Origin of the sequence: Vibrio mytili, assembly GCF_000830505.1 — a bacterium.
In the GTDB taxonomy this organism is placed as follows: domain Bacteria; phylum Pseudomonadota; class Gammaproteobacteria; order Enterobacterales; family Vibrionaceae; genus Vibrio; species Vibrio mytili.
In genome coordinates this window covers 1-57,671 of sequence record NZ_JXOK01000009.1, presented here as the reverse complement: position 1 = coordinate 57,671, position 57,671 = coordinate 1, and the positions used below count along the sequence as shown (strand labels likewise).

Genomic DNA, 57,671 nt, shown 5'->3' with positions numbered 1-57,671 from the left:
ATAGCCAAACGTTGTCTCAGCCTCAGAAACGGCCGCCTGTGCCCGGTTAAAGTTTGCTTGGGCCGTTTTGAGTGAGCTTTCTGCTTGGTCAAATTGAGACTGAGGAATCAGTTTTCGATTTAACAACGTTCGAACGCGGGTGAACTCTTTTCTCGCTGCATTGAGTTGAGCTTGAGCAGACGACAGCGCTTCTTCACTCTGACGAACACGTGCATCAAGGTCATCACTTTCTAATCGCGCCAATACATCGCCTTTCTTTACCTTGTCACCAACGTTGACCAACACTTCCATGACCGATGCCGTGAGCCGAGCCGCAATGTTTGCATGCTGTTCAGCAACCACCACTCCAGGAAATTCGCGTACAACCGGCTCACTTGTCAGTATCAATTCATGAGTTTTTACGACGCTATCATCCAGTGAATTGATGTTAGCCGAGCGCTCAGTCGGCAGTTTTTCCGTAAAAAAGCCAGCCATGTAAAGGAAAAGAAGTACAAGTACGACAAATAAAATGACGCCTAACCATTTACTATCTAATTTCATTGTTCTTCCTCCACTTGAGGCAATCCATGTCCTTGAGTATTTTGATAAGCCAAGTTGTAAACCACTGGAACGACAAGCAGAGTAAACACCGTTGATGCGGTAATGCCAAAGATGATAGCCCACGCTAAACCGTTAAAAATCGGGTCGAGCGTGATAATGACGTTACCCAGTAACGTTGTTCCTGCTGTTAGTAAAATTGGCCTCATACGCACCACACCCGATTCAATCAGCGCGTCATGTAAACTGCTACCCGCTTGCAAAGATTGTTGAACAAACTCAATAAGAACCAGAGAGTTACGCACGACGATTCCGGCCAGCGCTATCATGCCAATCATCGCTGTTGCCGTGAACAAAGCAGGATTCGGATAGCTCCCAATATCAATGCTCAATACGTTCAATAGCCAGAACCCTGGCATAATCCCGATCACGGTAAGTGGAATGGCTAACATAATAATGCCGGATACCGCAGGTAAACCCGTTTGAAGCAACATAACAACAAATACCCCAAGCAAAGCAGCACCATAAGCAATACCAAGGTCACGAAATACATCGACCGTGATCTTCCACTCGCCCTCACCGCTCCAGACGACGTTGACATTCTCCGGCACACTCCAGGAGACACCCGCACCATTGTTCAAGTATGAACGCTCTTGCCAGTGAAGTTGTGTATCTTCATCCTCGCTCGTTGTCGTCCTATTTTGATCTGCGAGGATGTCGGCCACAATCTCCCCAGGTACTCGACCAACGACTTCAGCATAAACATAAACGACCGGTTGAAGGTTTTTGTGGAATATTGGTTTATCTGCTGGTCGGTTTACAAAATGTCCAACCTCAGAAAGTTGAACCATCGGCTGCGGAGCATCCACAACGGCGCCACCAACCTCGACTTTTGCAATGCCTACTCGTCCACGTACATAGAGCTGTTTGAGTTGGTTGAGATCATCCCGGTTTTCTCGTCGAAGTTGAACTTCAATTGGTAGCGGCTCCACTTCTCTTGGATCCGCAAGATGGCCTAGTACTTTCGCACTCCCAGCAGTGATTAGCGTATTGTTGATGTCTGCAACGGAGACACCAGACAGAGCCGCTTTTTCTTGATCAACGACAAACTGCCATGTTTCCAGTGGACCTTGAATACTGGTGTCGACTTCCGAAACCAACTGCTCTTGTCGTAATCGATTTGCAACAGTTTCAGCGTGATACATTAACTCATCATAGGAGGTGGTTTCATCACCGTAGACTTCCGCGGTTATAGTAGCAATAACAGGAGGGCCCGGCGGCACCTCTACAAGCTGAATATCCGCATGATAGTGCTGCGCTATTTTTTCCAAATCACCCCGTAATCGAGTCACGATTTCGTGGGATTGCATCGAACGTTGATGTTTCTCAGCAAGGACTATGCGTAGTTCCCCTTGATAAGGTTCATTTCTCATAAAATAGTGGCGCACCATGCCATTAAAATCCATTGGTGATGCCGTACCAGCAAAACCGGAAACACTCGTAACTTCAGGGACAGTCATTAGATAATCAGCAAAGTTGGATAGTGCATTAGACGTCTCCACAAAACTTGATGATTCTGGCATATTCAATACGAGTTGGAACTCGTTCTTGTTGTCGTACGGTAGGAGTTTAAGTGGCACCAATCGCATAACAGGTAACAACGCAGCTAGCACAAACAACAACGCGACCAAGCCTAAGAATAGCTTCGATTTTCGACGGTTTTCCAATAGAGGGGTCAGGATTCTGCGGTATAGTCGATACATGGTCGAAGATTGAAGATCATAATGATCATTGTCTGCAGCACTTTTCAGAATTTTTTTTGCTAGCCACGGTGTGATCATAAAAGCAACGACTGTACTAAAAACCACACTGATCGGAACGTTAAATGCTAATGGTGCCATATATGGACCCATCATACCGGTAATGAAAAACATCGGTGTAAAGACAATCACGATCGCGACAGTCGACATCAGTAACGCACTGCGTATCTCCGCCATTGCCAATACAATAGCCTTAGTTCTGCCTAATTCTTTTCGCTTTAAATATCGTTCAATGTTATCGATACTCGCAATAGGATCATCAACGATCAGACCCAATGCTAAAATAAGGGCAAATAGCGTCACGCGATTAATCGAATAACCGAACAGTAAGTCCATCCCCAGCGCGGCACCATAGCTGATTGGAATAGCAATTCCGACGACTAATGCACTTCTCCAGTTCAAGAACAACCCAACAAATACGACAACGGTTAAAATAGAGACCCCAAGGCTAGAAACTAAACTCGTCACTTTGGCATTCGCGGTTTCGCCATAGTCACGAATAATGGCTACCTGAACTTGAGGTGGAAACTGCGCTGACTGAAGTTGTGCGAGTTTCGCTCTTACGGCTTGTGCGACGTTGACAGCGTTTGATCCTTTCTGTTTGGCAACAGAGATAAAAACCGCTGGAAACGCTTGTCCACTCGTTTTGTCTCGATACCAAGTGTCCGACGTTGCTTCCGATGCGCCGTCATAGATATGAGCGACATCTTTTAAGTAAACAGGTTTACCATTCAACACCGCAATGACAAGATCCCCGACCTCTTGTGCTGTTTTTAGTAACTGACCAGACTCTAACGTATAGTTTTGCCCCGAAACTCGTACATTTCCCCCTTGAGTTTTGTTATGACTGAGCTGGATTGCCTGCTCCAAGTCATCGATGGTCACTTTAAAATTGGCCATCGCGACCGCGTCGAGTTCAATTTGAATTTTTCTTGGCTCACCACCAATAACGCCAACTTTGTTTGTCGCGTCAAGCGACTTGATGCCTAACGTAGCTTGATCCGCAATGCGGCGAAGCTGGTGGCGATCAAGCAAATCGGGGTTGTTTGTATAGATGGCAGCGACAACGATAGGAACGTCGTCAATCTCAACCGGCTTAACAAGCCAACTGGTGACGGAAGGTGGGACTTTGTCTTGGTTGGAATACAGTTTATTGTAGAGTTTGACTAACGCATCTTCACGGTTTTCACCCACAAAAAATCGGACGATAACCTGCGCTGCGCCCTCCAGCGAAGAAGAGTACACGTACTCAACACCATCAATTTGGCTAACGAGTTTTTCGAGCGGCTCTGTAATTTGATTTTCGACTTGTGACGCACTAAGCCCAGGCGCAGTGATTAAAACGTCCGCCATCGGTACAACGATTTGCGGGTCTTCCTCTTTGGGTGTTAGCCACAATGCGGCTGCCCCGACTAGAATAGCGAGAATGATCATGATAGGAGGGAAAAAACTGTTCATTACAGACTGAACAATGCTGCGTTTTTGTATGTCGGGCATCCTTCCCCTCCTAATCTTACTCACATGAGTCTAAACTTTAGCCGTTCTCATCTTACTTGCATCTTGATTGCTCAAAACAATTTTCATGAGCAAAGAACCCGCTAACATAGAAAGAAAAAACAGTACGATAGAAACATTACCCAACGCCAAACTTGCTAACGCCGGTCCCGGGCAAATACCTGCGAGTCCCCATCCTAATCCAAAAATCGCAGCGCCAGACAACAACCGAACGTCAATATTCGACTTAGACGGAATACAATACTCCTCACCGCTAACCGATTGTTTTCTTGGCTTGATAACAAAAAAATAGCTTGGCATAAACACCGCAAGTGCGCCGCCCATCACAAAAGCCAAGCTTGGATCCCATTGACCAGTAATATCTAAAAAGCCAATGACTTTGGCGGGATCAATCATGCCTGAAACCGCCATACCCATACCGAATAGCACACCGCTCAGTAACGCGGACATACGAAAAACTGTTTTGTTCATGTTCTCTCTCTTATGATAGTTCTTATACCAAGTGAAGTCGGACAAACACGGTGAAACCTGCAACCATCATAAATACACAGGTTGCAACGATTGAACGTTTCGACAAGCGTCCAATACCACAAATACCGTGTCCGCTGGTACATCCGTTACCTAACCGTGTCCCCATCCCCACCAGTAAACCGGCAGCTAACACTAACCCCATCGAAAGGTTCGCAGTGCTAGGTACTACAACACCGAGCATTAAAACGCTGATTAAACCACCAAAGAGCATTCCAACAACAAACAAAAGTCGCCATGAGTAGTCTCCTTTTCTAGGAGACATCATGCCATTCAAAATTCCACTAATTCCGGCAATTTTTCCGTTAACAAATAACAACACCGTGGCGGAGATTCCTAATAAGACTCCCCCGAACAACGATCCCCAAGGAACAACGTCTACCATTCTTTACCTCGTTCTTATTAACTTAATTCTTACTAACTTAAACACGTTTTTTTATTGACAAAACACGCCATGAAGCGCTTTTATCAATGACTCAACTCTTGGTTCTGATAAAGAGTAGAAAACCTGTTGCGATGCCTTCCGAGCACGGATCAAGTGATGCTTTCTCAACACAGTTAAATGTTGAGAGAACGCAGATTGACTTAAAAAAGAGTGCTTCTGTAATTCTCCAACGCCTACCTCACCTTGCGTGAGTTGGCACAAGACCATTAACCGTTCAGGATGCGCCATAATTTTAAGCAGGTCCGCAGCTTCATTCGCATTCCCTTTCATTTCTGCTACATCTTTTGCTGAATAGCTCATCGGTCACCTCTGTGAAAAAAACAACTACATTAGATATTACTAAAACACATTTATTAGTCAACACTAATTTAGTTTCATTAACTTTAGACAATTTAATATTAGACAAACCTAAATTAGTTAATTATAGTAATCTCATCGATAGAGTTGTTCTGAATTCAAAAGGAGAAGAACGATGACATTAGAAAACGCAGTTAGAGTGTTTGCTGGCACTATGATATTGATTTCTGTTTTACTCACTGTCTTCGTCCACAGCAATTTCATTTGGTTTACTGTCTTCATAGGCGCTAATCTTATTCAGAGTGCCTATACAGGAATCTGTCCCGCCGCTTATATATTAAAAAAACTTGGTTTTAGCTAGTCGATGACAAAACGTCGACTTGCACAATCTTTAAAAATGACATGCAGGCGGTACTCTACTATTGCCTGCAAAACAAATCTTGGAGTGAATAATGACTAAAATCCTAATCGTCGGTGGTGTAGCAGGTGGTGCATCTGCAGCTGCACGTGCTCGTCGTCTTAGTGAAGATGCGGAAATCATCATGTTTGAGCGCGGCCCTTTCGTCTCATTTGCCAACTGCGGCTTGCCATATCATATTGGTGGCGACATCACCGAGCGCAGTAAGTTGTTATTACAAACACCAGAAAGTTTTTTAGCGCGTTTCAACGTAGACGTACGCGTGATGAACGAAGTGGTATCGATAAACCGTCAAGACAAAACAGTGACAGTAAAGAATCTTATTGATGGCTCTGAATACGAAGAAACATACGACTTCCTGTTACTTAGCCCAGGTGCAGGCCCGATCGTTCCACCGATCCCTGGACTAGATAATCCGTTGACTCACTCACTGCGTAATATCCCTGACATGGATCGAATTATTGAAACGATCCAGATGAACAAGCCAGAGCACGCCACCGTTGTCGGCGGTGGTTTTATTGGCTTAGAAATGATGGAAGCTTTCCATCAGCTAGGCATCAAGACTTCGCTCATTGAAATGGCTGACCAAGTCATGACGCCTGTTGACCGCGAAATGGCCGGTTTTGCTCACGCCGAAATCCGTGATAAAGGCATTGACCTGAAATTGGGCGTTGCTCTTGAGTCTGTCCAATTTGTTCCAAATGAACATGTGGCCAGCGTAGACGCAGGTGAGAGTGAAAAACATCAACACTTAGAAGGTGAATTGGCGCTTACGCTTAACAATGGTGAAAAACTAACCACCGATATCCTGATTATGGCTATTGGTGTTCGCCCAGAAACCAAATTAGCAAAAGAAGCGGGATTAGAAATTGGTTCTCTTGGTGGTATTTATACCAATGAATACATGCAAACCAGCGATCCTTCCATTTACGCTGTGGGTGATGCCGTTGAAGAAAAAGATTTTGTGACTGGCGAGCCAACATTAGTTCCTCTAGCGGGTCCTGCCAATCGTCAAGGTCGTATGGCTGCCGATAACATGCTTGGTCGCAGAGAAACTTACCAAGGTACACAAGGTACGGCGATTTGTAAGATATTCGACCTTGCGGTGGCTTCAACAGGTAAAAATGAGAAACAGCTAAAACGTGCGGGCATGGATTACGAAAAAGTCTACGTCCACACCGCAAGCCATGCAAGCTACTATCCTGGCGCTGAAGTCGTGTCATTCAAGATGTTGTTCGATCCAAAGACTGGCAAAATCTTAGGTGCACAAGCGGTTGGTAAAGACGGCATTGATAAGCGAATCGACGTAATGGCTGTCGCACAACGTGCTGGCATGACGGTCGAACAACTACAACATCTGGAATTGACTTACGCGCCTCCTTACGGCAGTGCAAAAGACGTCATCAACCAAGCGGCATTTGTGGCCAACAACATCATCAAAGGTGATGCTACAGCAATTCACTATGATGAAATGGATTCCTTAACCGAAGACCAAGTGCTACTCGATGTACGTAACCCAGGTGAGCTTGAAAATGTTGGCTTTATAAAGGATGCGATCAATATCTCTGTCGATCAATTGCGTCATCGTATGGACGAGCTGCCAAAAGACAAAGAGATCATTATCTATTGCCAAGTTGGGTTACGCGGTAACGTTGCCTATCGTCAGCTTGTAAACAATGGCTTTAAAGCACGTAACCTCATTGGTGGTTATCGTACTTACAAGTTTGCCAAAGCGTGAATTTACTAGCGGACTAGCTCTTAGAAACCAAAAACGTAGAAACCAAAAACGGCTGATAACAGCCGTTTTTTAATGATTATGCGTTCGATTCAACTAACGCTATCTTGTCCGATGTCGACTTTTCCAACTTAATCGCGATGAACTTAGAAGTTGGCGTAAAGGTCCGGTCTCCATAACTGTCCAAAGGTACCAGTGGATTGGTTTCTGGATAATAAGCGGCAGCTTGCCCTGAAGGAACGTCATACGCCACCAGAGTAAAACCGCTCACTCTGCGCTCTACACCGTCTTCCCACAAAGAAACCATATCCACTTTATCGCCCGGCTCGAAGCCGAGTTTTCGGATGTCTGCCTCATTAATAAACAGCACTTCACGCATACCAAATACGCCTCGATAACGGTCATTTAGACCATATAACGTGGTATTGTACTGGTCATGTGAACGCATGGTTTGCAGGATTAAATCTGGTTTGTCACCTTTTGCTAATAGAGCCTCACTGATGAGCTGCTTAGGCAGTTCGCTTGAACTAAACTGTGCCTTACCGCTTGAGGTATTCCATCTTCTTTCCGCAGCAGGGTTAATGAGATGGAAACCACCCGGATTTTTTAACTTTTGGTTAAAGTCAGTGAAACCAGGAATGGTATCGGCTATCAAGTCACGTATGCGATCGTAATCCTCAATGGCCCAATTCCAGTCGATAGGATGAGCGCCAAGTGTCGCGTTTGCCATACCCGCGATAATGGCTGGCTCTGAACGTAAATGTTCAGAGCGAGGTTCTAGTTGACCATAAGAAATATGCACCATACTGAAGGTATCTTCTACTGTGACACCCTGAGGACCATTTGTTTGAACGTCTACCTCAGTGCGCCCCAAGCATGGCAAAATCAGCGCATCTTTGCCGGTGACTAAATGCGATCGGTTTAGCTTCGTTGAAATGTGCACGGTGAGTTGGCAATTGCGCATCGCCTCGTGTGTGCGTTCTGTGTCCGGCGTCGCTTGGGCAAAGTTACCGCCTAAACCGATAAACACTTTCGATTGCCCTTCTTCCATCGCTTTAATCGCTTGGACAGTGTTGTGCCCAACACCACGAGGCACTTCAAATTGGAACCGACGCTCAATGCTGTCTAATAACATATCAGTTGGCTTTTCATCGATCCCCATCGTTCGGTCTCCTTGGACATTGCTATGCCCACGTACTGGCGAAAGCCCAGCACCTGGCTTACCTACGTTACCTCGTAACATCTGCACATTGGCCACTTCTTTGATTGTTGGCACCGAATGACGATGCTGGGTCAAGCCCATCGCCCAACACATGATCACTCGTTCAGCACGCAGGTACATGCGAGCAACCGTTTCTATTTCGCTCAATGGTAACCCTGACTGCTCTTCAATGTGTTCCCATGATGTGTTATCTAACTCTGAGAGGTAATCATCAACTCCGATTGTGTGCTGCTGAATAAACTCGCGATCGAACACCGCTTTACCGCCTGTCTTTAATGCTTCACGCTCCCACTCTAATAAGTACTTGGCGATACCACGAAATACCGCCATGTCCCCGCCAAGCGCAGGGCGTAAATACGCGGTATTGGTTGGCTCAGAACCATTACTGAGCATTTCAATTGGCATCTGCGGATTTTGAAAACGCTCCAATCCGCGCTCTTTTAAAGGATTAAAGCATATGACCTGCGCCCCACGTTTGACCGCTTCGCGCAAAGGTTCAAGCATACGCGGGTGATTCGTCCCCGGGTTTTGACCGATGACAAAAATCGCATCGGCTTCTTCAAAGTCATCAAAAATTACCGTTCCTTTCCCGACACCAATCGTATCTTTCATGCCAATTGCACTGGCCTCATGACACATGTTTGAACAGTCTGGAAAATTATTCGTACCAAATGCACGAACGAACAATTGATAGAGAAAAGCCGCTTCATTACTCGCTCTGCCCGATGTGTAAAATTCGGCTTGATGAGGAGAATCAAGTTGGTTGAGGTGTTTTGCAACCAGTTCAAAAGCCTCGTCCCACGAGACAGGAAGATAATGATCCGACGTGGAGTCATATTTCATTGGGTGGGTGATTCGGCCTTGGTATTCTAGCCAGTAGTCTGTTTGATTGGATAATGAAGAAACGCTATGGCGAGAGAAAAATTCAGGGTCGACTAATCGATTTGTTGCTTCCCAGTTGACCGCTTTCGCGCCGTTCTCACAAAAGTTCACTTTCCCCGGCTTCGGAGACTCACCCCACGCACACCCCGGGCAATCGAAACCACCGTTTTGGTTGGTCTTCATCATGGTGCGAATATTCTTAACCGCGTTCTCACTTCCCCACCAGCTTCTGGTGACAGATTTGAGCGCTCCCCAGCCTCCCGCAGGTCCGTTGTATTTTTTTATTTGTTCTTTTTGGCTCACGTCTTTACTCCTCGATACTCAGTCTAGTCAACAGATCGAGTTAATCTAAATAAGTAAAGACTCTACGACGTGCCGAGTATTTACTTGTCGAGATTAAAATCTTCCCTGCTCACTATTTACAGATTCAGCGCCCGTCACAATAGTCACCGCTGCATCTTGATCTAAATCAAGGTTAAGTCGTTATTTTGCCCTCGTCTAATTGATATGCCTTACCGAGCAATAAACAAAATCTATCACCAACTTTAAGTCTGACATTGATCACAATTTTGATAGCAGATTCCTATCATTGATATTCGTTTTATCTACTCGAAAGCGTCAAAATCGATGACGACCTGTTACCAGGCCAAAGCATTACGATGATAGACAATATCTATCACACTATAGATAGTTTGAATTTGACCCTAATGAAAATCAGGAATAGCCTTGATTTGGATCAATTTAATGCGAGTTTTAATATTTGACTCTCGCGGGCAATTAACCGCGGACAGTTAACGAGGCAACGATGAGTTGTTCATTAACAGCCCAGTGACTTTTGTAATCAAGGTGGAAGACACACCAGCATGGATATCAAGCAGCTTAAATACCTCATCGCTCTCGAACAAACCAAACACTTTGGTCAAGCTGCGGCACTGTGCAACATTACCCAGCCGACACTTTCCATGCGTATTCGAGGTTTAGAAGAAGAGTTAGACCTAGAGTTAATTCACAGAAGTCAGCGCTTTGAAGGATTTACTGAAGCGGGTGAACGAATTTTAGCGTGGGCAAAAACGGTATTGGCCGCACATGATGGTTTACAAGCTGAAGCCGCAAATTGCAGAGGTCAACTTGTGGGTTCTCTGCGACTCGGTATCGTGCCGCTCGCCAGTCAAAACCCGATGGAACTGCTTAAACCACTCGCTCAAGCTTTCCCCGAACTTAGATTTCAAGTTTTGTCGATGACGACAGAACAGATCATCGACCAGCTCAATCGAAATCAGCTCGATTTAGGAATGTGTTACGTCGACCAAGTGAGTACCGCATATTTTGATGTCATAGAGCTGAATCCAACCAAACTTGGGGTGCTTTTTGATGAACGCCACTTTGACTTTGCGGAATCAAAAGTCACATGGTCATCACTCGATGACATACCGCTTGGTTTACTTTCTAAAGGCATGCATTACCGACATTCCATCGATGTCAGTTTTATTAGCAAAGGACTGGTACCTCAAACCATCATCGAAAGCAATTCCACCTTTCACTTGGTTCAAGCAGTAACCAGCGGGCTATGTTGCGCCGTTATGCCTCTAAACTCTGGGCTTGAAGAAATGAATACAACGTTGCGCATTGTCCCTATCGAAGATGCATCAGTTAATGCCCCACTAGGTTTGCTCAAGCGTAAGCAAGCACCCTTCTCAGCGTTGACGGATCAATGTTTCGCTGAAGCCAAAAGCATACTCAGTCCAAATGCCACGCTGGCCTAGTCTGGTACAAACAAGGGATAACAGGTGATTTCATGAGATGTACAACTCAATCTTATTTTCAATCAACAGATTTTAACCAAGCCCCACCCCAGCCTAAAACATTTACGTTCCGAGAACTTGATGGGGAGCGAATGCAAAAGCAAACGTCTCTAGCGAGTGAGTCAGCGATTGCCATTAGCTACAACGGTATTAGCCAAGCCGTTATGATGGTGACACCAGGGCATCTTGATGATTTTGTTCGGGGATTTAGCTTAAGTACTGGCATTGTGAATCATTTTAAAGAAATCAAAAACATTGAGATCGGGGGTGATCTCGATGCCTATTACGCTGAGGTTGAAATCACCAACCGAGCATTTTGGGCATTAAAAACACAAAGAAGAAACCTAGCAGGAACCACCGGTTGCGGAATATGCGGCGTTGAAGCTCTGGAGCAAGCATTGCCAGAACTCACAGCTCTAACGCCAACGATACCTCCACGAGCAGAAGCGTTTGTTGGGTTAAGAGAAAAAGTCTCGCAACAGCAAGAGGCCGCTCGTGAGTCCGGAGCTCTACATGCGGCACTGTTTTCCGACTTAGAAGGAAACATCGTCGCATGCAGAGAAGATATTGGACGGCACAATGCACTAGACAAACTCATTGGCGCATTAGCCAACAGTCAGATTAACCCGCAGCATGGTTTTGCTATCGTTACCAGCCGTTGTAGCCTTGAACTTATTCACAAAACCGTTCGAGCCTCTATCCCTACTCTTGTTTGCTTATCTGCCCCAACCGCGCTCACTGTTGAATGGGCAATCAAACATCACCTTAATCTGATTCATCTACCCAAAAACGGGGTACCTAGGCTGTATAGCCCCGCTTAGTTATGAATCGTTCCATTTAGCTAACACTTATAAAAGAAATGCCCAACTCGGAAAAAGAGCAAAAGTGGTTAAGAAAATAGGCGCTAGCCAGACAATCCAGCTACATAAGCGAGACTATTTGTTGCAAAACGTATAATGGTCATTGTAATCAAAGCCACAATCACTACAATCTCTGATTCGATTTTTCAGTGACTGTTTTTATGCCGAAATTAAACCTAGATAATACCGCTCAAAACTCTACCTTATCCGATAGTGAGGCCAGCAATAAGTTACAATCGGCATTAGAACCCAAATTTCACCAACCAGATTCGCGCCTTTGCTTGAGCCCTGGGCTGAGTGATAAGCACCTAGCCAAACGATGGGAAGTGTTGGAGAAAGTCACAGATAAAGATCTGTTGCTTGATCCTTTTACTCAGTCTCATTGCCAATCCTATACCAACAATATTGAGCACTTTATTGGTACCGTAAATGTCCCGGTCGGCATTGCTGGGCCTCTTCGTGTCAACGGATTGCACGCCAACAACGATTACTTCGTTCCACTCGCAACCACAGAAGCCGCTTTGGTCGCGTCATACAATCGAGGCGCAAACCTGATTACTGCCGCAGGTGGTGCCAGTGCTTTGTTGTTGAGTGAAGGTGTCAGCCGTACTCCTGTGTTTGCTTTTAATAATTTGGCGGAAGCAGGACAGTTTGTCAGTTGGGTTGTCACTCAGTTTGAGTCTTTTCGCCATATTGCTGAATCCACAACATCGCATGGCAAGCTCAAAGACATCAATGTCAATATTGAAGGCAACCATGTTTACCTCGTATTTGAGTATGTCACAGGCGATGCATCTGGCCAAAACATGGTGACTATCGCGACACATAAAGTGTTTCACCATATCTTAGCGATAAGTCCAATAAAACCAACAGAAGCATTTTTGGATGGCAACCTGTCTGGAGATAAGAAAGCCAACGCTCATGCACTGCGCTCAGTACGTGGCAAGAAGGTGTCTGCAGAGGTCACGATCCCCAAGCAGTTAGTTGAAAAATACCTCCATACGACACCTGAATCCATGATGCAGTTTACCAACATGTCAACGGTTGGCGGCCTACTCAGTGGCACCATCGGTGTGAATGCACATTATGCTAACGCACTTGCAGCGCTGTACATTGCCTGTGGTCAGGATGCAGCATGTGTGGCGGAATCAGCCGTCGGTGTGACTCGTATTGAGGTCAATAACGATGGCGATCTTTACGCATCGGTCACCTTACCAAATATCATGGTTGGTACTGTGGGTGGCGGTACTGGATTACCCACTCAAAAAGCCTGTTTAGATATCCTTGGTCTGCATGGGAACGGTAATGCAAAAGCACTTTCAGAAGTCGCTGCTTCGCTATGTTTAGCTGGCGAGCTTTCTATTATTGGGGCATTTTGTGCTGATCACTTCTCTCGTGCTCACCATAAATTGGCGAGAAAGTAGCGTCATTTAAACAGATACCATACCAGTCTATTTATTCTGAGGAGAGTTGTTCCAAGGTCAGTACAAGGACAACTCACCTCTCTCATCCTCATGCAAATTACCCAAAATAGTACCAATTTTGTGAACGACGTTTTCTGTGGCACGTACCTAACCTTTATACTCGCCATACAATTAACATTTTTGAAGCTCATACTTCTATACTCACAGTGACCTCAAGAAGCAGGATTCAAAGCTGCATCAACGAGTTCAGTTCAAGATAAATAACGGTAGGAATGGGATTCCCTTTCGACGTTATTTAGAACAGAAATGGGCTCGTTGATGAGCTCCATAGGGGCAAGTTTTATTCGCTCTTGAGCTGCGTTACTGCTTTTTACGTAGAATAACTATGTATTCAAATCAGCGACGTGGTTAAGAGCAAATACATTCTCGCTGAACAAGCATCTTGAAGTTACTTGAGTATATTAAATGGATTTAAGTCCCTTCTTTGGATAAGCGAGTCAACAATGAGACATGAGATACAGAGCCGAGTTTTTTATCGGATTTTAGGAGTATTCGTCATATTACTGTGGCATATAAAGCCATCTTTTGCGGATGACGACGTCGCTCGCCTTCTTTATCAAACGACATTTGGCCCCACCCCTACGCTGATTAATCAAGTTGAAAAAGTCGGCAAAACGAAATGGATAAACCAACAAATTCTTCTCACTCCAACTTACCATCAGCCTCTTTACAACACGCCCTTTTCTAAAGGTGACCAAGCCAATCGAGAGAACGCTTGGTACCAAATCGCCATGACAGCGGATGACCAACTTAGACAGCGCATGGCGTATGCCCTAAGTCAAATCGTTGTGGTTTCTCAATACGGAGGTTCACTGTCAGGGAAAGCAGCAGGATTAGCAAATTATTACGATATGTTGGTTAAAAATGCGTTTGGTAATTACAAAGATTTGCTTTATGACGTGACAACGCATCCTGTTATGGGTAACTACTTATCAATGATGGGAAGTGCAAAAGCAGATTCTGACACAGGCGCATTGCCCGATGAGAACTTTGCGCGCGAAGTGATGCAACTGTTTACTTTAGGTCTTTATCAACTCAATATCGATGGCAGTAAAATACTTGATGATGCAACTGGTAAACCGATGCCGACGTACACACAAAATGATGTTCAAGAGTTGGCACGAGCATTAACTGGATGGGTCAAGTCAGATAATGACTTCGTAACGCCAATGACTGCGGTAGCTGAACTTCACGATTCTGGGGAGAAAACGATCCTAGGTTCGACAATTCCTGCAGGGCTTACTGCACAAGAAGAGCTTTCACGCGTAATCGATATTTTTATGTCGCACCCGAATATGGCTCCTTTCATATCAAAGCGTTTAATACAGCGATTCGTCACATCAAATCCAAGTCCGGGTTATATCTCCAGAGTTGCGAAAGTGTTCAATAACAACGGTAAAGGCAAAAAAGGCGATTTAAGTGCTGTAATCAAAGCCGTATTACTTGATGCAGAAGCTCGCGGACGCACTGATACTAAACCGATAAAAGTCAAAGAACCGATTCTGGTGTTGACTAACTTCCACCGTGCCGCTGGCTTTTCTTTAAATGGGACTCGCTTTGATGCTGCAGTGACAGCATTTAATACGGCCAATCAGGGACCACTACGCTCTCCTTCGGTGTTCAATTTCTATTCTCCGAATTATCAACCTTCCAATGCCTTTATGGATGAAAATATGGTGTCGCCAGAATACCAAATTTTAAATTGGGCAGTTTATACGGAGTTGGTCAATTATATGCTCAATAGTACTCGCCGAGGCGGCGACGATACGTACAGTCTCGATTTTAACGAGTTCTATGCGCAACTTGATAACCACCAAGCTCTAGTAAACCTAGTCGATCAACATTTTTTTGCTGGTACGGCGTCAGAGACACTTAAGCAAACCATGTTGGATGTATTAGATGACTACAAAACCAATTATGTACCTACCACAAAACTGTCATTAGTTATTTTTGCAGCCATCTCAGATGATGAGTTTTACATCCAAGATTAGGAGTGAAGAATGGATATCTCACGACGCGACTTTCTAAAAAGTTCACTTTCATTGGGAGCCGTTACGTCCCTCGGCCTTCCTAGTTATACTCTCGCAGCACCCTCGAACGATTTTCGAGCGTTAATCTGTGTCTATCTCGAAGGTGGCAACGACGCGCTTAACACGGTGCTTCCAATGTCAAACGCACACTATAATCAGTATGCCAATGTTAGAAGAGAGTTGGCGGTTGCGAAAGACGAGATCGTGCCTACTGGACTAAAAGCCGTCGATGGCCAAAATAAGACAGTCCCCCTCGGTTTACACCCTCAACTTGAACCACTACTGCCCTTATTTCAACAAGGCAACGCAAACATCGTGCTAAACAGTGGCATATTGGATCAACCGTTAACCAAAAAAGATATTGAGCAGGAAAAACTTCCCCTCCCAGAGCAACTGTTTTCACACAATTCTCAAACGGAGTCTTGGCTACGCGGAGGAATGGAAGAAAGTAAAAACCTAGGCTGGGCAGGAAGGATGCTTGATGTACTGTCATCAAACGCAGAGATCACACCGCTTTATAGCGTGCACGGTGAGTCGCTCTGGTTAAGAGCAATGGAGTACCGACAAACCATACTGAAAAAAGACCGAGCCGTGCAATTGAGCGCACTAAACAACAACATGTATAACGATGTTTATGCAAAACTGCTGGAGAATAAAAAAGACAGCTTGTTTAGCGGGCATTTCCATTTGATGGTCAATGAGTCGATGACCATGAGTCATATTCTGTCGGAGCAATTGGAACAAATTAAGGATGCAGAGTCATTTACTTCTTCAACACTTGGGCAGCAACTACAAACTGTGTACAAGCTCATCGCCAGCCAAAGTAATTTGAACCAGCAGCGTCAAGTATTCTTTGTCAAGCACACGGGTTATGACTTACATGATGCTCAACTAGCCAGACACCCGGGGTTGCTCGAAGATTTGGCAACCAACTTATCAGCTTTGTATCGTGAGCTGGATACCATCAACATGATGAACCAAGTTACAACGTTTACGATGTCTGATTTTGGTCGAAGAATGATCAATAATGGCAATGGCACCGATCATGGGTGGGGGGGACATCAACTGTTGTTAGGAGGAGCGTTATCTGGCGATACGCCGATTGGTCGCTGGCCGCAATTGGTGTTAGATGGGGATGACGATTATTCTAAAGGTCGATTGATTCCACAAATTGGCGCTGATCAAGTGGGGGCAACGTTAGCCCAGTGGATGGGGGTAAGTAATAACGCTGCACTTGAATACGTTTTCCCCAATATTCGTAACTTTCCTGTGTCTAACCTAGGTTTTATTTCTTAACGTAGACTGCATGGGCAATTAAAACAGGGAGCAACAAATGCTCCCTGTTTTGATTACTTTTCTGATTCACTTAACTCTGTTGGCGACGTTGATTACATAGTATTACGTTGATTACATAGGGTAATTGCACGTTCCAAGAGCACCAAAGCAGAGTGCTCACATTCAGGCAGTGTGGCGTCACTTTCTCCGATTGGCGTAACGCGCTCTCCCCACTTAAGTACAGCAGCCCCCCAAGTTAACCCAGCACCAAATGCCGCAAGTAGCATATTATCGCCAGGGTTAACACGGCCTTGCTCTAACGCTTCACACAGAGCGATAGGAACCGTGGCCGCAGAGGTATTGCCGTAATTTTGTATGTTCACAAACGCTTTTTCTTGAGGTATACCAGAAAGATCACACAAGGTCTGGATGATTCGGATATTCGCTTGATGTGGAATCACAACATCAATTTGCTCTGTACTTAATTGGGAGTCTTTCAGCACAGTTTTAGCTGCGAGCCCCATTCCTTTAACCGCACGTTTGAATATTTCTTGTCCGACGAAATTGAAGTCCCAAAAGCCATTGTCTTCTGCAAAGCGATCCATGCTACTACCAAACGCAGGCACAGCCAGAATATCTCGACCTTTTGCATCACAACCGATTTGCGACTGAATTAACCCGGTTTCTTTCTCAGTTTTTGATAGCACGACGGCACCTGCTCCATCTCCAAACAGAACCGCGGTATCCCGCATCGCCCAGTCAATATAAAAAGAAAGGCGTTCAGCGCCGATAATAATGGCATGACGGTAGTTGCCCGACTGAATCAAACGCGTTCCCGTTTCTAATCCATAAACAAATCCCGTGCAGGCAGCGTTTAAATCAAAGGCCGCCGCAGAGCGAATCCCTAAGTTTTGTTGTACCTTCGACGCAATGTTTGGAATCAGCGAATCAGGAGAACAGGTCGCAACAATAATAAGGTCAATCTCACTCGCTTCGATTCCTGCCCTTGCAAGTGCATGCTTTGCTGCAACGGTTGCCAAATCAGAAGTATCGACATGGCTAATACGACGATTTTCTATTCCAGTACGGGTACGAATCCATTCATCAGAAGTATCAAGGAACGTGCTAAGATCATGGTTAGAAAGCTCAGCTGGGGGTAAACATTTCCCCCAACCAGTAATTTCAGCGTAGTAATTTGTCATCTTAGACCTATTTATTGTTGTATTTTAATAAGATATCTTAAGGCTAGGTTTGCCGCTAAGAAAAACTTGTGTTGAGAGCACTAGCACAAAACAACGCAAGTAAAAACAAATTATACGCATTATGAGGCTGACTGGTAAGTCCAGTTTTCATCAGTTCGTCACAAAGGAAGAAATCATGTCGTCGTTTAAAACTCCGCAGCTCATCCTGTGTGAATTTCCATCAGTATCGTAGCCACTTTAACGTTACCCCAATTAGGTCAATTTATGACAAAATATATGTGTCCTGACTCTTAGGTTAGAACGATTTGGTCGAGTAGACGACACCTGTTACCAAGTGCCGCCCCTCTAAGAACCCAAACGTGCAACTTTCACTGCACTAAGCTCAAGCATCCACGAAGGCATCGTTTGATACCCAGCAACTTATAAAGCAGTGAGAGCAGGTTCGTTCCAAGAATTACGAGCTCGCCGTTTGGACTTTCTCTTAGCCAAGTATTCTTGGTATTGAGGGTCAAATGGTATAGCTGCACTTCGGATCTTCGCATGCCTCTCTATCGGCACTTTGGCTATTTGGAACAGGTTGAGTTGACAATTCATATCCATGATCTTCTGCCAACCGTGAAATTGCCATTGGCCTTTTCGGTTGATGAAGTATTTAAGGGCTACCCATGTCTTAGATTTTGTCGGGTGGCGCCTTACTGCCCAATGCCATAATGCCTTAATGCATAGAATAGCTTGTACCAAACATATCCGGATACCTGTTTAGCAACGCAATGGCGATAATAGTTAGCCCATCCCCGTAGTTTTGGATTTATCAGTTTGATAAGATCGTTCACGGGGACTGTAGCGTGCTTTTTGATGAGTTCGCGCAGGTTACTCATGAACAACAATGTATTGGATTTGCTCGGTTTAATGAGCAATTTCCCCTTGTACTTTCTATGATTGAATCCTAGGAAGTCAAAGCCATTTTCGATATGTGTAACGTGCGTTTTCTCTCCGGATAATGTTAAGCCTCTTTCCGCTAAGAAGTCTGCGATCAACGGTTTGATATCGTTATCTAACACTTCCTTTGAAGCGCAAGTGACGACGAAATCGTCGGCGTATCCAATAAAGTTGGCTCTTGCACCCTTTTTGAGTGCAGTAGACTTTATTTGCTGCTCAAGCCCAGCAAGAGTCATTAGCATCAAGGTCGGGGATATAACCCCTCCTTGCCCTTGCGGCGTGCCCTCGTCAGTGCGATAAAACAGCCCTTTATCCATAAAGCCAGACTTTAACCATTGTTCCAACATACGTTTATCAACAGCGATATTGCTTATGAGCCATTGATGCCCGATTTGTTACACTGTATCAACTACTCAACCGTAACCGCTTTGGCCAAATTACGAGGCTGGTCAACATCCGTTCCTTTGATAAGGGCTACGTGGTAAGCCAACAGCTGCATCGGAATGGTATAAAACACTGGCGCGGTTAAGTCACTCACATGCGGCATGGAGATAATTTTCATATGTTCATCCTCTTCAAAGCCGGACTCCTCATCAGCGAACACGTACAACAATCCACCTCTCGCACGTACCTCTTCAACATTGGATTTCAGTTTTTCCAGCAGCTCATTGCTAGGCGCAATAACCACCACCGGCATATCAGCATCGATCAAAGCCAACGGACCGTGTTTTAATTCTCCAGCGGCATAGGCTTCCGCATGAATGTAAGAAATCTCTTTCAGTTTCAATGCGGCCTCCATCGCAATCGGATAGTATTCTCCTCGACCGAGAAACAACGTGTGTTGCTTGTCTGCAAAATCTTCTGCCAATAGTTGTATCTGTTTCTCAAATGCTAATGCGTTCTCAACATCGATCGGCAGCGCGTGTATTGCTTCAACTATTCGGGCTTCTTTAGCACTATTGATGCTTCCTTGCTCTTTACCAATAGCAGTAACCAGCATTAATAACGATACCAGTTGAGTAGTAAACGCTTTGGTGGAAGCAACACCAATCTCGGTTCCCGCCCGAGTCATAAAAGCAATATCAGCTTCACGGACCATTGATGAACCAGACACATTACAGATAGTCATGATGGCCATGTAACCACGCTCTTTGGCGAGGCGCATTGCAGCCAGTGTATCGGCAGTTTCCCCGGATTGAGACAAAGTAATCAAAAGGCTATTAGAGCGAGTCACAAAGTTTCGGTAGCGAAATTCGGAGGCGATTTCTACATCACAACTGACTCCACCAATACCTTCAAACCAATAGCGTGCCACTAGGCCTGCATTGTAAGAGGTCCCACAGGCGATGATCTGAACATGTTCGACTCTGCTCAAGATTTCAACCGCGTTAACACCAATACTTTCTGTTACAACAGAATCTATATTGATGCGGCCTTCCATGGTGCTAGTCAGTGCTTTAGGCTGCTCAAAAATCTCTTTCTGCATAAAGTGTCGGTAACCGTTTTTTTCACCGGCATCTTGTTCAACCTTAGATTCAATAACTTCGCGTTCGACAGGGTTGCCCTTGGCATCATAGATTTGCACGTCTCGACGGGTAACCTCAGCGACATCCCCCTCTTCCAGGTAAATAAAACGACGAGTCACATTTAGCAAAGCTAACTGGTCAGAGGCTAAGAAATTTTCTCCCACACCCAGACCAATGACAATTGGACTGCCTGAACGTGCTACTAATAAACGTGATGGATCATTACGGTCAATCACTACCGTGCCGTACGCCCCTTCCAATTGACCCGCTGTCTTTTGTACTGCTTCAAGCAAAGAGCTTGCTCCGCGCAACTCCCATTCTATTAGGTGAGCAATGACTTCCGTATCAGTCTGGGATTCAAATCGGTAACCACGATCAAGTAAACGCTCGCGCAGGATTTCGTGGTTTTCAATTATACCGTTGTGTACAACAGCAATATCACTTGACATATGAGGGTGTGCATTAGCTTCAGATGGCTCGCCATGGGTAGCCCAACGGGTGTGAGCAATACCAGTACCACCAAACACTTGCTCCGCTTCTACAGCATGTGCCAACTCCTGTACTTTACCTAAACGACGAACCCGAGTCAGTTTATGCTCGTTGTTTACCACTACTATACCGGCGGAATCATAACCCCGGTATTCCAGACGACGTAAACCTTCTACAAGAATTTCTGCGACATCTCTTTGTGCTACAGCTCCTACTATTCCACACATAATATTTACTCCGTTAATTTTATAGCGTTGAAAAGCAATGCGTATACGGCACAAACAATGCTTTGCTGTGTTTATAAATAAACAGTTTGTTGAAAAAAAACCCCGAAAGACGAATGCTTTCGGGGTTTTATTAAATTGATAAAACTAACCTTACGACACTCTAATCAAGTGAGCGGTTAACGGTAAATACCTGACCGTTTTCATCCACTGTAGCTTTCACTTGATATTGGCCGCCATAATTGTCGCTGCTCTCTAGGCCTGTCATTCGTACTGTTACAGGACTATCGGCAGTAACGGTAACGGTATTAGCATTTCGATCCCATACCCCTCTTACATTGGCTTCGCTTGCGAGCAGTTTTTCTTTACTCATTTCACCGTTACTTAAGTAATCAATATTTATTATTGGCAATTGCATATAGGAATTGTATTTATTCACGACAGCATTTAGCCAATCATAGACCAGTGTATCTCCACCGCCATAATTACGAAGATTAGCGCTATGGAAGTAATGAGGCCATGGTTTGAACGACAGCATATGACGTAATGTTGTTTCTGCTTCAGCTGCTAATATTTCGCCATAGTTACGAGGCTCGCAAATAGATCCTGGGTACTCATCACAAGGTCTCCCTTCTACATAAAGTGGAGAAGTAGGATCTTCTTTATACCGTTCATAAAATATATAGTTATACTCATCTGTTAACTCTGCTGGCGTCGTTACATTGTAAAACACCGATGTAGGATAACGTGGTAATAACATCACATTACTTTTTGGCGCGGACGCTAGATCCTCGCAAGTATCAACCGGTACTGATGGTAAAAACTGCACACTGTTTTGACATTCGCGAGACGAGTCAGATGCAAGATATTCTACGCCCAGATATTCCAATACATCAACAAACGCCATATTCAACCCCAGAGGATACGGAGTTACCAAGTCAGGCGAATATTCCCCATCTGAGTTTTCGGCATCTTCGAGTCCAGAGTGGTTTCCGGTTACCAGTACTTTTGAATCATTTATATAATTGGGGAAATTTAACTCCTCCGAAACATTATAATTTTCGTGTATTTCATCAAACGCGATACCGAAAGTCGCACCAGCACTAGCATACATATCTCGGTGAGTCAGCGTATGGTTAATAAAGCGGAAATGATCTTTATTATCTACTATCGTATCAGTCAAAGGCTGAGAATCAGGCAAATATTCTATATATAGTTTTGGACGATAATTTTCATTATTTGCTTCTCGAGTATAAAGCTCAACCCAAGTATTTTTCTTCGCTCTGACAAGAAATCCATAATTATTAGTTCCATCAGACTCTTTCCACTGATTTACAATCGAAGTGACATCAGCTTCGATAATACCTTTAGTATCTGCGCCAGCGCTCGGCTTATAGGTGTAAGGAACACACGATCCTGTCCGTAATCTGTCTCGCCAGTTGGCTGACTCATCCCAGGCTCTATCTACCATGCATACATGTCCACTAGGTGAACGTGAGCTAACATTATTTGCGGTAGTAATAGTGAGTATCGCTCTTGCCGCCTCGGGATTACTATCAATTCCCGAGGGCAATTGGACACTACCAAAATCGAACAGCGCGTGTTCCCTATATATTTTGAAAATGTTTGATGAATAAGCGGTTTCTTGAGATCCGTTGTCAGCACGTCGATAAAAAGAACTGATATAAGTATCCTGCTGAGATTGTAAAGGCGCTCTTGCCGCTCCTATTCCGTTGTAAACAAAATCTAGCTTGAACTCAGATACGATGCCGAGGTGAGAACTCACAAACTGACCATTGGCATCAACGATATTGTTTATATCTGTTGGTGTTGTACGATAACTCAAACTGCCCGGAGTCGTATTCGAAACAGGATCCCATATTTCATCTGCGATAAAGATGTCATCAATATGAGCTGCCAGATAGACTTTACGCGAACCAATAAATACTCCTTGAGTTGCAAAGTTTAGGAACTCGTAATTCAATACTTGGGAGTTGATTAGGTACCAAGAGTTTGTCACGGTTGAAAGCAGTACTTCTCGCCCATCAGGATACTCAACCCTAGATATTAGAGCTTTGCCTGAAGCTTGATCAATTAACAGCGGTGTAGCGGTCGCATCAAGTATCACGTCTGCGTTACAGTAGAGAGCACTGTCTCTTGGAGTAGCCAGAAACTTTTCTCCTATCAACGCTACAGGCTGGTTTCTATTAACATATTCAAATACTTCTTTATCATTGGTAGAACCAGAGGGAATATTCCAACTAGCTGTTAAATCATCATAAGTAAGCTCTACTCCCTGATAGTGCATACCGTAATCCAGATCTAAATCTTGTTTAGCCCAGCACCATGGTATCGGATCTCCAGACATCACTGATTCGCGCACTTTATATTGCCGCTCATAATCATGAAGTAACTGCCACTCTTCCAACGTAAAGGCAGAGCTCCATGGGTTGCCTTCGTCTGGGTAATAAAGAAATGAATTAGTTAGAATGATGCCATTATAGTTACCCTGACCGTTAGTGACCAGTTTATCCCAGTCTAGAACTTCAGTACTGGCATCAAGAACATCGTATGGCACTCCCATCTCATCCAGAATATCGTCGATTGCATCCAGTCCGCGCGCATAATTTGGATTCAGTTCGCCATATGAAGTGGTTTCATTAGTGTCTGCCGTCGGCGAAATAATCAGTACCTTTAGGGCAACATTAGGAATTGAGGCTTCCGAAAACGAAAATGCGGAAAACGACAACATCGAGCATAAAAGAAGTATCTGCTTAATGGATATCTTTTCACCAATGCATCTAGATAACATAATTGCTTATCCTTAAGAAAGTGTTTGGCTTCGACTTAAGCCGCTTTAACCTCAGACCATCCGCTGTACAACTGCATCAGAGTTTTTTTAATTTCTTACGACATCGGCCTCATTATGCCAACGCTCAGATAACTCGGGTATGTCAATGTCTGAAATGAGCCCTGTTTGATCAGTTCAAGTGTAGTAAGCGTCACACTTTTAGCAAATACTAAAAATAATATTATCAATATCGAATTTTTTTCGCATTACAACCGTGACAACGTGACAAATCACATCAGAACGTTGTGGTGGACAGTGTACGACTCCTTTTCCGACGTGGGTTTCAAAAGGGGCGGCAACTCACTCATTGGCATTAAAATCTAATGCTATGCCTATACTTTTTGCTTAATAGCCCTGCAATGTAGAGCTTTGGCAGTAACACGTCGAGCGATTTTTCTAGGTGGGTTGAATTAGAAGGTAGAGTTCAATGTCACATAAAAAGTCGACCATCTTTGGAAATATAAAAGAGACAGTAGATGACCAAATATTAAGTTTTAAAATTAACTCATTATATAAATCAATTAGATAATTGACCCAATATTTCGCAGTCTATTAAGTACGAATTTTTCTCAGTCTAAAGTGAGAGCATTTTGTTACTTACTTGCCGACAAATGAATTCAGAGCTTTCTCATAGTTGAGACATTTAATTAAAAATTTCGAGCCAAGTGTGTTTTTTGCAATATGTCTAGAACAGATACACACTTTATCTACATCACATATAAAACTATGGTGTTGCATGCGATCTTCGATAATGATTTGTCTTTTAATAGGAAGTTTCAATGCTCCCGCTTTTGGGAGTATCCCCCCCTCTATTGCGTTCTATTACAATCAAGTCGATTCAGTACGTGAGTTAATGAATTATGATCGAGTGGTGGTCAATCCAACGCTGATAAGCCCAGAGCAAATAGCAACGCTTCAAACTTCTGGGACATTGGTGTTCGCCTATCTTAGTGTCGGAGAATATGGCGGAGCAACACTGCCTGATTCACTGCGTACAGCCTCTCCATTCAAAAATGGCAATTGGAATAGTCATGTGATGGACCTAACTTCATCTAATTGGCAATCATACTTACTTAACCAAGCCAGTTCTCTGACCAATCAGCACTTCGATGGCTTGTTCCTAGATACCTTAGATAGTTACACGCTACTGAGTCAAAGTGACTACGATTTGTCTGCACAACAAAGTGCTCTGACTGATATCTTGACGGCATTAAGCGACGCATCCAATAAACCTAAATTGATGTTTAATCGTGGGTTTGAACTACTGAATTCCTTGTCTTTCAAACCTTATGCCGTGGTCGCAGAATCGCTATATCATAAATATGACCCTGTGAGTCAGGAATACAGTGAAACTTCGGCCAATGATTACAAGTGGCTCAACAACCAGCTCGATCTTGTCAAAGCCAAAGGGATAGAAACCATTGTCATTGACTATATTCCTGCTTCACGAAGAGCCGATCAAAAACGGGCTGCTCAGCGCCTCATTGATGAGAAAAGCACGCCTTATATCAGTGACGGGTTACTGTATGAATTTGGCATAAGTAGCGTCGAGCCAATTGCCCGACGGATATTAGGACTCTATGAAAGTCCGGAAATGAATCCTGCGGCCTCTTCATGTCATCGTAACCTAGCGATGCCAATTGAATATCTAGGGTATGTCCCTGAATGTGTTGATATCAAGTCTGTTTCTTTAAATAACTTGGACATTAGTCGCTATGCCGGTGTCATTATCTGGTTAGATGAGGGAGGGTTTCAGAAGTTTCCAGCAGTACAAAGCTGGCTATATCAACTGATCGGTTCCGTTCCGGTTTTATTTATTAACGCCCTGCCCACCGATCCAAAATTTCTGGCCAAGCTCGGAATTCAAGCTAGAGAGAAACTTGCGGGAAATATAGAGCAGCGAAAGGGCAAAGATTGGACGGCGAGATACTACCCGGTATCATTCAGCGAGTTTGACTCCTCTCCTGCGTGGCAGTCTAACAATTCCGATATCAAAACCTTGGTGTCTTTCGTTGATGAGTCTGGCAGAGAATCGACGCTCTTGTTTAGCGCCCTTTGGGGCGGGGCGGCGTTAAGTCCAATGCCAATGAATTACCTTGCCAATGGACAACAATCCTGGGCCGTTGATCCATTCCGCCTGATCACAGAAACACTGAGTCTTCCAGTGATTCCAGCGGCCGATATCACCACTGAATCAGGCCAACGTATTTTGACCAGCCATATTGATGGTGATGGTTTCGGATCCAAAACCTGGCTGCCAGGAACCCCCATTGCCGGGGACGTCATTTATCAGCAAATACTGCGCAAATACACGCTTCCTGTTACAGTTTCTGTGGTTGTCGGAGACATAACCAACCGCGAGATAACAGAGTCAAAAAGGTATGCACTTACCCAGAGCGCCCAAAAAATTTTTAGCGAAAGCAATGTAGAAATTGCCTCGCATACCTATAGTCACCCAGAATATTGGTACCCTGATTCTGGCGTTCAAAATGCCAAACAGATGGCTTCTTCAACAAACGTCCGAGATGAGATAGTAAAGAGTACGGCGTACATTAATGCTCACCTCGCCCCTGCGAGTAAAAAAGTCAAATTGATACTTTGGTCTGGTCAGTCTGACCCGGATCAACAAGCGCTAATGGTGGCCACTAATGCGCATTTGTTAAATGTAAATGGCGGCAACAGCTATGCCGTAAACGGTGCGGATGACTTGTCACGAGTGTCTGCTGCCATTCAATGGTATCCCAATGCTGTACAAGTCTACGCCCCCATAGCTAATGAACTAAGCTATACGCGTCAGTGGACTGCGAACTATGATGGTTACCGTCGTGTGCTAGAGACTTTTGACATTCTGGGCGAACCTCGTCGCTTAAAACCCATCAGTATCTATTTCAACATGTATTCTGCACAGTACCCTGCCTCACTCCAAGCTCTGAAAACCGTCTATGACTGGGTACTCTCTCAAGCGACAACACCACTTTTTCTCAGTGAGTATGCCTTGCGAGCCAAAAGTCTATACGAAACGGGAATCGCAAAAACTTTAGATGGCCGCTGGCAGATCACCTCTTCCGGCGTCAAAAGCATTCGACTGGCCGATAGGCTTGGTTATCCAACAGGGGTGGATTTGGCAGGTTGGAATCAAGCTAAAGATGGTAAGTTCCTAATTCTTAAACAACCTCGAACAGTGTTTTCAACTCACCAAAACGATCCAAAAACAGTACGATTACAGAGTGCCAATGGTGTTCTGCTTAAATGGCAGAAGAGCGGAAGTATGATCAATTGGTCAATACAGTCTCACCAGCCATTAGAACTGACAATCTATGGCACTCAAGATTGCCAGTCACTTACAGGAGAACCTCTTCGCAAGCGCGTTATCTCAAATGATTCCATCCATTTCCATTCATCGAAAAGCGGAGTTCTGTCCGGAACGCTTCGCTGTGTACCTCTACGGTAATTAGAATATGAGTAATTCACGCGTCAACCCACCAGAGCAATCTTACATAGCGAAGAGTAGACCAAAAACTCATCTAATCAATAAGTCTACTCTTGTTCTTATCGCCGTTTTTTCGCTCGGCACCATGTGGTTTGTCGCTCCAACCAAGCTTATGTTAATTCAGCTTATTGAGCAGTCCGCCTCACCTCAGATATCCCTAGCTTTTCTGAATCAGTTGTATAAATTCGACCCAGAAAATCGTGATATCGTGAAGAAAATAGCCGATAAATACATCGAACTTGGTCAACTTGACGATGCCAGTCGTCTGCTGGAAACAATGTTGATTGACAATAATGGAGAGCGAGATTGGCAGGCAACTGAATCTTATTTGTCGGTGCTGCTTGCCAGTTACTACAAAGCAACACCAGAACAACAGCTACAAGCTGAAGAGAAGTTAACCGCATTTTTTGACCTAATTGATGCTATCCCTGATGACGCTCTTGCCCGTCGTTTTGCCGATGCCGCCATTGGGTTTAACCTGCCTTTAAAGGGGCTGGATTATTTGTATTCGCACGTTGCAAGTGATGTCACCGACTACGACGAGCTAATCTCTCTAGCATTACAGGGTGAAAACTACGATTCTGCCTTAACGCTGAGCAAAGAAGCATTCCAACATTCTGAAGATATGCCACATGCGAACGACCTGTTTGATGTGTTTGCTGCCGTGAATCAACCACAACTAAGTAAAGAATTCATCGAACAGTATCAAGCACCCTCGCCAATACCCCTGATTACCTAAAAGCATCAAGTGACCACTCAGAAAAAGTTGGCAATTTGGATGTTGCTCTCGAGCAACTCAACAAGCTGGTTAAAGTCGAGCCGAAAGCGAGCCACTATCGACATAGTGCTGAAATTGCCGTCGCTTTAGAAGAATTAGCAGTAGCAACAGACGCATTACACCAAGCAATTGAACTTGAGGGAGATATACAAGATTATCAGGCATTGCACCAAATTTATCGATGGCAGGATGATATCAAAAATGCTCAGGCGGTCAGCATTGCCCTCTTGCCACTCTCACCAACGGAAGAGCAGCTTCGTAATGGTCTAGAAGACTCTCAGGCATTAAGTGATATCTACTATATTGGGGTTTTTCTGTCTGCCTTGGCCAAACAGAATCGGCTTCGTCAGGACGAATATTCACAATGGGTAGATGCAATTGAAAAGTCTCAGGGGACCGATGCAGCATTAAAAAGCGTTATCGAGCTAGCACAAACTCACCCTAACGATTCGCAACTAATCAGCCATAAAATGCGTCTTTATAGCTATCAGAATAATAGCCAGGCAGCTATCTCACAGTGGCGTGATCTGCGTCGACTTCGCTCTCCGACTCAAAAAGAAGCGTTAACAGCCTTAGATATGTTTTTAATGCAGCACCAACCCCAACAAGCCTTAAATGCTCTTATCGCCCCCGAAAACTGGCTGGAAGCAGAGAACCTCTATCTAAAAAGGGTCGCAGCGCTCGCATGGGAAACCAGTAACCGAGCTGTGGCGATAAAAAGTTTTAACCAACTCGCTACTCGCCAGAGTGACCAACTCGACATTTATCGCTACGTAAAAGTACTTTCGCCCCTTGATAGAGACAGTAGTGCAATGCTAGTTGCGCTTTATAGACAGACGGATAACGATCAAATTCTACTGTTGTTAATCTCTGAAAGCCAACAACGTGGCGATAGTGACAGACTGAAACAGTTAGTTGATCTGGCAGCAAGTGACCCGTCTCTCGTCCGTAATTTGGACGTGTTAAATATCCGGGTTGAGCTTTCTTTACAAGAGGGGAAAACTGATCAGGCCGCAGAACTGCTTAAGACTATTTTAGAAATTTCTCCGGCTGACCCGACCGCTATAAACAGCTTAATGTGGATAGCAATTGAAACCAAAGATCATCATCACCTGTCAGAACTCTATGACCGCTATAAACTGGTATTAGCGGATGATCAGAATTTATGGCTGGCTTTTGCTACCGCCAATCAACAACTGGGCAACTGGGCTGAAGCCGCAATTTGGTACAAACAGTTATTACTCAACAATGACGCTCCCGACGTGTCCATCCTGCTCAATTACGCGACATTGCTAGAAAAAACCGGCCAGTTAGATAAAGCGTACGAGCTGCGCAAATTTGTTCTCTACCAAAGGAAACAAGAACTACTGGCCAGTCAAGGGGGGGATTCTAGCTACCGGTCTCTCATCGCCCTGTTTACCAGCCCTACTTTTGCACAATCGATGATTGAATTTGAAGCGACGACGGCACCGAGCCCGGAACGTACCGCCGAGCTTTACAGACATTACCTAGCCAACAATCAAACCGATCGCTTGTTGTATTGGCAACAGAATACCGCGCTAGGCCAGTACCCTTTGCCTGACTGGCAGAAACTTTCCCTAGCGATGAAGCAGAACGATAAAGATGCTGTAGAACGTCTGCTGGCAAATTCAGTTAATTTACCGGTTACCGACAAGTATGCCGCGCTGAAAAAAGTTGGTCAGCAGCAAGCGGCTTGGGATGAAGGTGAAAATCTGCTCGGCACCATGCAAGATAAAGACTCGGAAGCGCAATTACTTAAAATGCATGCGCAGCAGAATCCGGATAAAAATCGCAGTCTACGCGGCCAAGTTTTATCGATTAGTTCATGGGATATCACCCGTTACAGCCTGGATTTCTATGCTCCGCACTCTTCTGGCTTCTGGCGACTTGGTAACGACTACCAGCAAACAAGCACAATAGACAATCTTCAGAGTAGTGATCTTAGGAACGAACATCGCTTGAGAGGTTCGTACCACCAGCAATTTTCTGATAGCAGTGCCGAAATTGGCTTTGATATCGCAGACGGTATTGGCGACCAACGGCTCGGGCTAATAGGACACTATCAGTTTGCCATTAATGACGATTGGCAGGCTAAATTCAGCTTAAGCCTGAATTCACACATAGAAGCGAGCAAACTATTAACCGTTGCTGGTCAAGACAATACCCTAGGCTTTAGCACCCATTATAGACTGACCAACCGGGAATCCCTCTCTTTGCGGCTCAACTATCATGATTTAAAAACGCGATTTGACGACAATATTGGCCAAGGCTGGGACATGAATCTGCGCGTAACAGAACAACTGTTTATTAACGATCCTGCCTGGCAGGCATACGCCGATATTTCAACACACAATATCAAACACGACAGCTCGCCCTTAACCGGGTTCAATCAGTGGTACCAGGGTAATACGCCTATCACAAGCAGCGATTTCATAGCAAACAGATACCAGAGGCTGTCTATTGGTCAACGTCTGTATCACGGAACACCAGGTCTACCGGGCCCTACAGTACCCTCCCCCCGATATTGGCTTGATACTTCACTCGGCTACAACACGGTTACTTCAAAGCCGGATCTTACTCTCAGTGCCGGGCTGGGCTGGGAAATTCTCGGCAGTGATGAGCTTTACCTGACGACTAGTTGGCAAAGCCAGGATCGAAACGGTACTGACTCATTACAACTGTCACTGGGCTACTACTACAGCTTCTAAAAGGACAATAAGATGAAGAATATCTTACTGATAACATTGAGCATGATCCTGTTCTCATGCAGCAATTACCAAATACCGGATAGCCCAACTTTTAGTGCGGCAAGCTCATGGGCCATCATGCCAATGATCAACAATGCCAATACTCCTATGGCGGCAGAAAAAGCGGAACAATTGGTCGCAACGCAGCTTTATGCAAAAGGCATCAGAACGATTCGGTACCCTGCGACAAACAACACTGATCTCCGCAGTGTGCTTGATTCAAGCGTGAAACAACAAAACGCCCAGGCATGGTTGGCAAACCAATCGGTAGATTATGTTATTACCGGCTCTATCGAAGAGTGGCATTACAAAAGCGGATTAGATGGCGAGCCTGCGGTGGGTTTAACGTTAGAAATTCAATCCGCCAAAACGGGTGAGGTGCGCTGGCGGGCGTCGGGCAGTCGAGTCGGCTGGGGACGCGAGAGCATTACTGGCACTGGTCAGGTAGTAATTGAAAAATTGCTCGATGGCATTGTGGTAACGCAACCATAGTGGACAGTTTTCGCTCGACAAAAAACATTAAGACTCAATGGTGTTATATGAGTAAACGGAACTTTAGACAGATAGTAAAAGGAAATCAAAGCAACGGCATCGCGTGGCTCGAGACGTCTGTTGTCACGCTAATCGTTATTTATATCTGGACTAAATCGGAATTACTGACACCGCCATTTGTTGAGCAGAGCTTTTTCTGGCCATTGATTGGTCCAATACTGATCGCATTGCGTTATGGACTCGCCAAGGGATTAACCTGCGCGGTCGTAACCAACATTGTCATCGCCTATATCATGCAGATAGACGGTCATCTTCAACAGTTTCCTCTCTCTCACGGGATCGGTATTGTCTTCACCACCTTGCTGGCTGGTGAATTTCAAAACCACTGGAACAGTACCAGCCGTCGTCTGTCGATGGAGCATCAGTACATGCGTGATAAATTGGCTCTATTCAGCAAAAACTACCACTTGCTTAAAGTTTCACATGACCAGCTCGAACAGCGCACGGCTAGCCAGAGCAGCAGTCTTCGATCAAGCGTTAAAGCCCTGAGCAATATTGCATACCAACACATTGAGCAGCGTCAGGAAAACCTTGCTGAACCGATCCTCAATTTAATGGCTGAAATTGCAGGGATTGAAGTTGCCGGATTTTACCAAGTTAATGGGAAAAATATTACCCCTAACGCACTATCGGTACGAGGTGAACAGCACCTATTAGACCTCACAGACCCAATGCTGCAAGAAATGCTGAAGGAGCAACAACTGCTTTCCGCTGCCAAATTGTCTGAGCAACAGGAGCATAAGTCTCGTTACCAACTCTGTATTCCGCTGGTTAATACTCATGGTGACATCCAGGCCGCTGTTCTGGCGGAAAGCACCAAGTTTTTCATGCTGAATCCGACCAATATTGCATTGCTCTCCGTTGTTGCTAACTATTCTGCAGACCTGCTGACTGACGAGTTCATGACTCCGACTCTACAGCAGAATCAGAAGTCGCTGTTTATCGACTATCTGGACAGGGCCAAAAATAACAATAAGCACTACGGAACAGACAGTTGTGTGATTGTCTTTATCGATATCAAAAACAAGTATCAACGAGCACTCAACTCTGCAATCGAGCATCATCGTGGGGCCGATATTTACTGGTGCTGTCAAACCGTCAACGGACAGCAAGCACTTACCGTTTTGCTGCCGATGACAACCTTGTATGGAGCGCAGCAGTTTGCTAATCGCCTCAACGCAATGATTCCGGTAGAAATACCGTCCCTTAACGCTGATTTCAAAATCATTGGCCCGCTGTCAGTAGAAAAGGATTGGGATAAAATTCAACAAGTTATTGTGCAGCTAGGAGACTTCTATGAAAATATGGCTGCTTCTTAGTGCTTTGGTGCTCGAGAGCATCAGTATAAATATGCTAATCCAGCACTCTGATACAATTCATGTTGAACTATACGCACTGGCTTACCACACTTTGGCCTGCGTCAGTTTGAGTGCCGCCTGCTGGCTAATGATGCCAACTAACTATAAATACCCACTAGGAAGTTCGATGGGTTTTCTTTTTATTTTTAACTGGTTACTTCCGGTTATCGGCATATTGGGAACACTCGGTTCGCTGCTGTTCGCCCTACACCTACCACGCAAAGTAAACAACGTCACTTGGCGATCTTATGAAGAAAGTCCGTTGCCGGTGAATCCGAAAAATATTCCCGTCGAACATTTAGGTATTGGTGCTTTGCGTGAGATTCTACTGTATGACAACGATCCAGAAAGGCATTTACTCGCTATCTCGGCGATTCGTAACCTACCCAATAAATACGCCGTGTCCATGTTACAACTTGCAAGAAGAGATCTGTCCGACGATGTAAGGTTGCAGGCCTATGCATCTCTGGAGCGAATAGAGACAGAAATAAATGAATCAATAAGCTTATTCAAAAAGCAATTTGAGCATAGGCCAACAGCGCATAAAGCGTATGAGCTAGCTCAACAATACTGGGAACTCTGCTATCTTGCATTGCCGAAGGCGTTCTAATCCAACTCTACTTAGAACAGGCCGAACAGTACCTGATTCATGCAAATAAAATCCAAGAGTCTGCATCATCTAACCTTTTATTAGGAAGAGTTTTTCTCAAGCAGAAGCGCCCATTAGACGCCACCCGTGTACTAAACAGAGCCCTAAATCAAGGAGCAATCATCAAGCTAGTTGCTCCCTATCTGGCGGAAGCAGCTTATATGATTGGCAATTACCGCGATGTACGACATTTCATTACTTACTTCCCAGACCAACATAACGAGTTAACTAGCCAGATAAAAGAGTATTGGAGATGAAATTCTTTAGTCGGAAGCAGTCCAAGGAACCTGTTGACGTTTGCCTACTACTTGAGGGCACATACCCGTATGTAAGAGGCGGTGTTTCTAGTTGGGTACACCAGATCATTCTAGGCCTGCCTGAACTGAAGTTTTATCTTATTTTTCTCGGTGGTCATCCGGACCTGTACAAAGAACCGGCCTATCAGTTACCAGGCAACGTTGTCGGATTTGAGGTTCACTTCCTATTACCAGATGCCAAAAAATACAACCCCCGAACCTGCTCAGGCAACGAGACACATTTTGCGACATTACGTGCTTTCCTGTCTTATTTTAATCACAGTTCGACGCCTATTCCGGGTGAACTGCTTCTCAGTGTTTCCAAAATACTTGGTAAACACGGTTCTCTGACAATGGAGGACTTTCTTTACAGTCGCTCCTCTTGGGAAATGTTGACCGATCAGTATACCTCTTATGCAGATACCGAATCGTTTGTCGACTACTTTTGGACGTATCGGAATATTTATCAACCGTTGTTCATTTTATCGAAAATATCTCAAAACCTGCCGGATGCGAAAGTATTTCACAGTGTTTCAACTGGTTACGCTGGATTTCTTGGTGCGCTATGCCACCAAATCACAGGAAGACCTCTGCTGCTTACCGAACACGGCATCTATACCAAGGAACGAAAAATAGATCTCTCGCAGGCTGAGTGGGCCAATAACCACCACGCTGCACTGGATATCTCTATGTATAAAGGGATAGATCTAATGAGAAAGACTTGGGTGCAATTTTTTGAGCAGCTCGGTCTCACCGCTTATCACCAGGCTAATAAAATCATCGCACTATTTGAAGGCAACCGACAACGGCAACACCAAGATGGCGCTCCGGATGACCGCACTCTAGTGATAGTCAATGGCATCGACGTCGATCGTTTTGAACGAGCCTATCAACAAAGACCTTTACATCCACCTTTAGTTGTAGGTTTAGTGGGCCGAGTGGTACCGATCAAAGACATCAAAACCTTTATTCGTACCATACGAATGGCGGTGGAGGAGCTGCCAGATCTGGAAGGCTGGATCATCGGCCCAACAGAAGAGGATCCAGACTACGTCTACGAATGCGATCTGCTGATCAAAAGCTTGGACATGAGTGACAATATCAAAATGCTTGGAAGTCAGAACGTGGCGGAAATCATTCCGAAAATTGGCGTAATGATGCTGACCTCTATCAGCGAGGCGCAGCCACTTGTGCTACTGGAGGCAATGGCTTCGGGTATTCCTTGTATTGCAACTGAGGTGGGTGCCTGCCGTGAGATGATAAAAGGTGCCAAGGGAGAAGATGCCGCGCTTGGTTCCGCAGGAGAAGTCATTCCTATAGCCAGCCCTCAGGAAGGGGTCAAAGCGATTACCAAAATTCTAGCCGATTCTGAAACGTGGCGAAAAGCCGGTGATATCGGCAAGAAACGAGTGCTTCGCTATTACAACGAAACCAGAATGTATGGTGCTTATCATAAGCTGTATCAGGAGGCCATTAATGGCGGGGATTGGATTTGAAATAAGAAAGATCCTGAAAAAAAACACGCTGCTATCAATCATAGAAGCTTATGGTCTAGCAGGGATTATCAGTTCAGGCCCCTGGATATTGACTATCCTTGCCATGCTGATTATCGGTCTAGTAACGCTTGGCATGAGCTTTCCGACCGAAGTCGTGATTCAGTTTTTGGTGATTGTCACCTACTTGATGGCAGGATCGCTTATCATCAGCGGACTACTCCAACTCTTAATTACCCGCTATATTTCCGACCTTGTCTCCATCAGGCAAGAACATCGCATTTTACCGAACCTACTCGGTGCTATGCTGATTATCAGCGTGTTGGCAGCTACCGTCGGCGTTGCGGTATTAAACTTTGCAGGTACTCTCGAACTAACGCTGAAGATTGTTATCTTTACCACGCTCATTCTGCTGAGTAATCAATGGCTAGCTATAATAATGTTGAGTGGTATGAAAAAGTACTATCGCATTTTGATCACGATGGCAATCAGTTACAGTTTGATGCTAGGCCTCAGTTTTTCTCTGCCACCTTCCGGTCTGCTAGGGCTGATGCTGATCTTTTGTTTCTGTCAGGGCATCCTCACGTTTGCATTCTTATATGACATTATCCGAGAGTTTCCTGCTGAACGATTGATTTCATTTGAATTTCTTAATCCCAAAAAGGCATTTTATTCACTGGTATTCTGTGGAGTTTTTTATAACCTGGGAGTATGGTTAGATAAGTTTGTGTTTTGGTTCAACACAGGAACCTCTCACCAAGTCATCGATATATTCCGAGCTTCTTATATATATGACCTGCCGATTTTCATCGCTTATTTGTCGGTCGTACCTGGTATGGCGGTATTTATGCTCCATATGGAAACAGAATTTGCTGATGCGTGCGTTCGTTTTTATGACGCTTTACGTAAAGGGGCAACTCTGACTAAAATTCATTCTCTAAAAGAGAATATGGTTTCAGCCTGCCAGAAAAGTCTGTATGAGATATTTAAAGTTCAAGGAATGACACTGTTACTTTTAATTTTATGGGCAGAAGATATTCTGGCATTATTAAATATTGACTTAACCTACTTACATCTATTTTACATAGACTTGGTCGGTGTTAGCTTACAAGTATTATTTATGGCCATACTGAATGTGATGTATTACCTAGACAAAAGAATGTCAGCACTATGGCTGATAGTGTTAATGGCAATTGGAAACGTTACACTATCCTCTATCACCATCATACTTGGACCGGTTTTCTATGGCTATGGATTCACCATCACTATGTTTATAGTATCAGTTATTGGCATGATAACTCTAGACAAGCAATTTGAAGACCTAGAATATCAAACATTTATGCTGCAACGCCCTTAGCAAGTAAGTAAACCAAATTTAGCTATCATGGATTACATGTGACCACCCCTACACCATCTAGATCGTAGGTCATTTTCCACAGCGATGAAATTTTTACACTGATAAAATACGGGCAAGCCAAATTTTTGTATGTATCCAGATCAGTTTCACCGACTTTACCGCTGGTATAATATTCCTGATTAAATACCGCCTTATTATTATTTAAAAATGTAACTTCATAGGATTGGCACTCATTACCATAAGCATAACATTGCTCACTAATCGCAAAGTCAAACGAAAATACCAGAACATTTAATTGGTCAATATCATTCTTTAATGCAATACTTAAGTTCCTAGCATGGGCTTCTTTGGCAAGCCACTTATTATAACTTAATTGGTGCTCTGGAGTAATTAATCCATGGGTTTCTTCAGTATTCTCAAATCCATCAACGTTATCCGGTTCCACCGCATCACAGCCATTATTTTTGGCTAAATCGAGTCTAGCAGACATTATAGGCTTGATAATATCGTTTAACGCCTGCTCATTGCCAATATTCAACCAGGTTTCACCTGGCCAGTCTTGCATGTCTCCATCAGCAATGACGGAATCGGGTGTGAATCGGTCTGCATCGGGACGCCAATTTTCTCGCGTTCCAGCGCTAAAGTAACATATGACTTTTTTACCAGCATTTTTAAGAGTCATAATTGGGCTATTGGTGCCACCCTTTACTCCGTCGAAAAGATCAATATCGTAAATACCAATATTGGGATCAATCATCAAGTCATCATAGTTTTGCAGTTGCCACATCCATCTAGATCCTGGGGTAGGAATCCACATTTCCGGAGATTCAACCAAAGGTGGTTCTATAGATGGTGGGTCAACAACAGGGAGCTTTTCAGAACCTGAAGTTTCTGTGTCATTTTTGCTTGAATCACATGCAGTTAACAAAGACAGACTGATAACAGCAGCGAAAATTATGTCTTTACTAGACAGCTTGATTATTTTCATTGTCTTCCTCTACTTATTATGAACAGCACAATTTATCATTCACAACCTAACAGAAAGATCATGGGTAAATAGATGCATAATATTTAAACTGAACACCATACTATTAATATATCAGTATTCAACGCTACAATTTAAAATATAGACAATGACAAATTGCCAAATGTCATTATTAACGTTTATCTCAATTGTTGAACGAATTTTTCTGCAGAAGATGAAGCTTTCAGAACGAGAGTTAAGAACTAACCCCCTGATTAAGTTATGATCTTAATGTCTCCTCTCCGTATTCCTCAATAACATTATAGTTGCGACATACCTGAATTTATATAATGTCACGGATGCAGAATTTCTTCCTAATTTACACGCTGATAACTCATCGAGATACCTTTCGATGGTGCTTGTGACACAAGGTATTGCCATGATGCCATAAGGAGCAAGCGAGCCGTTGCTAGGTGGGATTTTACGCCTGACAAAGTACAATGCCAGGTTAGAGAAACTTAAGACATGATTAAAGCGATGAACAAACTGACAGGGCTTAAGATACCCGAAACACAGTATGTTATTTAACAATTATTCAATTACTGGAAATTTGGTGGTCTGTTCAATTTACGCAAAAAAATAACGATTAGTAATTGTTTTCCTTAGTATTAGCTAGTTTGTTAGACTAAATCCAATATGCGATTAGTTTTAGACAAATATCGTTTATATAGTCTTTAAACCGTAAAGTTCAAAAATAATATGTGTGACTACACATATAGTTCACAAATCCAGAATATATCACTATGTTTTCTCTATCAAAAACCAACTTGACTGTAAATTGACCAACTTTTGTTTGAGTTTTAAATAACTTTACTGGTAAGATTATTCCACCTCATGAATTAGTGCGCTTTATATATCTATTAAATAGTATACGTTAGCTCATAAGTAATATCATGTTAACTTAATCAATACTTTAACCTACTCCTTTTAGATAATTGTATGAATTATTTTCTACTTGGCGAATTTTTTCGTCACGGGAAGTTATTTTTATAATTTACTCTTTAACTCAATTTTTATAGGCATTAAGTTGGAAAAATTAAAATCTACTCGTCCTGGAAATAAAAAGAACAAATTCACTACACTTCGCGTAGCCGCTTTAGTCCCTTTTTATCTACTAGCAAATCCAGGAATATCTATTGCGGCAACAGACAATTTACTCGCCGTAAATGACTACGTTGAAATCACAGAAATAGGCGCGACGACTATCAACATACTGGGCAACGATACCTATGCTATAAAGCCAAGCATCACTGTTACTAAGCCTTCTCGCGGAAGAGTTCGTATCAAAAATAATGGTAAGGTAAGGTATCGACCTAACAGAAAGTTTGAAACAACAGACTTCTTTACCTATACCATCAGTGACGGTGTTAATAGTTCCACCGCGACGGTTAATATCTCTCTAGTTTCAGATGAAATCATTATTGATAACGGTACTGATAACACTACCGACGGTACAGATAGCACTGATAATGCTGGTAACGCTACCGACGGTTCGGGCTCTAGCAACGACAGATGGATTCCTGCGCCGGGTACAACTTGGACGTGGCAACTTGAAAACTACAACAACCTGACCATTGACCCAGAAGTAGAAGTTTACGGCGTCGATCTTTTTGACGGTATCGACGAAGGTGTTATTTCAAACCTCAAAAAACAAGGTAAAAAAGTAATCTGTTACTTTAGCGCGGGTACGCGTGAAGATTGGCGACCAGATGCAGGCGACTTTTCTGCGGATTCTGTTATTGCAAACGGCGGAATGCAAGACTGGGCTGGTGAAGTATGGCTAGACATCAGCAACCAAAAGGCATTAAACGACAGTATCAAACCAATTATGGCTGCACGTTTAGAACTTGCTGCGCAAAATGGATGTGACGGTGTAGAACCAGACAACGTTGACGCATTTGAAAACACTGAAGAAACTCAAGGTTACATCAACTCAGATGACCAGCTAAGCTACAACAAATGGCTAGCGACCGTTGCACACGAGAAAGGCTTAAGTATCGGCCTTAAGAATGATGTTGGCCAAACGGACGAACTCGTCGACTATTTTGATTATGCAATCAATGAACAATGTTTTGCTTACGGAAATGAATGTACTACCTACGAAGACAACTTCCTAAAACAAAATAAAGCGGTATTTAACCAGGAATATTACACTCGTGGTAGAGGTGGCGAAATTGACAAATATACATTCCAATATACAGCATGCCCTTACTTTAAAGATGTGAAAATTTCTTCAAACTGGAAAGTTGGCTACGCATTAGATGGCTCAGATATTGTTCGTTGTGAATAAATAGTACTTCTTTAACTAACCTCTTACTACTCGACCAGCAAGTCTATGCTGGTCGACGTTTATTAGATAGAAATGAATCTAATTACATACTACTTTCAGCTTGACCAGTTTCTAGCCCGACTGGCTTTTGCTCTCGAAACTTCTGCGTTGAGTATTCATGTTGGATTAACTAAGCGCATTGCTTAACTCATTAACGGATTATTAGCACAATTTGCGATTCGTAGTATCCCTACTGTCATGGTGTTCAAAGATGCTCAACGTGTCGACATGATCAACGGGGCGCTGTCTAAAAGCCAATTTGATCAGTGGTTAAATCAAGCGATTCATAAATAATCCCGTGTTGCCAGCCTCAGTGTAGGGCTGGCTATCTCACTGTCTTTTTTGATAATTTTCCTCTCCAGCCCATTCGCTAATTCACTCCAATTAACGATAAATAGTATTTGTCGTAACGAAAGGTTTAATTCGTTTTACTTGCTTCGTTATTGGCTGCATATTCGCGCCAAAATACCTAAGAACACTCCCATACAACTTCAAGAAACGTGTTGCGAATGCAAAAATGACGTAGAAAGTGCCTGCTAAGCTACTTCGTCGTTTTTCAACAATTCGCGCCAGTAACTATGCTCGTTATCGAGCTTCTTGTCGTTGTATCAGAGTTACTAAAATATCAAATGATCGATAGGCACAAACAGTGGACACTAACGTATTACAACGCACATTACCGCAAGTCAAAGTACCCGTCATCGCGCTATCATTGTACGCGGTGGCTTCGGGTTATTTAATGAGCCTGATCCCGCTAATGCTAAGCGAATATGGTATACCGTCTGAATTTGCCAGTTGGTTAGCAAGTAGCTTTTATGCTGGGTTACTGATTGGTGCACTGTTTATTGAGCGTATGGTGCGTCAAATGGGGCACCGAAAAGCGTTTGTCACTTGTCTGAGTGCGTTTACTCTGACCATTCTTGTCATGCCTGCATTTGCTGATGGGTTCGTATGGCTCATCGCTCGATTTATCGCAGGTATCACGGTGGCTGGGATCTTTGTGATCGTTGAATCTTGGTTAATGTCAGGAGATGAAACATCTCGTGCAAAACGTCTTAGCTTTTACATGCTGTCGTTATACGGTGGTTCTGCTCTAGGACAATTAGGGATTGGAGTGATTGGTATCAGCGGTGCAGTCCCGTTTATTGCGATCACAACGTTGATCTTAATGGCGGTGCTTGTGTTGATGTTTATCGATTGTGAACAACCAAATAGTCACGAGTCGACCGCTTTGTCATTCAAACAAATCATGCGATTAAACCACGCTGCTATTATTGGCTGCATGGTCTCGGGATTAACACTAGGTGCAATTTACGGACTGATGCCTGTTGAGTTAACTAACCGAAAAATAAACCATCAGGATATTGGAACTTTGATGGCATTGGTTATTTTGGGCGGTATGTTGGTGCAACCAACGGTAACGGCACTCAATCGTTACATGAGCCGCACCGTACTAATGGCACTATTCTGTATTGTAGGCATGTTCGCTATCGGCATGACTTTTGTTTCGACATCTGCAGTGGTATTAGCCGCTTCGCTCTGTCTTTTGGGCGCTGCTACTTTTGCGTTATACCCTATTGCTATTAACCTAGGATGCGATGGGCTTGATGAGCGTTTTATCGTCTCAGCGACGCAAGTAATGCTTTTTAGTTACAGTGTTGGGTCAGTATTTGGTCCTGTGGTTGCCGACCGATTTATGGGGCAAGAGCATGGATTGCTGGGCTACCTATTCGCCACTTTGGTTGCAACTGGCATCTACATGCTGTTGGCCGCGAGTAAATCAAAGCAACAGATTGCAACGGGTATGTAATCTGTCATTCTTCAGTCGACTAACGAGGGCCATTCGCCCTCGTTTCTGCACACCAGAATGTTATGCACTTTTGCGTTTATGGCGGTTAGAAGCATTCTCGGTTGGCTTCTTGGGGATCTCACCCCGTTCATGAATTAAATGGCGCACAGCAATATAGGATGCTTGAGTAACATCCTCGGACCAGAATATCGCATCACAAAGCGCATTTGTTCTTTTTGCTCGGGTTTATAACAGTGAATAGGACATTTGTTGCAGGTTGGCTTTTCCTCACCGTAAGGGCAACGATCAAGCCTCATTTGTGCATACCTCACCAAAGTTCGACATTCCGAGCATATCTCAGATTGACTGCCGTGGTGAGCTCGGCAATATACTTCAACCATTGCTTTGACGGTTTTGAATTCAGTGGCAAGTTTGCCAATTAACACTTCGCTCATTCTCACGCTCAACTTTTCGGCTTATACACATTCAATTCTGAGTAATACCGTATCACTCGTTCTGCCGTCGCCGCACGACTCTTTTAGAGTAAGGTTACATCCACTCACATAAAGTTGTAAGTTAGCAAAAAAGACACTATTCTGCCCAGCTAAATGAAAGGACGTGTCCCATGAATCGTAAAAAAAAGATCAATCAAATCCTAAAATCAAAGCAGAAAAAGCAAAACGCGAAACTGCACAAGAGCAACAAACCGCGCTACATTTCTAAAGCAGAGCGGGCTAAAATGGAAGCAGAAGAGCAAAACGCTGAGCTCTTTGATGCATCAGCGAATAATGAAGACGGGATTCAAGCAGAATAATCAGCCGCAAAGTACTCAGCCGTAAAGCGGTACTTATCGGTGGTTTCGCCTTCTCATAGGTACTCGTTTATGCCAATTGGAGCATTACAACTCATACTCGCTTCGACATGATTTCACGGTTTTTATTCAGTCTTGGGCAATCTTGACATAGTTTGCCCTGCTCTCGTTTATACACTAAGCAACAACTTTTCCTTACCAATTGTACAGGTTGATCGATCTGCATCTGGTATAGAGAGCTAACGTTGTCTTGCTCTAGGTCCATGGCTTGCAACCACAGCGACGCATGTTCTTTGATTATCGAGCTATTTAGATTGGGAAAGAAATTTTGTAATCGTACTAGTCCCGCTAACATACCATCAGACATCAATTGCTGCGTAAATCCTGGACGAATACGCGTCCATTCATTCATCTCATTCTGATAGAAATCGAATAGAGCTCGGAGCTGCGGTCCCGCTTCTCTAATCAACGTTGTCTCATCACCGACAGTACATTGCTTATTAGCAAAACGATACCCGGTTACAAAGCAAGGTTTCACGTATTGCGCCATCTGGTATAGATTCGGCAACGTTTGAAAACCATAAATTGATATAAACGCGATATAAACAGGCTGCCAGCAGAGCAGATCCCACGTTCTTGTTAACCAATAGGCTCGTCCTGCTTCTGGATAGGTTTCTTCGAGCTGACGGTATAAGCCTTTAATGATCGGGTTAATATTGTTGTCAATGTGAATCGCATCTTGGCTTATCTCGCCAATATCTCCGTGAAGATAGGCTGTCATTGAGCTTGATGACTGAAACAGTTTGTAAAAGAATGAGTCGGACATAGCTGCGCGTATTAATGTTTTCGCTTTCTTGTCTTTATACGCAAGCAGAAACAGTAATGCAAACTATTATCTTTTAGATTTTTAAATGACTACCATTACTTCATAAGACTCGATAACAAGCAACTACTCTCGTCACTTTGCTTGCGTTTTACCTTATCGACGTAGACCGTGTAAATGAACAAAACGTTAAGTTCACCAGAACCTGTCGATACTTTCTTATAAACACGCCACACTCTAAAAACACCTTGATAATCCTCTGTTAACACATCCCAGATATAACGTGAGTTATTGCTAAATATTGCATATTGCTTTTTGACCTCAACCAAAGTGTGACCAAGCCAAGATATTTTTCTCATGAATATCGGAACAATGTAACTAGTTGTATCAAATAAGGAAATTATCATGTTGTATCTAGAGTTTCTGTTCTTACTCATGATGCTCTACATCGGTTCACGCTATGGTGGTATCGGCTTAGGTGTCGTTTCTGGCATCGGCTTAGTTATCGAAGTATTTGTATTCAAAATGCCACCGACTTCACCACCCGTCACGGTAATGTTGATCATTCTTGCTGTGGTGACTTGCGCGTCGATCTTAGAAGCCGCTGGTGGACTGAAATACATGTTGCAAGTTGCAGAGCGATTGCTGCGTAAGAATCCCAAACGCGTTACATTGATTGCCCCATTTGTGACGTATTTTATGACCTTTTTGCTTGGTACAGGCCATGCGGTTTACTCCATCATGCCAATCATTGGCGATGTGGCATTGAAAAATGGCATCCGTCCTGAGCGTCCGATGGCGGCGGCGTCCGTTGCTTCGCAAATCGGTATTACTGCGTCGCCTATTTCTGCCGCCGTTGTGTACTACCTTGCTCAGTTGTCTGACATCCAACATGAAATCACGCTGCTATCAATTTTACTGGTTACTGTTCCAGCAACGTTATTTGGTACATTGCTTATGTCCCTTTACAGCTTAAAACGTGGTAAAGAGCTCGAAGACGATGAAGAGTACCAAACGCGCTTAAAAGACCCAGTTTGGCGTGAAAAAATCCTTTCTACTACCGCAACCTCTCTCGATGAAAAACTACCAACCAGTGCTCGTAACTCGGTACTCATGTTCATTTCATCCATTTTAATCATCGTTGTGATTGCGATGTGGCCAGACATTCGTACCATTGTGGATGGTGAAAAACCAATCAGCATGGCTGTGGTCATTCAGATGATGATGCTCTGTTTTGGCGGTATCATTCTGCTTGCAACCAAAACGGACCCACGAAACGTGCCTAATGGTGTGGTATTCAAATCCGGTATGGTGGCTGCAATTGCGATCTTTGGTATTGCGTGGATGTCAGATACTTACTTCCAATACGCCATGCCACAGTTTCGATCTGGCATCGTAGAAATGGTAACCAACTACCCATGGACATTCGCGCTGGCATTGTTCATTGTGTCTGTCGTAGTCAACTCACAAGCCGCTACCGCACGTATGATGTTACCTGTTGGTCTGGGGCTTGGGCTGGATCCTGCGTTACTGATTGGTTTGATGCCAGCGGTCTACGGGTACTTCTTTATTCCGAATTATCCATCAGACATCGCAACCGTAAACTTTGATACCTCAGGTACAACGAAGATTGGTAAGTGGTACTTTAACCACTCATTTATGTCGGTCGGTTTGATTGGTGTGATTGGTGCTTGCTGCATGGGTTATGTCCTCGCACAAATGATCATACCTTCGTAGCCAATTGGAGCACAACGTCACTAGACGTATGTGACATTTCGTTTAGGGAGAGTCACTTGGTACATTGTCGTACTGCCTGAAGTGATTCTCCCTTTTTATAAGATTGTCGATATCTAAAGTAAGAAATGGTCATCAATGGCGACAAAAATATCGGCACAATCGATCAAGGTTTGGGAGGTTAAACGCGGTACGCCATAAACAATGACTTTCTTGTTATAACGCTGCTGAATTCGCTCAACTAACACGCTGAAATCTCCATCGCCCGAGACCAACACTACCTCGTCCACGTCTGGTGCTATTTCTATGGCATCCAAGGTAATACCCACATCCCAGTCCCCTTTTGCGCTGCCGTCACGACGTTGAATATAAGGCTTGAGCATCACCTCAAAACCAACACCACGCAAAATGTGATGAAACTGACGCTGTTTCGGATCATTACTTGCGATGGCGTAAGCTCTTGCGCTAACAACCTCTTTGCCTTGCGTGGCAACGTACCAGAATTGGTTGTAATCAAAGTTGCTACGGTACGCTTCTCGACAGGTGTAATACACATTCTGCACATCAACTAGGATTGCGATTTTTTGATTGCTTTCTGAAGTCATCGATTTCTACATTTTGTTCGTTTGATGCTTACCCTAAGCCAGTTTGCTCCAAAGCACAATCTTTACCCCAAAGCATAATCTTTACCGCGAAGCGTATTGAACCAATTCCACTAAACTTAGCGTATAAACAGTTATTGTCGTTTTCAGGGGGCTAATTATGACTAAACTACTCTTCATAGCATTGCTTTGCTGGCTTTTATCGCCTATCGCAATGAGTTACCCCACTTACGCACAATACTGGCCCCATAGAAGCGTTCTTTATTTTGCACCTGAGAACGACGCCCACGTAAAACAATTCTTACTAGAAACACTAATGAATGAGTGTGAACTGGAAGATCGAGATATGGTGATTCTTGTCATGACCGAGGACGGTTTCACCTACCCGGACTGGTTAAAAGAGGAAATAGACCCTCAGCAGTTAGCAGAACAGTACCGAGTCATTAAAGGTGAGCACACCGCAATTCTACTTGGCAAAGATGGTCAAGAAAAATACCGTTGGGGAACAGAGACGGATTGGCAATTCATCAATGAGTTGGTTGACGGCATGCCAATGCGCAAACAAGAAATGCAGAGACAGCGCAGTCCTTGCACGATTTAATTAACAACATTTAAGTCATAACAGCCGAGTTAACAGAACGCAACCTAGCCAACAAACCAGTCGAGCTTTTGATGTAACTGTGTGACACTGCCCACGACAATAATAGCGGGGCTGAAGGCTTTCTGTGCCATATCTGCTAGCTCGACGAGCTTACCCTGCAAAACACGTTGCTCGGGGCGCGTACCGTTTTCAATGATGGCGCATGGCATGTCTCGGTCAAGCCCATGACTTATCAGCTTGTCCATTATATGACCGCTCTGTTTTAACCCCATATAGAACACTAAGGTGTTATTCGATTGTGCCAATGATTGCCACTCAATATCGCGCCCATCTTTTTGCACATGACCAGTAATAAATTGGACACTTTGCGCGTGATCTCGATGCGTTAGGGGAATACCGGCATAAGCCGTAGCTCCTGCTGCGGCAGTAATGCCAGGCACCACTTCGTAGTTAACCCCAGACTCTGCCAACGTCTCCAACTCTTCACCACCACGCCCAAACATGAACGGGTCTCCGCCTTTCAAGCGCACAACACGCTTACCTTCTTGCGCCTTTTGAACCAAAATTTGATTAATTTGCTCTTGAGGAACACAGTGGAAGTCGAGCTTTTTGCCTACATAAATCATCTCAGCAGTTTCAGCCGCCAAAGCCAAAATGGCTCTCGAAACTAATCGGTCATATACCACCACTTCTGCGGCTTGAATGGCTTTAAAGCCCTTAACAGTCAGTAAGTCAGGGTCACCTGGCCCCGCTCCAACCAAAGATACGAAACCGGTGTTTAAAGAAGTGGTATTGGTCATCATAGCAATGCCTATTAGGAAATTTAGAGATAATAAGTCACACTCACAAGGTCTCATAGCGTGAAAAACTGTACACAAACAAGTAGCTACTTTTTATCGCCAAACCGCTAGCTGTTAGCTGTTAGCTAAATAAATTATGTGGTCCCAGTATTACAACGTGAGACCACATCGTACCGTTTATTTAGCGATTGCAGGTTTAGCTTCTATGCCTGATTCTGCATTCAAAGACGGTGCTGTTTTCGCATGAGTAATGTAAAGCGGCAAGGTCGCCATGACTAAACCGCCAACAATATTACCAAGAATCGTTGGGATAAGGTTAAAGTTCAACCATGTTGCAACGCCAAAATCCGCGCCTAACATCATGCCTAATGGGAAGAGGAACATGTTTACTACCGTGTGCTCGAATACGAGTGCAAAGAAGATGAAGATCGGAAACCACATCATCGCTACACGACCAGAGACTGAACGCGCCGTCATGTTTCCGATAACACCTAGACACACCATGAGGTTACAGAAAATACCACGTACAAAACACGTAATCCATCCGTCCATACCCATGTTTTCAAAACCAAGGCTACGCGCCGTAGAAACTGCCACAAACTTCTTCGCGACGGCATTGAGATCTAACGAAAAGTTACCCGTCAATGATATTGCAACCAAGTAAGCAACCAGCAAAGAACCAATGAGGTTCCCTAATCCAACGATTCCCCAACAGCGCATCACTCGTCCCCAAGTAATACCAGGACGATTAGCCAACTTGGCCAAAGGTGCAACACCAAATACCCCCGTTACGAGGTCATAACCCATTACACTCAGAATCACAAAGCCCACTGGGAAAACCAGTGCGCCCACAACGCCAATGCCGGTTTGAACAATCGCTGTAATCGCCACGACAACCGCTAAAGAAAGAATAACCCCCGCCATCGTACTGCGAATAAGCAGGTCTCGAGTGCTAGTATTTACCTTTGCTTCACCAACATTAATCATGGTTTGCACGAACTCAGCCGGTTTATAATCTGTAGACATGAATAAGTCCTTATTCAAAAATGAAAGTTAAAAGTTAAAGATTGAATAGAGAAAAGCTCCCTAAAGCACTACCCGTGGGCGTTTGAGTCATTTCCTACTAAAGGCCTTGGAAAGAAACTGGCCTTGGAAAAATACTGACCGAGGAAAAATACGGACCGCGGTCATAATGGTCAGAAAGCGTTTACCTATTAAATCTAAAGACATTCCCTCCCCCTATTAGAGGAGGGAACAAGACTTAAGCTGAGATCTCAACCTCGCCGTTTATCACACGCGCAGCGTAAGCTTTGACGTTAAATTGCTCATTTTCCATACAGACCCCAGTCTTTAAGTTAAAACGCTGTTTTTTAAGCGGACTGGCGACCCAAAGCTCACCTTGGTGCTCACAAATCAAACCACGAGATAATACGTTTGATTGAAAAAACGGGTCGGTATTGCTGATCGCCAGAACCTCTTCGTCTTCGGTTGGACGAAATACCGCGATCTGCTGGCCACCAACAAGAGCGCAAACGCCTGTACCAGGGATGATATCGTTAATTTGGCAGATTTTTTCAAATGACATAGTCGACCTTCCCTTATGCTTCTGTGAGTGCTACGTGTAGGATGTCGCCTTTTGCTTCCGGATGTTTCTCCGTAAAGGTCGCCGGGCGATGTTGTTCACGTTCAGGTACAAACTGCACATTTTCATCACGTTTGTCTGAGTTAATGAAATGCGCAAAACGCGTTAGCTGTGATTCATCATTGATGGTTGCCGTCCACTCACACTCGTACTCATCAACAAGTTTCGCAACATCAGTTTCTAGTTGAGCGTTAATGCCGAGCTTGTCATTGACGATGACTTCACGTAGGTAGTCCACACCACCTTCCAGATTTTCCATCCATACTGAAGTGCGTTGCAGTGGTGCCGCCGTACGGATGTAGAACATCATGAATCGGTCGATATATTTGATCAGAGTTTCTTTGTCTAAGTCGCTCGCTAACAAATCGGCGTGACGAGGTTTCATACCGCCGTTGCCGCATACGTACATGTTCCAGCCCGCATCAGTGGCAATGATACCAAGATCTTTACCTTGTGCTTCTGCACATTCACGCGTGCAGCCCGATACACCAAACTTCATCTTATGCGGGGTACGGATGCCTTTGTAGCGGTTCTCGATAAATGAACCAAGACCAACCGAATCTTGAACACCGTAGCGACACCAAGTCGAACCAACACAAGTCTTCGCCATGCGCAGTGCTTTAGCGTACGCTTGGCCTGTTTCAAAACCAGCATCAATCAGTTTGCCCCAGATGACCGGAAGGTCGTCTTTTTGTGCACCAAACAGGCCGATACGCTGAGCGCCAGTCACTTTGGTATATAGGTTATATTCTTCCGCAACCGCAGCTAACGCACCAAGCGCTTGAGGCGTAACTTCCCCACCCGCCATTCGTGGAATTACCGAGTAAGTCCCATCTTTCTGAATATTGCCTAGGAAGTTGTCATTGGTGTCATGCAACTTCACCAATTGCGGCTTAAGGATGTGCTCACCCCAGCATGATGCCAATATGGAACCAACCAGCGGTTTACACACTTCGCAGCCATAGCCTTTGCCATACTTTTGTAGCAGCTCATCGAAGCTTTTTATCTCTTCAATACGAATTAGGTGGAAGAGCTCTTGACGCGAGTAAGCGAAATGCTCACAAACATCGTTTTTCACTTCGATACCGGACTTGGCAAGCTCTGCGTTCAAAACTGAAGTGACAAGAGGAATACAGCCACCACAGCCTGTGCCCGCTCCTGTGACAGCTTTGATGTCACCCAGTGTATGATGACCATCAGCGACGGCTTGTGCGATCTTACCTTTTGTCACATCAAAGCAAGAACAGATAACGGCACTTTCTGGCAGAGCATCCGCGCCTAACGCTGGCTTTTCCGCGCCTGCATGAGCAGGAAGGATCAAAGCATCAGGGTTGTCTGGAAGATCGATTTCATTCAACATGAGTTGAAGCAGATCACCGTAATCAGAGGTATCACCGACCATCACCGCACCAAGCAGTTTCTTATTGTCTTTTGATACGATCAGACGTTTGTAAACTTCTTGCTCTTCATTTTGATAGACATAGCTCTTACATCCCTCGGTGCGGCCGTTTGCGTCGCCGATGGAACCTACTTTTACGCCAAGCAGTTTCAGTTTCGCCGACATATCAGCGCCCTGGAATTTACTTTCTGTGTTACCCAGTAGGTGATCAACGGCAACCGTCGCCATCTTGTAACCAGGAGCGACTAGACCATAGAACATGTTGTTCCAAGAAGCGCACTCCCCGATGGCATAAATATCTTTATCAGACGTCTGACAATGGTCATTGATTGCTACGCCACCTCGAACACCAATTTCGAGATCCATTTGACGAGCTAGTTTATCTTGAGGACGTATACCTGCAGAGAACACAATGAAGTCCGTTTCTAGCTCAGTATCATCGGCAAAGCGCATGACATTACGTGCATGTTTGCCTTCTGGCGCAATCTCAAGGGTATTTTTACTGGTATGAACGTTAACACCCATGCGCTCGATTTTTTGACGAAGTTGGTTACCACCAGCGAGATCCAGTTGCTCTGCCATCAGTTTTGGCGCGAACTCAACAACATGCGTTTCTACCCCTAATGCTTTGAGCGCACCAGCGGCTTCAAGACCAAGTAAACCTCCGCCAACAACCACACCTGATTTGCTGTTCTTTGCGCATGCTTCGATAGATTTAAGATCTTCGATTGTCCGATAAACAAAGCAATCTTTGCTTTCATGCCCTTTAATAGGTGGAACAAATGGGTATGAGCCGGTAGCCAGAATCAGTTTGTCATAATGAACTTCACGACCGGTACTTGAATAAACAATACGATTTTCACGATTGATGTTGATCGCGCGCTCGCCAATCAACATGTTGATGCCGTTTTTCTCGTAAAAACCTTGTTTAACCAACGACAGTTCGTCGGCAGTATGGTGAGAAAAGTAAGAGGAAAGATGCACACGATCGTACGCAACACGAGGTTCTTCGCAGAAAACGGTGATATCCAGTTCAGAGACATCCGTTTTATCAACTAAGTCTTCAATGTAGCGGTGACCGACCATCCCGTTACCGATGACTACTAGCTTCAACTTGCTCATTATAATTCCTAAGGGTTAGGTTCTTATCACTGAGCTCATTGTTATTTGTGAAAGAAAATTAATACATGATGTAAATCAATTACAGTTTCAAACTACCCTAAAGGGGTAGAAGCCAAAGAATGCGGCGTAATTATGTAATTAAATACCAACTCTGCTTGGCTAGTTTTAACATTCATTCATGTCTACCCCCGTCTCAACATTGGTGGTGAAGGAAAGACGACTTTAAATGAAATAAATTACTGCGACGATAGAAACATTTTACTGGAAGGTCACGCCAATAAAGGCTAGTATCAGTCCTTAAATATGGAACTAAACCCATATAAAAAATCAAAGAGCAATCAATAAAATACCGCCCATTTTTATGTGGCGGTCTTTTTTTTGGAGTCAATAAATGCAAAACAACGACCCTATCTATATTTCCAATATCGATATAAATCGAATCACAGCAATGCTTGAGAAGCTGCCGAGTGTTTCAGAAGAACTGATGAAGCTTGAAGAAGAGCTTGATCGAGCGACGGTGTTAGAACCGGAAGACGTGCCAGAGAACGTGGTAAGAATGAACTCAATCGTAGAGTTTCAGTTCTTAGGCGAAGACAAAGTTTTAACCAGACGATTGGTTTATCCTCAAGACTTAAAAAACAGTGATGATATCTCGATTTTTGCTCCAGTTGGCAGCGCGCTGATTGGTCTGTCTGTTGGGCAAAAGCTTGAATGGCCGTTGCCAAATAAGCGCGTTAAAACGATTGAAATTATCAATGTTACTTACCAAGCTGAAAGTAATACCGCACTAAACTAGCCTCAATAGTCCCGGTGCAAAGCACACCATAGTACTTTGCACCAGGAGCGTTGTTTTATCTAATTCGGCCCCACCTAAGCAGCCCCATAAAAAGCCCTCAACTCTTATTTAAACGCTAAGCACTATTCATTCACTTTTTATCCTGAGCACATGAAACTGGATAGAAGTTTAGTGAGATGTTTCGTATAGTTACCTGACTAAGGTATCGAGTGTTTAGAAAATGGAAGAGCTTTTAAAGCGACTAAAGCAGCTAGAAAAAGACAATGAAGAACTCACACGTCAAAATGCTCGCCTGCAAGAAAAACTGAACGCAGCACTTGATAACAATGGCCTTTGCCTGTGGGAACAACATATCCCATCTGGTACATTGACGATATTCAACATGCAGTGGGGAAAAATGCTGGGCTATCAGTCTCACGAACTCACTGCAACCATCGAGACATGGAAAAATAACCTTCATCCAGATGATTACGACCTTGCTGTTAGCGCATTTGAAGACCACCTGGCAGGCAAAACCGATCTTTATCAAGTCGTCCATCGTATGCTTCACAAAGACGGAACGGATAGTTGGGTATCTGATCGGGGTCGAATTGTAGAGTATGCACCTGACGGCACCCCATTACGCATGATGGGAACCCACATCGACATCACTCAAGAAAAACGCTATGAACAGCAACTGGCTAAACTGGCCAACAGTGATGCTCTTACTGGTTTGCTCAATAGAAATGCAATTGAACATCGATTCAATTGCATGAGTAACAACCCCCAGTCACAAAAGTTAGCTCTAATATTTTTTGACGTGGATAATTTCAAAACCGTTAACGATGAATTAGGGCACCATGCTGGTGATCGTTTACTGATTCGTATTTCAAACGACTTGATTAAGCTCACGCCTCACGATGCGCAAGTTGCTCGAATTGGGGGTGATGAGTTTGTCGTCTTATGTAAAGAAAAATCACCTGAAGAATTATCTGAGCTCTGTGACAAACTGTTAACCAGCATCCCTCCAAGTATTCAAACTTCGCTAAAGACGGAACATAAGCAGAACTTCAACATTGGATTAAGTATTGGCGTATGTATTTTCAACAGTGGTGCAAACAACTTTGCAGACATTTATCAAAAAGCCGATGCCGCTATGTATGAGATAAAGAAGAATGGCAAGAATGGTGCTGCATTTATCGAGCTCACCTGATTTATCAGGAGCCTAAACGCTTATAACAGACCAAAGACTGGTCATCGGATATAAGCAACCGCCATAACGAGTACTTATAGAGAGTTGGCTGATTCCCCCCATATTCTAATTTCCTATATTAGATGATAAAACACCCTTTGCCCTGAACTTAATTATCAGTTTTTGTATATCCTTTGGGGCTAAACGCAAGACTTTCACACACTCAACAATGCAGGCCTAACTAGTCCGACCTACATAAATTAAACACGTTTATAAACCTGTAAACCAACTGTACACCTGTCCACTTCAGTACACCTACTTTTTGTAATGCTTTAGCTCTACCCCAACCTCATGATCTTGCATGGTATTGTTGTTCTTTTATCAATAACAACCACAACACCTGGTTAACAAGGTGTTCACCCATTCGTAAGAATACACTTCAAAAAAATATACATGTCATTATATTTCAACAACTTATCATCTGGTTTGATTCTTGCTTTGTAACTTGCAAACGACAGATGTTTCCAGATGTAACATGTACCACTCGGGAACAGTGTCTAAGGACAGGGGCACAAAAACTTGGGTGTCCAATGGTGCCGGATCCAGTGTTGGCATCATTGGGTATCCACAACCCCCTTTATCAACTTTCGAAAATAAAAAGAAGGTAGATGATGGAACATTTAATACATAGCCGACATAAAAGATTGCTCAGCGCCCTGCTCATAAGCGCCGCAACTCTTTATGGGCCAGCAGCATTGGCTCAAGATCCTGGCATACAAGACTCTTGTATGGAGGATCTATACGGTAAAAATTTAAACTGTACAGCAAACGATATTAATATTGCAGAAGCGAATAATATTGTGGTTACTGAAATCGATGGTCAACCTGTTGGCCCTGGTACAGATGTCTGTGTAGCCGGTAAGGAGGTTACTTTTGAAGCAGACTTTAACGTAGTATCTACTGCTAGTGATCGTTATGACATCGGGCTATATTTCCAGAACAATGGAGGCCCAGACGCTCTTAATGGCAGTTGTAATATTTATACTTTAAGTGATGAATATTCTGTAAACGCAAGTAACACAGATGGTGACTCTTGTTGGGACGTAGAACAAGCACAAGTCGTTGTTCACTCAGCAGAAATTACCACACTTTGTCAAGATACTGATGGCGATGGACAACTCAACCTGCCAAACTGTGTAAGCTGGCGTCAACCGGGTAAAAATGAAGTGTGTGGTTACCCAACTGATGCATTTCCAGGCGCTCCATCAAAATTATCGTTTGTCAGTTTATTGGACTTCCAACACAAGTTTTTATCATCGTAGATCTAACCTTTATTCCGACAAACTTGCCTTGATTACACATGATTTAAACAACTTATCCCTTCAAACATCAATTATGCAACCAATTGATTTATGGCGTTTAAAAAATCAACCATAACTGTATATTTATTAGGTTATGAACATCATATTGTGCTAATGTTCACCCTATATCTAACTTTTGCCCTTCTTACGCAACTCGACACTCATGACAAAACCAGCAACAAGGACATACTTACCAAATAAATCATTGATACAAATGATAATGTGGCTGCTTTTCGTTATGGTTGTTACCGTTTTCTGCTGCCTGGCGTACTTTCTGAGTTCACTGGATAGCCTCGCCGCTGATCAACTTTCGCATCGAGTGTTTTTAGCAAAAGACTTGGAAACTCGTTCGAGTAAGGATCTACTTGAAGAATATACCTTTTGGGATGAGGCCTACGAACATGTCGTTAAGAAGACTGATAAGGAATGGATAAAAGGTAACTCAGGCGATTACTTACTAAGCAAGAGGGATTTTGATTTTAGTGTTGCTGTAGTCAATGGCGATCAAAAAGCTATTTAGTGACACACCCAGACGCCCAAAACTTACAATATGAAGACATTAAGGCCCCCCTTTTAGAATTAATACAAGCGTCAGAACAGATGACCACAGTCACCAAACTTGCTCATGGTATATTTAAGATCAATGGCGATGTTTATTATATTGTTGGTGGTCCGTTTGTCGATGAAATGTCAGAACTTCCTCATGAAGGTACTTATTTAGCACTAGGGAAAAAATTTGACCCTGAGTACCTCATTCAATTAGCGAGTGACTACCAGTTATACGATCTAAGACTGTCAGATACATCTCAAGGGCTCGAATACTTCATGGCCTTACATACAGCGTCAGGAGAAACGGTAGGATTTCTGTCTTGGCAACCTGATGTTCCAAGTAAAGCGATTATTCCTACAATTACGCTGATCATCATTATTTTTTCAGTAATCATCGCGAGCATCATTACTTATATTTTGAAAAAACAACAACTGAGCCGTGATGAATACGAAAGCCGGTTATTTCAAGAGGCAACTACAGATTCTCTAACTAAAGTAAAAAATAGACGCTACGTGATGATGATGGGCAACTCGGAATACAACACGTTCAGTCAATTAGAAAGCCAGCTTCTCTCCATATTAGTCATAGATATTGATCACTTTAAAGCAATTAATGATAAATACGGTCATAAGGTTGGTGATAAAGCCTTGGTACACTTTACGGAACTGTGTCTTGCTGGGCTGCGTAAAACCGATATTTTAGGTCGAATCGGTGGTGAGGAGTTCGCGATCATTCTACCTAATACTGATGAACAAAAAGCTCAAGATATCGCGAACCGTATACGAATCTTGGTTTCAGAAACACCATTTTACTCTGACGGTATCATTATCAATCTAACTATTAGTGTAGGCGTATCAGTACTCCACACCCAAGAGAGCTTTGAGACCTTGTTAGAGGAAGCCGACAAAGCCTTGTATGAGGCCAAGCGAAGTGGCAGAAATAAAGTAATGCTTTATAATCAATCTAACCACAATGATGTTTAAGGGACGACATTCGCAAGCTCAACACCCTACAGTAATTGCTCGTTGAAACCAATGTAAGCTCCCTCTCTACTCTGTTTGCGAGGTGCTCAGTGCTTGATAAATCTACGTCTCACCTTTCGCTATACCGTGACTCTGACTTACATCAGGTCTTTACTCAGTTTCTTATTGCTCAACTTGAGTTTGCAACATCATTAGAAGCCGGGCTGATTATCGGTAATGATCCCGAATACAACCATCAGTATCGAGTCACAATAAGGCGCACCCGATCTTTGTGTCTGTTACTTCACGATCTCATACCAAAGTCAGAACTATCTCTGATCAAACCAAAGCTAAGAGTCTTAATGAAGAAGACAAATCGCTTGAGAGATTTAGATGTATTCATTATTGATAAAGCAAAATATTTCAACTTATTACCTGCAGAGCATTCGTCGCTTGAAGAACTCTTCGCAATTATTGAAAAACATCAGATTGCCCAACAAAACATTGTCTCGGCATGGTTGTTATCTAATGAATATACTCAAACCAAGACGCTAATAAAAAACAGCCTTAAGCGTACAGCACTGTATGAGCCCAAATTTAAGCCTATAATACCCACTCGGTTTGCGAATACCCAAATATTAGCACAACTAAAAAAAGTCAAAAAAGCAAGTCGTAATATATCAGAACAAAGCCAAGATAATGTTATTCACTCATTGCGAATTAAATGTAAAGCACTGCGTTATCTACTCGAATGCTTTTCGACACTCTATTCATCACCACAACATAGAGAAAACATAAAACAGATCAAGCATCTGCAGGATAAACTCGGTGATTTCAACGACACATCCAACCAAATTACATTTTTTAATACAATGAGAAAAAAAGAAGTTAAGAATAAAAAAGGCCAAAAGGCACTCAAGCAACTCATTAAAATAATAAAACAACAACATGAATTGTCCCGTTATTCAGTTTGCTCTCATCTACGCCAAATAAATGATGGCCTGTTGACCAACCAATCAGCGCTGGAAACTTATTATCAGTAACGGTAAGTATCTAAGCAAACTTTCATTTATTCGTCATACTTTGTTTCTAAATTGGTGTGTGGACAACAGTAAGTAGAATAACGTGAAACCATTAAAACGATACCAGTATGAGCGCTACGCTGTGCTGTGTAACCTCGCCTACCCTAGGGTCTTTAAGCAAACTCGTTACGGATTTGATCCTAATGGCCAGCGAGTGATAAAAAATAAACACGGCAAAATCATGATACGAGTCCTATGGAGTGAAAAGCATGAAGAAGCTGTTGTTGTGATTAAAGGTTCTCATAGCCCCC

At 43.7% G+C, this 57,671-nt stretch carries 42 protein-coding genes and 5 pseudogenes (1 of these 47 running past the window's edge); 29 read left to right on the top strand and 18 right to left on the bottom strand.

Features of this window, described 5'->3' with window-relative positions:
• The 5 genes in view from SU60_RS04320 to SU60_RS04300 are tightly spaced (at most 51 nt apart) and all read right to left on the bottom strand, a layout consistent with a single transcriptional unit that may run on beyond the window.
• On the bottom strand, nt 1–540 hold the 5' portion of the coding sequence (locus SU60_RS04320; RefSeq protein ID WP_041154486.1) for an efflux RND transporter periplasmic adaptor subunit. The gene continues 525 nt to the left of window position 1, outside the view; 540 of the gene's 1,065 nt are visible here — the first part of the coding sequence; it begins with the start codon at nt 538–540; its stop codon lies beyond the left edge, outside the window.
• The gene (locus SU60_RS04315) at nt 537–3,854 is read right to left on the bottom strand and encodes an efflux RND transporter permease subunit (RefSeq protein ID WP_041154485.1); all 3,318 of its coding nucleotides are present in this window, start codon (nt 3,852–3,854) and stop codon (nt 537–539) included. Before SU60_RS04315 ends, SU60_RS04320 begins: the two co-directional genes overlap by 4 nt.
• Nucleotides 3,855–3,884: 30 nt before the next feature.
• A complete protein-coding gene (locus SU60_RS04310) occupies nt 3,885–4,343 on the bottom strand; it encodes a YeeE/YedE family protein (RefSeq protein WP_041154484.1) in 459 nt (152 codons plus the stop codon).
• 22 nt (nt 4,344–4,365) lie between these two features.
• Nucleotides 4,366–4,785, bottom strand: a complete 420-nt coding sequence (locus SU60_RS04305; protein ID WP_041154483.1) for a YeeE/YedE family protein — start codon at nt 4,783–4,785, stop codon at nt 4,366–4,368.
• A gap of 51 nt (nt 4,786–4,836) precedes the next feature.
• On the bottom strand, nt 4,837–5,145 hold the full coding sequence (locus SU60_RS04300; RefSeq protein ID WP_041154482.1) for an ArsR/SmtB family transcription factor: 309 nt from the start codon (nt 5,143–5,145) through the stop codon (nt 4,837–4,839).
• A gap of 172 nt (nt 5,146–5,317) precedes the next feature.
• Here SU60_RS04300 and SU60_RS04295 point away from each other — a divergent pair, with 172 nt between their 5' ends.
• A complete protein-coding gene (locus SU60_RS04295; protein WP_041154481.1) occupies nt 5,318–5,503 on the top strand; it encodes a YgaP family membrane protein in 186 nt (61 codons plus the stop codon).
• Between the two features lie 91 nt (nt 5,504–5,594).
• Nucleotides 5,595–7,298, top strand: coding sequence for an FAD-dependent oxidoreductase (locus tag SU60_RS04290; protein WP_041154480.1), 1,704 nt, complete (start codon nt 5,595–5,597; stop codon nt 7,296–7,298).
• Between the two features lie 76 nt (nt 7,299–7,374).
• Here the strand turns inward: SU60_RS04290 and SU60_RS04285 are convergent, their stop codons facing one another.
• Nucleotides 7,375–9,702: an FdhF/YdeP family oxidoreductase gene (locus SU60_RS04285; protein WP_041154479.1), complete on the bottom strand. Its 2,328-nt coding sequence runs from the start codon at nt 9,700–9,702 to the stop codon at nt 7,375–7,377.
• 560 nt (nt 9,703–10,262) lie between these two features.
• Between SU60_RS04285 and SU60_RS04280 the strand changes: the two genes are divergently transcribed.
• The 5 genes from SU60_RS04280 (at nt 10,263) to SU60_RS04260 (ending at nt 16,871) form a co-directional block, all read left to right on the top strand.
• Entirely contained in the window at nt 10,263–11,162 is a 900-nt protein-coding gene (locus SU60_RS04280; protein ID WP_041154478.1) for a LysR family global transcriptional regulator AcsS, read from the top strand.
• Between the two features lie 32 nt (nt 11,163–11,194).
• A complete protein-coding gene (gene fdhD, locus SU60_RS04275) occupies nt 11,195–12,022 on the top strand; it encodes a formate dehydrogenase accessory sulfurtransferase FdhD (RefSeq protein ID WP_041154477.1) in 828 nt (275 codons plus the stop codon).
• 200 nt (nt 12,023–12,222) lie between these two features.
• Nucleotides 12,223–13,485, top strand: coding sequence for a hydroxymethylglutaryl-CoA reductase (locus SU60_RS04270; protein ID WP_041154476.1), 1,263 nt, complete (start codon nt 12,223–12,225; stop codon nt 13,483–13,485).
• A 503-nt stretch (nt 13,486–13,988) separates the two neighbouring features.
• On the top strand, nt 13,989–15,536 hold the full coding sequence (locus SU60_RS04265; protein WP_041154475.1) for a DUF1800 domain-containing protein: 1,548 nt from the start codon (nt 13,989–13,991) through the stop codon (nt 15,534–15,536).
• Nucleotides 15,537–15,545: 9 nt separating this feature from the next.
• A complete protein-coding gene (locus tag SU60_RS04260) occupies nt 15,546–16,871 on the top strand; it encodes a DUF1501 domain-containing protein (RefSeq protein ID WP_041154474.1) in 1,326 nt (441 codons plus the stop codon).
• 92 nt (nt 16,872–16,963) lie between these two features.
• Here SU60_RS04260 and SU60_RS04255 read toward each other — a convergent pair whose 3' ends face one another.
• The 4 genes and pseudogenes from SU60_RS04255 to SU60_RS20990 form a co-directional block, all read right to left on the bottom strand.
• Complete coding sequence (locus SU60_RS04255) at nt 16,964–18,052, bottom strand: ketoacyl-ACP synthase III (RefSeq protein ID WP_041154473.1); 1,089 nt, start codon at nt 18,050–18,052, stop codon at nt 16,964–16,966.
• A 420-nt stretch (nt 18,053–18,472) separates the two neighbouring features.
• A pseudogene (locus tag SU60_RS04250) lies at nt 18,473–19,386 on the bottom strand (group II intron maturase-specific domain-containing protein); the annotation flags it as partial.
• A gap of 14 nt (nt 19,387–19,400) precedes the next feature.
• Nucleotides 19,401–21,233 carry a glutamine--fructose-6-phosphate transaminase (isomerizing) gene (gene glmS, locus SU60_RS04245; RefSeq protein WP_041154472.1) on the bottom strand — a complete coding sequence of 611 codons (1,833 nt, stop codon included), beginning with the start codon at nt 21,231–21,233 and terminating at the stop codon, nt 19,401–19,403.
• Nucleotides 21,234–21,393: 160 nt separating this feature from the next.
• Nucleotides 21,394–24,042, bottom strand: coding sequence for an Agd3-related carbohydrate deacetylase (locus SU60_RS20990; protein WP_128814605.1), 2,649 nt, complete (start codon nt 24,040–24,042; stop codon nt 21,394–21,396).
• An 892-nt stretch (nt 24,043–24,934) separates the two neighbouring features.
• Here SU60_RS20990 and SU60_RS04235 point away from each other — a divergent pair.
• From SU60_RS04235 to pelG, 8 genes are all read left to right on the top strand, one after another.
• Nucleotides 24,935–27,532, top strand: a complete 2,598-nt coding sequence (locus SU60_RS04235) for an endo alpha-1,4 polygalactosaminidase (RefSeq protein ID WP_245228352.1) — start codon at nt 24,935–24,937, stop codon at nt 27,530–27,532.
• Nucleotides 27,533–27,539: 7 nt separating this feature from the next.
• Nucleotides 27,540–28,310 carry a tetratricopeptide repeat protein gene (locus SU60_RS04230; protein WP_041154470.1) on the top strand — a complete coding sequence of 257 codons (771 nt, stop codon included), beginning with the start codon at nt 27,540–27,542 and terminating at the stop codon, nt 28,308–28,310.
• Nucleotides 28,311–28,345: 35 nt separating this feature from the next.
• Entirely contained in the window at nt 28,346–31,078 is a 2,733-nt protein-coding gene (locus tag SU60_RS04225; RefSeq protein ID WP_041154469.1) for a tetratricopeptide repeat protein, read from the top strand.
• Nucleotides 31,079–31,090: 12 nt separating this feature from the next.
• Nucleotides 31,091–31,609, top strand: a complete 519-nt coding sequence (locus SU60_RS04220; protein WP_041154468.1) for a lipoprotein — start codon at nt 31,091–31,093, stop codon at nt 31,607–31,609.
• A gap of 47 nt (nt 31,610–31,656) precedes the next feature.
• On the top strand, nt 31,657–32,988 hold the full coding sequence (locus SU60_RS04215) for a hypothetical protein (RefSeq protein ID WP_041154467.1): 1,332 nt from the start codon (nt 31,657–31,659) through the stop codon (nt 32,986–32,988).
• A complete protein-coding gene (locus tag SU60_RS04210; RefSeq protein ID WP_041154466.1) occupies nt 32,966–33,637 on the top strand; it encodes a hypothetical protein in 672 nt (223 codons plus the stop codon). The genes SU60_RS04215 and SU60_RS04210 overlap by 23 nt, the downstream gene beginning before the upstream one ends.
• Before the next feature lie 292 nt (nt 33,638–33,929).
• Nucleotides 33,930–35,468, top strand: coding sequence for a GT4 family glycosyltransferase PelF (gene pelF / locus SU60_RS04205; protein WP_041154465.1), 1,539 nt, complete (start codon nt 33,930–33,932; stop codon nt 35,466–35,468).
• Complete coding sequence (pelG, locus tag SU60_RS04200; RefSeq protein ID WP_041154464.1) at nt 35,449–36,822, top strand: exopolysaccharide Pel transporter PelG; 1,374 nt, start codon at nt 35,449–35,451, stop codon at nt 36,820–36,822. The genes pelF and pelG overlap by 20 nt, the downstream gene beginning before the upstream one ends.
• A 25-nt stretch (nt 36,823–36,847) precedes the next feature.
• Here the strand turns inward: pelG and SU60_RS04195 are convergent, their stop codons facing one another.
• Complete coding sequence (locus tag SU60_RS04195) at nt 36,848–37,810, bottom strand: endo alpha-1,4 polygalactosaminidase (protein WP_041154463.1); 963 nt, start codon at nt 37,808–37,810, stop codon at nt 36,848–36,850.
• Between the two features lie 298 nt (nt 37,811–38,108).
• Between SU60_RS04195 and SU60_RS22240 the strand changes: the two are divergent.
• From SU60_RS22240 to SU60_RS04180, 4 genes and pseudogenes are all read left to right on the top strand, one after another.
• Nucleotides 38,109–38,374 (top strand): annotated as a pseudogene (locus SU60_RS22240) (IS5/IS1182 family transposase); the annotation flags it as partial.
• A gap of 499 nt (nt 38,375–38,873) precedes the next feature.
• A complete protein-coding gene (locus tag SU60_RS04190) occupies nt 38,874–40,136 on the top strand; it encodes an endo alpha-1,4 polygalactosaminidase (protein ID WP_164833027.1) in 1,263 nt (420 codons plus the stop codon).
• Between the two features lie 198 nt (nt 40,137–40,334).
• Nucleotides 40,335–40,469, top strand: a pseudogene (locus SU60_RS04185) (thioredoxin TrxC); the annotation flags it as partial.
• A 355-nt stretch (nt 40,470–40,824) separates the two neighbouring features.
• Nucleotides 40,825–41,985: an MFS transporter gene (locus tag SU60_RS04180; protein WP_041154462.1), complete on the top strand. Its 1,161-nt coding sequence runs from the start codon at nt 40,825–40,827 to the stop codon at nt 41,983–41,985.
• Between the two features lie 60 nt (nt 41,986–42,045).
• On the opposite strand, the pseudogene SU60_RS21205 reads toward SU60_RS04180, so the two are convergent.
• A pseudogene (locus SU60_RS21205) lies at nt 42,046–42,419 on the bottom strand (nitrous oxide-stimulated promoter family protein).
• Between the two features lie 170 nt (nt 42,420–42,589).
• Here SU60_RS21205 and SU60_RS04175 point away from each other — a divergent pair.
• Nucleotides 42,590–42,778, top strand: coding sequence for a DUF2986 domain-containing protein (locus SU60_RS04175; protein WP_041154461.1), 189 nt, complete (start codon nt 42,590–42,592; stop codon nt 42,776–42,778).
• Between the two features lie 91 nt (nt 42,779–42,869).
• On the opposite strand, the gene SU60_RS04170 is transcribed toward SU60_RS04175, so the two are convergent.
• Complete coding sequence (locus SU60_RS04170; protein WP_041154460.1) at nt 42,870–43,601, bottom strand: siderophore ferric iron reductase; 732 nt, start codon at nt 43,599–43,601, stop codon at nt 42,870–42,872.
• A 402-nt stretch (nt 43,602–44,003) separates the two neighbouring features.
• Between SU60_RS04170 and SU60_RS04160 the strand changes: the two genes are divergently transcribed.
• Complete coding sequence (locus tag SU60_RS04160; protein ID WP_041154458.1) at nt 44,004–45,335, top strand: anaerobic C4-dicarboxylate transporter; 1,332 nt, start codon at nt 44,004–44,006, stop codon at nt 45,333–45,335.
• 113 nt (nt 45,336–45,448) lie between these two features.
• On the opposite strand, the gene SU60_RS04155 is transcribed toward SU60_RS04160, so the two are convergent.
• Nucleotides 45,449–45,937 (bottom strand): LabA-like NYN domain-containing protein, encoded by a 489-nt coding sequence (locus SU60_RS04155; protein ID WP_041154457.1) that lies wholly within the window; start codon nt 45,935–45,937, stop codon nt 45,449–45,451.
• Between the two features lie 157 nt (nt 45,938–46,094).
• Here SU60_RS04155 and SU60_RS04150 point away from each other — a divergent pair, with 157 nt between their 5' ends.
• Entirely contained in the window at nt 46,095–46,535 is a 441-nt protein-coding gene (locus SU60_RS04150) for a DUF4174 domain-containing protein (protein WP_041154456.1), read from the top strand.
• A 44-nt stretch (nt 46,536–46,579) separates the two neighbouring features.
• Here SU60_RS04150 and cobA read toward each other — a convergent pair whose 3' ends face one another.
• The 4 genes from cobA to nirB form a co-directional block, all read right to left on the bottom strand.
• On the bottom strand, nt 46,580–47,338 hold the full coding sequence (cobA, locus tag SU60_RS04145) for a uroporphyrinogen-III C-methyltransferase (protein ID WP_041154455.1): 759 nt from the start codon (nt 47,336–47,338) through the stop codon (nt 46,580–46,582).
• A gap of 174 nt (nt 47,339–47,512) precedes the next feature.
• Complete coding sequence (locus tag SU60_RS04140) at nt 47,513–48,361, bottom strand: formate/nitrite transporter family protein (protein ID WP_041154454.1); 849 nt, start codon at nt 48,359–48,361, stop codon at nt 47,513–47,515.
• A 235-nt stretch (nt 48,362–48,596) separates the two neighbouring features.
• Entirely contained in the window at nt 48,597–48,920 is a 324-nt protein-coding gene (gene nirD / locus SU60_RS04135; RefSeq protein WP_041154453.1) for a nitrite reductase small subunit NirD, read from the bottom strand.
• A gap of 13 nt (nt 48,921–48,933) precedes the next feature.
• Nucleotides 48,934–51,498 carry a nitrite reductase large subunit NirB gene (gene nirB / locus SU60_RS04130; RefSeq protein WP_041154452.1) on the bottom strand — a complete coding sequence of 855 codons (2,565 nt, stop codon included), beginning with the start codon at nt 51,496–51,498 and terminating at the stop codon, nt 48,934–48,936.
• A 391-nt stretch (nt 51,499–51,889) separates the two neighbouring features.
• Between nirB and rnk the strand changes: the two genes are divergently transcribed.
• The 7 genes and pseudogenes from rnk to SU60_RS04095 all read left to right on the top strand — a co-directional run.
• Nucleotides 51,890–52,294 carry a nucleoside diphosphate kinase regulator gene (rnk, locus tag SU60_RS04125; protein WP_041154451.1) on the top strand — a complete coding sequence of 135 codons (405 nt, stop codon included), beginning with the start codon at nt 51,890–51,892 and terminating at the stop codon, nt 52,292–52,294.
• Nucleotides 52,295–52,514: 220 nt separating this feature from the next.
• Nucleotides 52,515–53,486 carry a GGDEF domain-containing protein gene (locus tag SU60_RS04120; RefSeq protein ID WP_041154450.1) on the top strand — a complete coding sequence of 324 codons (972 nt, stop codon included), beginning with the start codon at nt 52,515–52,517 and terminating at the stop codon, nt 53,484–53,486.
• 647 nt (nt 53,487–54,133) lie between these two features.
• Nucleotides 54,134–54,787, top strand: coding sequence for a hypothetical protein (locus SU60_RS04115; RefSeq protein WP_041154449.1), 654 nt, complete (start codon nt 54,134–54,136; stop codon nt 54,785–54,787).
• A gap of 202 nt (nt 54,788–54,989) precedes the next feature.
• Nucleotides 54,990–55,346: a CHASE4 domain-containing protein gene (locus tag SU60_RS22235; RefSeq protein WP_245228351.1), complete on the top strand. Its 357-nt coding sequence runs from the start codon at nt 54,990–54,992 to the stop codon at nt 55,344–55,346.
• Nucleotides 55,346–56,359 carry a GGDEF domain-containing protein gene (locus SU60_RS20985; protein ID WP_245228350.1) on the top strand — a complete coding sequence of 338 codons (1,014 nt, stop codon included), beginning with the start codon at nt 55,346–55,348 and terminating at the stop codon, nt 56,357–56,359. The genes SU60_RS22235 and SU60_RS20985 overlap by 1 nt, the downstream gene beginning before the upstream one ends.
• A gap of 89 nt (nt 56,360–56,448) precedes the next feature.
• Nucleotides 56,449–57,381 (top strand): CHAD domain-containing protein, encoded by a 933-nt coding sequence (locus SU60_RS04100; protein WP_041154447.1) that lies wholly within the window; start codon nt 56,449–56,451, stop codon nt 57,379–57,381.
• 82 nt (nt 57,382–57,463) lie between these two features.
• Nucleotides 57,464–57,671 (top strand): annotated as a pseudogene (locus tag SU60_RS04095) (lipase family protein); the annotation flags it as partial.

Coding starts and splice junctions, on each gene's coding strand:
- SU60_RS04315 (WP_041154485.1), bottom strand. CDS start 3,854: ATGCCCGACATACAAAAACGCAGCATTGTTCAGTCTGTAATGAACAGT.
- SU60_RS04310 (WP_041154484.1), bottom strand. CDS start 4,343: ATGAACAAAACAGTTTTTCGTATGTCCGCGTTACTGAGCGGTGTGCTA.
- SU60_RS04305 (WP_041154483.1), bottom strand. CDS start 4,785: ATGGTAGACGTTGTTCCTTGGGGATCGTTGTTCGGGGGAGTCTTATTA.
- SU60_RS04300 (WP_041154482.1), bottom strand. CDS start 5,145: ATGAGCTATTCAGCAAAAGATGTAGCAGAAATGAAAGGGAATGCGAAT.
- SU60_RS04295 (WP_041154481.1), top strand. CDS start 5,318: ATGACATTAGAAAACGCAGTTAGAGTGTTTGCTGGCACTATGATATTG.
- SU60_RS04290 (WP_041154480.1), top strand. CDS start 5,595: ATGACTAAAATCCTAATCGTCGGTGGTGTAGCAGGTGGTGCATCTGCA.
- SU60_RS04280 (WP_041154478.1), top strand. CDS start 10,263: ATGGATATCAAGCAGCTTAAATACCTCATCGCTCTCGAACAAACCAAA.
- fdhD (WP_041154477.1), top strand. CDS start 11,195: ATGAGATGTACAACTCAATCTTATTTTCAATCAACAGATTTTAACCAA.
- SU60_RS04270 (WP_041154476.1), top strand. CDS start 12,223: ATGCCGAAATTAAACCTAGATAATACCGCTCAAAACTCTACCTTATCC.
- SU60_RS04265 (WP_041154475.1), top strand. CDS start 13,989: ATGAGACATGAGATACAGAGCCGAGTTTTTTATCGGATTTTAGGAGTA.
- SU60_RS04260 (WP_041154474.1), top strand. CDS start 15,546: ATGGATATCTCACGACGCGACTTTCTAAAAAGTTCACTTTCATTGGGA.
- SU60_RS04255 (WP_041154473.1), bottom strand. CDS start 18,052: ATGACAAATTACTACGCTGAAATTACTGGTTGGGGGAAATGTTTACCC.
- glmS (WP_041154472.1), bottom strand. CDS start 21,233: ATGTGTGGAATAGTAGGAGCTGTAGCACAAAGAGATGTCGCAGAAATT.
- SU60_RS20990 (WP_128814605.1), bottom strand. CDS start 24,042: ATGTTATCTAGATGCATTGGTGAAAAGATATCCATTAAGCAGATACTT.
- SU60_RS04235 (WP_245228352.1), top strand. CDS start 24,935: ATGAATTATGATCGAGTGGTGGTCAATCCAACGCTGATAAGCCCAGAG.
- SU60_RS04230 (WP_041154470.1), top strand. CDS start 27,540: ATGAGTAATTCACGCGTCAACCCACCAGAGCAATCTTACATAGCGAAG.
- SU60_RS04220 (WP_041154468.1), top strand. CDS start 31,091: ATGAAGAATATCTTACTGATAACATTGAGCATGATCCTGTTCTCATGC.
- SU60_RS04215 (WP_041154467.1), top strand. CDS start 31,657: ATGAGTAAACGGAACTTTAGACAGATAGTAAAAGGAAATCAAAGCAAC.
- SU60_RS04210 (WP_041154466.1), top strand. CDS start 32,966: ATGAAAATATGGCTGCTTCTTAGTGCTTTGGTGCTCGAGAGCATCAGT.
- pelF (WP_041154465.1), top strand. CDS start 33,930: ATGAAATTCTTTAGTCGGAAGCAGTCCAAGGAACCTGTTGACGTTTGC.
- pelG (WP_041154464.1), top strand. CDS start 35,449: ATGGCGGGGATTGGATTTGAAATAAGAAAGATCCTGAAAAAAAACACG.
- SU60_RS04195 (WP_041154463.1), bottom strand. CDS start 37,810: ATGAAAATAATCAAGCTGTCTAGTAAAGACATAATTTTCGCTGCTGTT.
- SU60_RS04175 (WP_041154461.1), top strand. CDS start 42,590: ATGAATCGTAAAAAAAAGATCAATCAAATCCTAAAATCAAAGCAGAAA.
- SU60_RS04170 (WP_041154460.1), bottom strand. CDS start 43,601: ATGTCCGACTCATTCTTTTACAAACTGTTTCAGTCATCAAGCTCAATG.
- SU60_RS04160 (WP_041154458.1), top strand. CDS start 44,004: ATGTTGTATCTAGAGTTTCTGTTCTTACTCATGATGCTCTACATCGGT.
- SU60_RS04155 (WP_041154457.1), bottom strand. CDS start 45,937: ATGACTTCAGAAAGCAATCAAAAAATCGCAATCCTAGTTGATGTGCAG.
- SU60_RS04150 (WP_041154456.1), top strand. CDS start 46,095: ATGACTAAACTACTCTTCATAGCATTGCTTTGCTGGCTTTTATCGCCT.
- cobA (WP_041154455.1), bottom strand. CDS start 47,338: ATGATGACCAATACCACTTCTTTAAACACCGGTTTCGTATCTTTGGTT.
- SU60_RS04140 (WP_041154454.1), bottom strand. CDS start 48,361: ATGTCTACAGATTATAAACCGGCTGAGTTCGTGCAAACCATGATTAAT.
- nirD (WP_041154453.1), bottom strand. CDS start 48,920: ATGTCATTTGAAAAAATCTGCCAAATTAACGATATCATCCCTGGTACA.
- nirB (WP_041154452.1), bottom strand. CDS start 51,498: ATGAGCAAGTTGAAGCTAGTAGTCATCGGTAACGGGATGGTCGGTCAC.
- rnk (WP_041154451.1), top strand. CDS start 51,890: ATGCAAAACAACGACCCTATCTATATTTCCAATATCGATATAAATCGA.
- SU60_RS04120 (WP_041154450.1), top strand. CDS start 52,515: ATGGAAGAGCTTTTAAAGCGACTAAAGCAGCTAGAAAAAGACAATGAA.
- SU60_RS04115 (WP_041154449.1), top strand. CDS start 54,134: ATGATGGAACATTTAATACATAGCCGACATAAAAGATTGCTCAGCGCC.
- SU60_RS22235 (WP_245228351.1), top strand. CDS start 54,990: ATGACAAAACCAGCAACAAGGACATACTTACCAAATAAATCATTGATA.